The 50,845-nt window shown below is 58.9% G+C and carries 39 protein-coding genes and 4 pseudogenes; 23 read left to right on the top strand and 20 right to left on the bottom strand.

Going from position 1 to position 50,845, the window contains the following annotated elements; genetic code table 11:
* A pseudogene (locus tag SO180_RS29735) lies at positions 1-411 on the top strand (hypothetical protein); the annotation flags it as partial.
* Between the two features lie 1,211 nt (positions 412-1,622).
* Complete coding sequence (locus tag SO180_RS29740) at positions 1,623-1,817, top strand: hypothetical protein (protein ID WP_449382387.1); 195 nt, start codon at positions 1,623-1,625, stop codon at positions 1,815-1,817.
* A 914-nt stretch (positions 1,818-2,731) separates the two neighbouring features.
* On the opposite strand, the gene SO180_RS29745 is transcribed toward SO180_RS29740, so the two are convergent.
* Together SO180_RS29745 and SO180_RS29750 are read right to left on the bottom strand one after the other, a co-directional pair.
* Positions 2,732-3,118 carry a response regulator transcription factor gene (locus SO180_RS29745; protein WP_449382388.1) on the bottom strand — a complete coding sequence of 129 codons (387 nt, stop codon included), beginning with the start codon at positions 3,116-3,118 and terminating at the stop codon, positions 2,732-2,734.
* 88 nt (positions 3,119-3,206) lie between these two features.
* Positions 3,207-3,878, bottom strand: coding sequence for a response regulator transcription factor (locus SO180_RS29750; RefSeq protein WP_449382389.1), 672 nt, complete (start codon positions 3,876-3,878; stop codon positions 3,207-3,209).
* Between the two features lie 455 nt (positions 3,879-4,333).
* On the opposite strand from SO180_RS29750, the gene SO180_RS29755 reads away from it, so the two are divergent.
* The 9 genes and pseudogenes from SO180_RS29755 (at position 4,334) to rfbC (ending at position 14,284) form a co-directional block, all read left to right on the top strand.
* A complete protein-coding gene (locus SO180_RS29755) occupies positions 4,334-4,531 on the top strand; it encodes a hypothetical protein (RefSeq protein WP_449382390.1) in 198 nt (65 codons plus the stop codon).
* A gap of 880 nt (positions 4,532-5,411) precedes the next feature.
* Positions 5,412-5,564, top strand: a complete 153-nt coding sequence (locus SO180_RS29760; RefSeq protein ID WP_449382391.1) for a hypothetical protein — start codon at positions 5,412-5,414, stop codon at positions 5,562-5,564.
* 131 nt (positions 5,565-5,695) lie between these two features.
* Positions 5,696-7,123 carry an MATE family efflux transporter gene (locus tag SO180_RS29765; RefSeq protein ID WP_449382392.1) on the top strand — a complete coding sequence of 476 codons (1,428 nt, stop codon included), beginning with the start codon at positions 5,696-5,698 and terminating at the stop codon, positions 7,121-7,123.
* A gap of 640 nt (positions 7,124-7,763) precedes the next feature.
* Complete coding sequence (locus SO180_RS29770) at positions 7,764-8,720, top strand: ArdC family protein (protein WP_449382393.1); 957 nt, start codon at positions 7,764-7,766, stop codon at positions 8,718-8,720.
* Positions 8,721-9,650: 930 nt separating this feature from the next.
* A pseudogene (locus tag SO180_RS29775) lies at positions 9,651-9,917 on the top strand (strawberry notch-like NTP hydrolase domain-containing protein); the annotation flags it as partial.
* Between the two features lie 92 nt (positions 9,918-10,009).
* Positions 10,010-11,170, top strand: a complete 1,161-nt coding sequence (locus SO180_RS29780; RefSeq protein ID WP_449382394.1) for a DUF7146 domain-containing protein — start codon at positions 10,010-10,012, stop codon at positions 11,168-11,170.
* Between the two features lie 614 nt (positions 11,171-11,784).
* On the top strand, positions 11,785-12,372 hold the full coding sequence (locus tag SO180_RS29785) for a helix-turn-helix transcriptional regulator (RefSeq protein ID WP_449382395.1): 588 nt from the start codon (positions 11,785-11,787) through the stop codon (positions 12,370-12,372).
* A 190-nt stretch (positions 12,373-12,562) separates the two neighbouring features.
* Positions 12,563-13,519 carry a glycosyltransferase family 2 protein gene (locus SO180_RS29790; RefSeq protein ID WP_449382396.1) on the top strand — a complete coding sequence of 319 codons (957 nt, stop codon included), beginning with the start codon at positions 12,563-12,565 and terminating at the stop codon, positions 13,517-13,519.
* A gap of 183 nt (positions 13,520-13,702) precedes the next feature.
* Positions 13,703-14,284 carry a dTDP-4-dehydrorhamnose 3,5-epimerase gene (rfbC, locus tag SO180_RS29795; protein WP_449382397.1) on the top strand — a complete coding sequence of 194 codons (582 nt, stop codon included), beginning with the start codon at positions 13,703-13,705 and terminating at the stop codon, positions 14,282-14,284.
* Between the two features lie 535 nt (positions 14,285-14,819).
* Here the strand turns inward: rfbC and SO180_RS29800 are convergent.
* Positions 14,820-15,410: a hypothetical protein gene (locus SO180_RS29800; RefSeq protein ID WP_449382398.1), complete on the bottom strand. Its 591-nt coding sequence runs from the start codon at positions 15,408-15,410 to the stop codon at positions 14,820-14,822.
* Between the two features lie 214 nt (positions 15,411-15,624).
* Between SO180_RS29800 and SO180_RS29805 the strand changes: the two genes are divergently transcribed.
* Positions 15,625-17,136 (top strand): glucan biosynthesis protein G, encoded by a 1,512-nt coding sequence (locus SO180_RS29805; protein ID WP_449382399.1) that lies wholly within the window; start codon positions 15,625-15,627, stop codon positions 17,134-17,136.
* The gene (gene mdoH / locus SO180_RS29810) at positions 17,124-19,250 is read left to right on the top strand and encodes a glucans biosynthesis glucosyltransferase MdoH (RefSeq protein WP_449382400.1); all 2,127 of its coding nucleotides are present in this window, start codon (positions 17,124-17,126) and stop codon (positions 19,248-19,250) included. The genes SO180_RS29805 and mdoH overlap by 13 nt, the downstream gene beginning before the upstream one ends.
* 99 nt (positions 19,251-19,349) lie before the next feature.
* Here mdoH and SO180_RS29815 read toward each other — a convergent pair whose 3' ends face one another.
* Entirely contained in the window at positions 19,350-20,747 is a 1,398-nt protein-coding gene (locus SO180_RS29815; protein ID WP_449382401.1) for a TAXI family TRAP transporter solute-binding subunit, read from the bottom strand.
* A gap of 656 nt (positions 20,748-21,403) precedes the next feature.
* Positions 21,404-21,631: a hypothetical protein gene (locus SO180_RS29820; RefSeq protein ID WP_449382402.1), complete on the bottom strand. Its 228-nt coding sequence runs from the start codon at positions 21,629-21,631 to the stop codon at positions 21,404-21,406.
* Between the two features lie 211 nt (positions 21,632-21,842).
* Here SO180_RS29820 and SO180_RS29825 point away from each other — a divergent pair, with 211 nt between their 5' ends.
* From SO180_RS29825 to SO180_RS29845, 5 genes and pseudogenes are all read left to right on the top strand, one after another.
* Positions 21,843-22,955, top strand: coding sequence for a DUF1236 domain-containing protein (locus tag SO180_RS29825; protein WP_449382425.1), 1,113 nt, complete (start codon positions 21,843-21,845; stop codon positions 22,953-22,955).
* Positions 22,956-22,976: 21 nt separating this feature from the next.
* Positions 22,977-23,294, top strand: a complete 318-nt coding sequence (locus SO180_RS29830) for a hypothetical protein (RefSeq protein ID WP_449382403.1) — start codon at positions 22,977-22,979, stop codon at positions 23,292-23,294.
* A 535-nt stretch (positions 23,295-23,829) separates the two neighbouring features.
* Positions 23,830-24,084 carry a hypothetical protein gene (locus SO180_RS29835; RefSeq protein WP_449382404.1) on the top strand — a complete coding sequence of 85 codons (255 nt, stop codon included), beginning with the start codon at positions 23,830-23,832 and terminating at the stop codon, positions 24,082-24,084.
* Positions 24,085-24,109: 25 nt separating this feature from the next.
* Positions 24,110-24,359 (top strand): annotated as a pseudogene (locus tag SO180_RS29840) (cell envelope biogenesis protein TolA); the annotation flags it as partial.
* Between the two features lie 1,393 nt (positions 24,360-25,752).
* Positions 25,753-26,964 (top strand): MFS transporter, encoded by a 1,212-nt coding sequence (locus SO180_RS29845; RefSeq protein WP_449382405.1) that lies wholly within the window; start codon positions 25,753-25,755, stop codon positions 26,962-26,964.
* Between the two features lie 67 nt (positions 26,965-27,031).
* Here the strand turns inward: SO180_RS29845 and SO180_RS29850 are convergent, their stop codons facing one another.
* The 7 genes from SO180_RS29850 to rfbB form a co-directional block, all read right to left on the bottom strand.
* Entirely contained in the window at positions 27,032-28,039 is a 1,008-nt protein-coding gene (locus SO180_RS29850; RefSeq protein ID WP_449382406.1) for a glycosyltransferase family 2 protein, read from the bottom strand.
* Between the two features lie 248 nt (positions 28,040-28,287).
* Positions 28,288-29,070: an ABC transporter ATP-binding protein gene (locus SO180_RS29855; RefSeq protein WP_449382407.1), complete on the bottom strand. Its 783-nt coding sequence runs from the start codon at positions 29,068-29,070 to the stop codon at positions 28,288-28,290.
* Between the two features lie 2 nt (positions 29,071-29,072).
* Positions 29,073-29,837 carry an ABC transporter permease gene (locus SO180_RS29860; protein WP_449382408.1) on the bottom strand — a complete coding sequence of 255 codons (765 nt, stop codon included), beginning with the start codon at positions 29,835-29,837 and terminating at the stop codon, positions 29,073-29,075.
* A 165-nt stretch (positions 29,838-30,002) separates the two neighbouring features.
* Positions 30,003-31,961: a glycosyltransferase family 2 protein gene (locus SO180_RS29865; protein ID WP_449382409.1), complete on the bottom strand. Its 1,959-nt coding sequence runs from the start codon at positions 31,959-31,961 to the stop codon at positions 30,003-30,005.
* 40 nt (positions 31,962-32,001) lie between these two features.
* Positions 32,002-32,874 (bottom strand): glucose-1-phosphate thymidylyltransferase RfbA, encoded by an 873-nt coding sequence (gene rfbA / locus SO180_RS29870; RefSeq protein ID WP_449382410.1) that lies wholly within the window; start codon positions 32,872-32,874, stop codon positions 32,002-32,004.
* Positions 32,871-33,764 carry a dTDP-4-dehydrorhamnose reductase gene (gene rfbD, locus SO180_RS29875; protein WP_449382411.1) on the bottom strand — a complete coding sequence of 298 codons (894 nt, stop codon included), beginning with the start codon at positions 33,762-33,764 and terminating at the stop codon, positions 32,871-32,873. The genes rfbA and rfbD overlap by 4 nt, the downstream gene beginning before the upstream one ends.
* A 5-nt stretch (positions 33,765-33,769) precedes the next feature.
* The gene (rfbB, locus tag SO180_RS29880) at positions 33,770-34,813 is read right to left on the bottom strand and encodes a dTDP-glucose 4,6-dehydratase (protein ID WP_449382412.1); all 1,044 of its coding nucleotides are present in this window, start codon (positions 34,811-34,813) and stop codon (positions 33,770-33,772) included.
* A 1,493-nt stretch (positions 34,814-36,306) separates the two neighbouring features.
* Here rfbB and SO180_RS29885 point away from each other — a divergent pair.
* The gene (locus tag SO180_RS29885) at positions 36,307-37,425 is read left to right on the top strand and encodes an O-antigen ligase family protein (RefSeq protein WP_449382413.1); all 1,119 of its coding nucleotides are present in this window, start codon (positions 36,307-36,309) and stop codon (positions 37,423-37,425) included.
* Between the two features lie 218 nt (positions 37,426-37,643).
* A pseudogene (locus tag SO180_RS29890) lies at positions 37,644-37,769 on the top strand (RlpA-like double-psi beta-barrel domain-containing protein); the annotation flags it as partial.
* A gap of 413 nt (positions 37,770-38,182) precedes the next feature.
* On the opposite strand, the gene SO180_RS29895 reads toward SO180_RS29890, so the two are convergent.
* The 6 genes from SO180_RS29895 to SO180_RS29920 all read right to left on the bottom strand — a co-directional run bounded on the left by SO180_RS29895 (position 38,183) and on the right by SO180_RS29920 (position 43,763).
* Entirely contained in the window at positions 38,183-40,141 is a 1,959-nt protein-coding gene (locus SO180_RS29895; RefSeq protein ID WP_449382414.1) for a glycoside hydrolase family 127 protein, read from the bottom strand.
* A gap of 850 nt (positions 40,142-40,991) precedes the next feature.
* Positions 40,992-41,168, bottom strand: a complete 177-nt coding sequence (locus tag SO180_RS29900; protein WP_449382415.1) for a hypothetical protein — start codon at positions 41,166-41,168, stop codon at positions 40,992-40,994.
* 555 nt (positions 41,169-41,723) lie between these two features.
* Positions 41,724-42,404, bottom strand: coding sequence for an MIP/aquaporin family protein (locus SO180_RS29905; RefSeq protein ID WP_449382416.1), 681 nt, complete (start codon positions 42,402-42,404; stop codon positions 41,724-41,726).
* Positions 42,404-42,922 carry an arsenate reductase ArsC gene (locus SO180_RS29910; RefSeq protein WP_449382417.1) on the bottom strand — a complete coding sequence of 173 codons (519 nt, stop codon included), beginning with the start codon at positions 42,920-42,922 and terminating at the stop codon, positions 42,404-42,406. Before SO180_RS29910 ends, SO180_RS29905 begins: the two co-directional genes overlap by 1 nt.
* A gap of 11 nt (positions 42,923-42,933) precedes the next feature.
* The gene (locus tag SO180_RS29915; protein WP_449382418.1) at positions 42,934-43,407 is read right to left on the bottom strand and encodes an ArsI/CadI family heavy metal resistance metalloenzyme; all 474 of its coding nucleotides are present in this window, start codon (positions 43,405-43,407) and stop codon (positions 42,934-42,936) included.
* A gap of 11 nt (positions 43,408-43,418) precedes the next feature.
* Complete coding sequence (locus tag SO180_RS29920; RefSeq protein ID WP_449382419.1) at positions 43,419-43,763, bottom strand: ArsR/SmtB family transcription factor; 345 nt, start codon at positions 43,761-43,763, stop codon at positions 43,419-43,421.
* Positions 43,764-43,818: 55 nt separating this feature from the next.
* Between SO180_RS29920 and SO180_RS29925 the strand changes: the two genes are divergently transcribed.
* Positions 43,819-44,346, top strand: coding sequence for a hypothetical protein (locus SO180_RS29925; RefSeq protein ID WP_449382420.1), 528 nt, complete (start codon positions 43,819-43,821; stop codon positions 44,344-44,346).
* A gap of 704 nt (positions 44,347-45,050) precedes the next feature.
* Positions 45,051-45,989 carry a DUF2493 domain-containing protein gene (locus SO180_RS29930; RefSeq protein WP_449382421.1) on the top strand — a complete coding sequence of 313 codons (939 nt, stop codon included), beginning with the start codon at positions 45,051-45,053 and terminating at the stop codon, positions 45,987-45,989.
* Between the two features lie 1,370 nt (positions 45,990-47,359).
* Here the strand turns inward: SO180_RS29930 and SO180_RS29935 are convergent.
* Positions 47,360-47,800, bottom strand: coding sequence for a VirK family protein (locus tag SO180_RS29935; RefSeq protein WP_449382422.1), 441 nt, complete (start codon positions 47,798-47,800; stop codon positions 47,360-47,362).
* A 2,102-nt stretch (positions 47,801-49,902) separates the two neighbouring features.
* Between SO180_RS29935 and SO180_RS29940 the strand changes: the two genes are divergently transcribed.
* Positions 49,903-50,316 (top strand): hypothetical protein, encoded by a 414-nt coding sequence (locus tag SO180_RS29940; RefSeq protein WP_449382423.1) that lies wholly within the window; start codon positions 49,903-49,905, stop codon positions 50,314-50,316.
* Between the two features lie 273 nt (positions 50,317-50,589).
* Here SO180_RS29940 and SO180_RS29945 read toward each other — a convergent pair.
* A partial coding sequence (locus SO180_RS29945; protein WP_449382424.1) for a hypothetical protein occupies positions 50,590-50,845 on the bottom strand: 256 nt, incomplete at its 5' end.

Genomic DNA, 50,845 nt, shown 5'->3' on the forward strand with positions numbered 1-50,845 from the left:
GCAGGCGTCATCTGGGACAAAACCGTCGTTAAAGCGCGCGTCGATCCGGGCACGGAGAATAGCAACATCCAAGCCTTGCTCACCAAATCGCTGCCGCTATCGAACGATTATACCCTGGCCGTGGACGTCGACTACAACATGATTCAGCAGGGAAAGATGCCGCTCTTCGGGGGCGCCGGACAGGAGATGCGCAACTACGAGACTCATCAATCGGCCAAAGTCACGATCACCGGGATCGGCACAAGCCTTGTCGTCGGCCAGACCATGTCGACCGTCGACGACAAATGGCTGCGCACGTTCGGCGCCGAGCAGAAGCTGTTCAATGGTGTAACCATCTCCAGCGCGATCGGCGAGACCGCACAGGGCACAACGAACATGAGCCTGAAGGCGGAATTCAAGAAGAGCTGGTGAGGTTACCGACAATTTAGAGCGGCGGCGTGGCAGCCAACACAACGCCTTGATTTTGATGTCGTCGATGACGGCGTTTCACTCAAGCGGCGGAGCAAAGCGTTCGGCAGCAAGCGGACGCCGCCGCAGTAGCGGCCTACAGTAAACCCCGTATTTGGAGCCAGCGAAATTGAGCAGAGAACGGTGCTTTTAGCCGAAAGCCGTTCTGTTCCAATTCGGACGAAACGTTGCGCTAGATTTGGGGCACTTGTCCGCTTCGAACTTCGCAGAGCGAAGGGCAATCAAGAGGAATCGCGATGAACCGCGCGCAGGGCTTCTTCATCGCAATGCTCGTCACAGGCTGTATATTCATGTGTGCGGCGCTCGCGCTGTGGCTTCTCGGCTGATGAAACAGCAACGCCGCCCGCTTGAAATGATCGCGGGCGGCGTTACGCGGGGCTCGGGAGGGTGGTGCAAAATCCCGGTAAACAAGGGGTTTGCACGTCCCGTGCCAAGGTTCAGGTCTCGGGCCGAAACACCGAGAAGGGAAGGGGACCTGGAATCAGCACGTGGCGCAAAGCCCTATTTGCCGGCTTCATCCACTCAACTTCATTCTGTTGCGGAAATGCTGATCATCGATAGGCACCGGTCTCGCGTCGCCACAGTCTGATGACCAAATGCCTCCGGGAGCTAACACGAGGAAGCCGCGACCCCTTGGTTTCCCAGCGCTCCCTGCGATCTGTCGTAGAGAGTTGGTTGGGGCGGCACCGACGCCTGGATCAGGAAGCCACGCCGAGTCCGCCCCTACATCACCTGGGAGCAAGTGATGTGCTTTGAACGTAGCAGACGACCTGACGCTGCAACTACTGCAACTATTTCATGCCAGAGGGGCTCCCGATGAGGCTTGTATCGGACGTAGCGTCAAGTTGCAGCATGCTGGCCCCGTTTGTTCTGCCGTAGCAGAGATGAAAGCCGCTCCAAGGTGACGGCGACGAGCGCAAGAAAACGGACAAGAAGCCGCAGACGCGGCGACAAGAATTGCCGGAGCGACCATCGATCAGCAATTCCACGATAGATCCCGCCCTTAAGTGCCACCGGCTCAACTTGACCAACCCAAGGTCTTAGCAAAGTCGATGATGCCTCACCTGTCCTCCTTCTGAGCTCGACCGGTGTTCTCGTCTCGTTGGATGAGAATCGGTCGATGATGGTCGGTCAAGAGCGACTAGGCGGGTCAGATGACCGAAACGCCGTACCTCAAAGAGGCGGCTGCGTTTGATGTCCCAGCGCAGATCTTGGACGGAACGAAATCTTGGACCGGCGCGGAATCTTGGATTGGAGCAAAAGTCAGCCTGGACTTGTTGGACAAGGATCCGGCTGCGCCAGTCCCCTCGTTCTTTGTTCGAAGTCTGACAGCGGCACTCAAAGTGTGAGATCCAAAACAGCGTATGCGATTGCTCTATGCGAGCAATTGCGAAGCGCCATCATGCGTTTAATGCGCGCGTGGTGCGCTGGCACGGGCCTTGCTCGGTCTAGCAGTAGGCCAAAAGAGGCCAATTTGAAGGAGCTGAACATGACCAGCACGACAGGATCTTGGGCTTACGGAGAGAAAGCGCCAACGCCAAGCCAGGAACAGACCAAGTCAAAAGAAGTTCGTGGCTCTTTGACCCCTCGCGGATCTGGGACCATGCCGCAGGGTGTGAAGTTGCGGCTGCGGCCGTCCAGGGCGTCTGAAGAAATCGGGCCCGCGCCTGCGGCCTAAGCAGGGCCGAAGCTGCAGTACCGCTGACCTCGCCTTGCCCCTTGACGGCAAGGCGAGGAAGCGCCCGTTGCATTCGCAGGACGCGGCTGTTGTCTGCGGTTGTTCATTGGCATCGCCTGGGAATGAATGGGTTGGGTTGACCGTCTTTTACGAGCATTGGATCTTCCCGAAATACCGGACCGCGTGGACTTTGCTGCCGTTATGTTGGGAGTAACCCACAGCGACCTTTACAGATACGAAACTGGTGAACGCCAGATTGTCGTTTTCAGTTCTTCTCATTTGTTCGGCGCTTCTCTGAAGTTGCGGATCGTTACGACGTGAGCGAGCACCACGATCGATTGCTAGCTACCCCATGATCGTCGTCAGCAAGAACCTCGTGCCAGCGAGCTCGAAGCAACTGCTCGCCTAGAGTTCGAACGGTCGCATAATCACAGCAAAGCGAGGGACGGCCGGTGCAAGCTCGGGCGCCCGTATCGCCGCCCGGTCATTCGAGAATGTTTGTCAGGACCGAGCCGCAATATGTACCAGCCGCTGATTCAGAGGTGAACGAGGACCACGCATGAGCGGGCGACAGCGGCTCAGGCATCATCCGCCTGGGCCGTCCGATCCTTTCAGCGCAATCTTCAGGCATTCGATCAAGGCTGGCGTGGCAAACGGTTTGGCAAGGAAGCCGATCGCGCCGGCCTTGATTGCGTGAGCGCGCACAGCATCATCTGGAAAGGCCGTGATAAAGATAAAAGGCATGTGATGACCGAGGCTGCGGATGTGTCTGAGCAGGTCAAGTCCGTTCATCGACGGCATCTGGATGTCCGTAATCACGCAGGACATATCGTGCAGTTCCGCCGAGCGGAGGAATTCACCAGCGGAGGTAAAGGTGCGGACGCTATATCCGCACGATGTCAGTAGGTTGGTTGTTGCGGCGCGAACGGATGGATCATCGTCGATGACCGAGATAACAGATGGCATTGACAAGATGATGGCTCGTAATCCGGGAACTGCCTGCCGCGGTCGCGGCCGCGCAATGAAGTGTGGGGGCGCGGCGCAGGATTGAAAATCATACTTAGGTTTGTACGTCCCCTTTGCTTCGGGAAATTCCGAGCGCTTCGGCCATTTTTATGAGCTCGGCCAGCGACTTGGCGCCCATTTTGCGCATGACCTGCCCGCGATAGATTTTGACGGTAATCTCCGCTAGGCCAAGCTCGCCCGCCACTTGCTTGTTCAGCAGGCCGGATGTGACCAGGGGCAGAATGTCGCGCTCGCGTGGGGTCAGTTGTTTGAGGCGGGATCGCAGCTCGGAGACCGTTTTCTCGAGATCGCGCCGCTTGCGGTCCCGTTCGATGGCGGCCTGGACCGCGTCGAGCAGGTCCTGGTCGCGTACCGGCTTGGTCAGGAAGTCGACCGCACCGCTCTTCATCGCCTGGACGGTCATGGGAATATCGCCGTGACCTGTGATGAAGATGATGGGTGTGTGGATGTTAGCCTTGGCGAGATCCAACTGTAGCTCGAGACCGCTCGATCCCGGTAGACGGATGTCGAGCACGAGGCAACTCGGCACCTCGGGCGGGTTGGCCTGCAAAATCTCCGCCGCCGAGCCGAAAGCCTCGACCCGAAGGCCCACCGATTCAAAAAGATTTGTGAGAGCCTCGCGCATCGAAATGTCGTCGTCGACGACGAGGACGATGGCTTCATCGGTACCCTTGCGAGGCTGCATCGATTGCGAGAGCTCGCTCATGATGCATCCTCTGGATGCATGGGCAGGATGATCTGAAGTGTCACGCCGCATCTCCGGTTAGAAAGCGCAAGGAAGCGCCTACGATGCCGCCTGCAACTGGCTGTGCGGCCGAATTCCCCAATTTCGTAATCTGGCCAGGCTCGAACGCAGAACCTCCCATTTTTCGAATATATGGGCGATTCGTTTACGGCAAAAGGACGATGCAGGCCCCGACTGGGCGTCGGTCGTCAGCAGCCCAAACCTCGCTGCTCTGGCTTAAATTGCGCGAAGATGCGTCCCTTAGCGGGCCTGAAGACACGAATTCCCTGTTCCCCGTCGGCAACCCGGGTGCCCGGGCTGTGCGCTTCCGTCCTTATTTTGGCGACAGATGCCGGTCATCCAACGCGACTGGCGAGGGCCGGGCGACTCAGGTTAAGCAGCCCTCGTCGATGAGACCAACATGCCAAAGGAATGAAATGGTCGCAGCCTCTGCAAAACTTCCCGCCTCCGGTTATGCTCTCGAAGTGGATGGCCAATTGAAAACCGAATTTGCCACCAAAGACGGGGCCTGGTCCGCAGCGAAGGAGCTAAAGCAGCGCTTTCCCATGCTTCAGGTCAGAATTTATGATGCCGAGGTAAAGGCCAGAGAGGAAGTCCAGCTTTCGCGTGCCTAACTTTTCCGTTCTGGGCTTTTGCTGCGCGTGCGGCTGGCCGCACCGGGCTCTCGTGAAACGAGCCGCGTCGCGTCTCGTCCGTGCGGCTTCGATCCCTCGCGCGTAACAAGTGCATAACAAAGATGTGCCCCTCGTCGAAGACGTTCGGGAATAAGGTCCCGCCGCACCGCGTCGGCGTTGACACGGGCTCCTCCCTGGGTGCGCCTTTATTAAGCAAACTCAAGGACTGTCGTCGCTAGCGTCCCGCCCAAGGCGGGACGCTATGCTTGCGCGTCTGCAACAGCCTCCCTTGTGGTTTGCCGCGCCTTACCTTGCTGCACACCGATACATCTCCTCGTGGCTGCGTTGCAGCCACGCTTCAAGGAGGGCTAAAAGCAGATCCGGACCCGAAGGGCCGCGTTAGCGCAAAGCGTGAAGCGGTTTTCCCTCGCGACATCAGCGGAACGCGTTTGCGCGCAGATCGTGCTCAAACCACAACCTAAAGCGCGATGATGATTCATCCTAATCCATTTAGCGGTCGATGCAGAAGACAGGAAGCGTCGGGCCTCGCCCGAACGGCTTGTCGCAAACGACTGCAAGATCGCGATCGAGCATTCCCGATGCCGGCTGTCGGAGTTGCGACATGCTGTCAGGGCCACGACGCGTCCGCTTGAGGCAGATCGCCTTCTAATCCAAGGTTTTTCGCGTTGGCATGAGTTTTGAAAATAGGGACTCATTCAGGACGCAAGGATTCACAGTGACCGACGATATCACCGACCAGTACGCGTGGAATGTGGCATCGGGACTTTCAACAGGTCCCGTCGGCTGTGCGCTGGTGCGCGATTTTCCCGGCTAGTTCGAGCACACGCCAGGATCCAATTCGCGCCGATACCCACGTGCGATGAATCGACCATTTCGGCATGCAGGCCACCGGCCGCATCTCCTTGACGCAAAAGGTAGTGCGAAGGTCGAGCTGACCGAGCTGCGTTCAGTGGTCGGCGAGAAGTGGGCGGGGCTCGAGCTCATCTATCGCGCTGGCGCGGTTCATCTGTAACAGACCTGAACAATGGCTGATGTCAGCTCGCCTCAGTAGCCATCGTGAGTTTTAGGGCGGGGACGCGGATCCTCCTCTCTGTGAAACAGAGGTGATGGGAGCGACGACGCTAACCGGACAGTGTCATTTCTATGCACAAGCTAGTCGAAAAACCGACCTTGCAGCCTAAACCGACGATACGAGGGAAATACCGTCAGCTCGCTATCGAGTTCGCCGAGGTTGCGAAGCTCGCATGGCCGATGGTGTTGACGCAGCTGGGGCAGGTTGCGATGATGACGACGGATCTTGCCTTCATCGGGCGCATCGGCCCTGAGGCGCTTGCTGCGGCAGCGCTGGGGGCCACGATCTTCCTCATTGGCTTCACTCTCGGCATTGGTTTGCTGGCCCCGATCGCGCCGCTAGCAGCTCAGGCATTCGGTGCAAAGGACCTTGCCGCGGTCAGATGCACGCTGCGCATGGGGCTCTGGGCTGCGCTGCTACTGTCGCTCCCGATCATGGCGTTTGCGCTACACGGAGAGCAAATACTGGTCGCTTGCGGCCAGGCGAGCGATGTGGCGCGGCTCGCGCAGCAATACCTGTTCGGACTAGCCTGGGGCGCGGTGCCGGCACTGTGGTTTCAGGGTTTCCGCAACTTCATGGCCGCGGTTCACCGGCCGCAGCCGGTGTTGTGGATTACGTTTGGGGCGATCCCCGTCAACGCCCTTATGGCTTATCTCTTGATCTACGGGAAGTTTGGCCTGCCGCCGCTTGGGCTGTTCGGAGCCGGTCTTGCGAGCACCTTCGTGAACTTTATGATGTTCCTTGCCGTTTTGTGGTTCGCCACAATACGCCGCCCTTTCCGTGATTATCAGGTACTTGCACATGTCTGGCATTTCGATTGGCCGTTCATGCGACGGCTGATCGTGACCGGGATTCCGATCGCATTCATTGTTCTGCTGGAGTACGGATTGTTTTCGGCCGCGGGACTGCTGGCGGGCCTCGTCGGCATCAGCGCACTCACTGCCCATCAGATCGCATTCCAGGTTGACTTGATGCTGTACGTGGTTCCGTTAGGCATCAGCACGGCGGCAGCCGTGCGCGTCGGTCATGCGGTCGGCCGCGGCGACGCTGCCGGCGTCAAAAGGGCGGGGCTGATCGCTATACTGCTTGGCATTCTGGCTGCTGCGATGCTGACGACCGCAGTCGTCGCGATGCGTTTTGAAATTACCGGTCTTTTTCTGGACAAGACGACTGACGGCGCTGGCGCGACAGCGGAATTGGCGGCAAATCTTCTTTTGATCGGCGCGAGCTTCTTCATCAGTGATGCCGCGCAACACATTGCGGCGGGCGGCTTGCGCGGATTGAAGGACACCCGCGTCCCGCTTCTGTTCGCCGGCATAGCCAATTGGGCGATCGGCTTCAGTCTTAGCTACGTACTTGGTTTGAAGATCGGGCTGGGTGCCATTGGTATCTGGATTGGCTTGTCAGTTGGCACGACCGTCTACGCGGGCTTTCTCATTCTGCGTTTCCTGCTGCTGTCGAGCAGATTTGCCCTCCAGAGATCCCCGTCAATCTCGTAAGTCAGTTTTTTTGGCGTGCTGCAATTCGCGGGACCGGCATCGCGGTTGGCTTAGCTTAGGCTTACCCAAGCCAGCCGGGTTCGAACGATGTTGCAGCTGTCGGGACAACATCCGTTTTAAACTGGCATGGTTCACACACCTCAGGCCTATTCGATCTCAAATTCGACGCGCCGATCAGGTGACTGCACGGGGAATCTGCGCCTAGCTCCGCGCCGATCATTTTCCTGCAGTCAGCAGCTTGTTGTCTGAGTGGGCCCGGATGTCGGCGAGCGCGCTTTGATCCTTGCGATGAATAGTCGCCCGAAATGCTCTCTTCCAGATCCCGTCGCGTCCACGCGGCACTCAGCTGACCGTCCCCGCGGGACTCATTTCATCCGTCTTGGGACTGCTATCGGTCCCGCATCCAAGCCAAAGGGCGGCGCCAGACTCACTGCTCCGCTTGCTTCCGCACCTCTGAGTTTCGTGGCTCCGTTGGAGCTGCGCCATTCATCTGCCGCCAGGCGCTAGCCTGCCGTCGCAGCGCGGTCAGATCCGCGTCTTGCTTCGGCAGCCTCATAGAGGAAGAGGGGAGGTCCTGATCGCCGTGACGGGTTCATAGCCGCGAGAGAGGCTCGACGGTGCCCGTTCTCGGAGAAAAGCGATGTCCAGACGACAGTCTCGGATCGGGACCGGCCAGGACCGAACAGGCCTTTATGACGAAATCACCGACAAGATCATCGCCGAGCTCGAGGCCGGTCGTGTGCCATGGGTGCAGCCCTGGGGGACCGCGGCGGCGAAGGCGCCGCTCGTCATGCCGAGGAACGCCGCGACGGGCCGGCAGTACCACGCGATCAACGTCCTGATCCTCTGGGGCGCGGTCATCGAGCGTGGATTCGCTGGCCAAAGCTGGCTCACCTTCCGCCAGGCGCTATCGCTCGGCGGCCATGTGCGCAAGGGCGAGCGCGGCACAACTGTGGTCTATGCGGATCGCTTCATCCCGAAGGATGAGAAGCTGCGAGCCGCCAGTACCGGAGAGGAAGCGCAGGCAATCCCGTTCCTGAAACAGTTCACAGTCTTCAATACCGATCAGTGTGACGGCTTGCCTGCAGAAATCGTGGCCACCGCGCCCCCTCCGCCGCAAGGGCTGCTCGAGCCAACTGTCGAAGCCCTGATCAAGGCGACCGGCATTGAATTCCGCATTGGCGGCGATCGCGCCTTCTATGTACCCGCGGAGGACTACGTGCAGGTGCCGCCCCCGCAAGCCTACTTCGAGCCGATCAATTGGCATCGCACCGCGCTCCACGAACTTGGCCATGCAAGCGGTCATTCCTCACGGCTCAACCGCGATCTTAGCGGCTCTTTTGGTAGCAGGAAGTACGCCTTTGAGGAATTGATAGCGGAGCTGTCCGCTGCGTTTTCCTGTGCCTCGCTCGGCATCGTCCCGACGGTACGGCATGCCGATTACATCGCCTCGTGGCTCGAGGTTCTTCGAGAGGACAATCGGGCGATTGTGCGTGCCGCAAGCCAGGCCAGCAAGGCGGCCGATTACATTCTCGGTTTTCTGCCGAATGCAGTCGCGGGCGAGACGATGGAGGCGGCGCAGAGTGAGGCGGCGTGAACCGTTTCTTACCCCGTTGCGGGAGAGTGAGACGGGTGGGCGGATGACCAAGGCCACGTTCTGGAGGCGGTTCGGGAAACGAACGAGGAAACCTTAAGTACAGCTCATTGATTAGCTCAAGAAGACAGGTATGGCGAATAAGGCCAGGCGTTTTCTCGATGATACGGGCTGTTTGCCGAGCCGCTGCGCCTTGCCGAGACCGCGCTCCTTCCGAACTGAGTAAAGCGCTCAAGCCGAACCGCTGCCAGAATCTCTCATCGATGTCGAGGATGAGGAGGACACCACGCGCAGCGAGGAAGATTCGTCGCAAGTCGCAGAGACGCCACGGCGAGGGATGGGGCTCCCGTCCCTCGCACTTCTTCACAAGCTCTTCCTGGCTGGGCCAGCGCGCGCCTGGCTTTGTCCAGCCTCCGCCGATGCAGCCAGCGGTGATGAGAGGAAGAGCAGGCCAAGGAGGGTTTGAGCCGGTCGGATCAAGAGAGAGCGCCGACGGCTCATGGCGCAATCGCTCTCCGTAGGTCTTCTCACATGTTCAAGCCATCAGATCGTATGGCGGCCGTTGCCGCCAATGCAACGCTCACATCAGCCTCTTTCCATCGTGCCGCGCGGTTTCTCCTCCCCAATCTCGAGCACGGCCTTCTCATCGGTACGAAAATTTTGCGCAGCGTCATGGAATCTGCGTTCGGCGTCACTGGCGCCGCCGGCTCCTGGGATCGCAAAACCGCCTATCACCTCTGCGAGGCGGCAACGGTCCTATTCCTTTGCAAATATGGGGCGGCCATCACTGACAAGGCGGGATCGCCGATTGCCACGTTGCCGATTCTCTCGAAAATCGCGGGCCTTCTTCCTATCCCTACGGATCGCCCGGAGGAGAGCCAGGCGCTTGTGCAGTTTTCGGCGCCAATCGCACGCGAGCTCGCCGTTTGCGCCTCCACGCTTGGCATGGAGCGGAAGCTTGTCACGCTGCTCTCGCGTTTCCGAAAGGGTGCGCCAATCCGACCCGCCGAAAGCATCCTTTTTACGACCTATGCCACGCTGCGCACCGATGAGCGTCGCGAGAAGCTTTCGCGCGTCAGGCGGATCGCTCAATGGTTGGGCGCCACCTTTGACGGAGTGATTGCTTTCGACAGGTCCCATGCCATGCAGAACACGGTCGGCGGGCCCGCCAGCAAATGGACTGATTATGTTGCGCGGCAAATTATGTTGCGTATTCGAGATTGCGGGCTGTCTCACAGACGATCGACAGCCCCTCAGGATCATAATCCCTTCGCGCGGCGGAGGGTTGCGTGATGTCCCGCGACGCTTCCGAGCTGGCACGCCGCCTCGCCCGTGAGGCTGAGGCGGTATGCCGCCACTACCTCTCCAACGGGCGGCGCCAAGGCCGCTACTGGACGGTGGGCGACGTCCGCAATACGCCCGGCCGATCGATGTTCGTCCGGCTCAGCGGACCGGAATCCGGTCCCGGCGCCGCCGGGCATTGGACCGATGCTGCCTCGGCCGAATATGGCGATCTCCTCGATGTGATCCGTGAGAGCTGCGGGTTCATCGACTTTCGCGATGTCGCCACGGAGGCACGGCGTTTTCTGAGTCTGCCACGCGCAGAACCGCGCCGCAGCCCAAAGCCTGCTCAAACACCTGTCCCTGACGGATCGCGGGACGCAGCACAGCGGCTGATCACCATGTCGCGGCCGATCCGCCGGACGCTCGTTGAGACCTACCTGCGCAATCGCGGCATCAAAACTGTGCACGATGCGGGTGCGTTGCGCTTTCATCCGCGCTGCTACTATCGTCCGGATGAGAGTTCGACGACTGAGACGTGGCCGGCGATGATCGCCGCCGTCACAGATCTTTCCGGCATCGTCACCGGCGCGCATCGCACCTGGCTCGCGCCGGACGGTTTTGGCAAGGCGCCGATCGACACGCCGCGGCGGGCCCTCGGCGGTCTCCTCGGCCATGGCGTCCGCTTTGGCACGACCGACGACATCCTCGCTGTCGGCGAAGGCATCGAGACGATGCTGTCGCTGCGCAGCGCACTGCCTGCCATGCCGATGACTGCCGCACTCTCAGCCAACCACCTTGCCGCCCTTCTGCTCCCACTGACGCTGCGCCGGCTCTACATCGCCCACGACGCCGATGCCGCGGGCGACATGGCGCTCGCGGCATTGACCGAACGCGCCGCAGCTGCGGGGATTGAGGCGCTTGCCCTGTCTCCGCGGATGGGCGACTTCAACGAGGACCTGCGTGCATTCGGTCTCGGCGCCCTGCGAGCGGCACTGCGCCGCCAGCTCGCGCCGCAGGATGTCGTTCGCTTCATGCGCCAGGAAACGGCCAAGATAACGGCCAAGTTAACGGCCAAAACAACGGCCAAGATAATGGCAAAGACCACGGCCAAAACAACGGCCGAAAACACGGTCAAGACAAAGCGACAGACGTCGGTTTTGCTGTCTTAGCCGATCTGGAAAGGCCCGTGCCAACAAAGCCGCGCCGGCCTTCAAGCGGCTGATCGCCGCGCCGCAGCCAAATCCGTTCGCATCGCGGATTAGGGTCCGAGGCTGATAAAAGCGGCACGCGCGGCAGTAAGTCGGGTTTGCGCACAACTACGATCCGGCATTCGTTCTTGAGGCCATCTGGTCTCAACTAGAGAATGATCCGGCCGCGAAGGGCCGCGTTAGCGCAAAGTATCGAGTGGGTTTCCCTCGCGACAAACGCGGAACGCGTTTGCGCGGAGATCATGCTCACACAACAACCTAAAGCGCGATGATGATTCATCCAATCTCATCGCGCTTTAGTCCAAAATTCGCTCGGACTTGGCGAGGCGGAAAACGGAATGAGTGGTCAAACGTGGCACTCGCGTCGTTGTTCCGGATTGCGGCCTTGCGAATGGGAAAACTTTATTCTCGTTAGGCCGCAGATTCGGACAAGGCTCCGCTCCTTGTCGGAAATCGCTTGAATCGCACGTAGCGTCAGGTTGTAGGCAAGCTTGGAGGTTTGCTCATGGCCAACGACGCGTAGAGTTGAAATGCTTGATTTGTGCGCAGGAAGAGCCGCGGTCTGTCAGTCCTCCGTGGATTCAGAGGAGCATTCGAGCATCATCAGCGTGCTCGACGCTATCAACTGTCCAGCCATTTGGATGGATCGAAACGGCTCTGTGCTGGCTGTGAGCGCCAAGGCTTCCAAGCTCTTTGACGGCGAGCTCTTCGTGCGGGCGCGGCGCCTTTATGTCAGAGGTCTGCAATCGCGCATCAAATTGGAGGAGTTGCTGAATCGGGTCCGCTTGGCGTCCTCTTCGCAAAAGATTTTCTCTTCGCATGTCGTGATCCATCTCTCTGACCGTCGACCGATCGTTATCGAAGCCATCTGGCAGGATTGGAACTGCCAAAGTTCATCTTGCGACACCGGCGCTCTTCTTCTCTTGACGGACCTCAATGAGGTGCCCGTCATTTCTCAAGTGTCCCTCATGGAGATCTTCGGCTTGACGCGCGCTCAAGCACATCTCGCACGACTCCTCGTCATGGGAAAATCGCTAAAGGAAGTCGCTCGCGAAATGAACATTGCCCCGGGCACAGCTCGCAATCACCTCAAGGCCGTGTTTGTACGGACGGCGACCAAGCGACAGGGCGAGTTGATCTCGCTGCTGTCCCGCCTTCGATAGTGCTGCCAGCGCTTGGTGTGAGAGGGGCGCCTTGCGCGCGTCGGCGATTGCGTCGAGACGGCCGCTCGGTGAGGACAAGTGGCTCCATTCTGAGGCATTTATGTCCGGCGTTGGCGGCAACACCACTGAGGGACGAATCTAGAAGGATGGTCGCTAGCGCAAGCGGGCCACGTTTATGAGAGGTGGCCGAATGGCTTTCGCTGTTACAAGCGATCTAAACACGTATCGCCCGCACGTCGCGATCCTGCTTGCCGTCAGGAATGGCGCGCGGTTCCTGTCCGAACAGCTCCAATCATACGCCGAGCAGACGCACCCCAACTGGTCCGTCCATGTCTCGGATGACGGATCCAGCGATCAAACCCGCGATATAATTCAAGACTTCGCGGGCGGCGTGTCGCAGGAAGTGACCCTGCGCTGTGGCCCTCGCTCAGGAGCTGCGGCCAACTTCTTAAGCCTGTTGTGCGATGGCAAAATTGAAGCGGATTATTTCGCCTTCAGCGATCAGGATGACATTTGGTATGCCGAAAAGCTCGACCGAGCGATCAGCATGCTGCGCACTGTGCCGCGCGACCAGCCCGCGCTCTACTGTTCGCGAACTGAACTGATTGATGAAGCAGGGCGCCATCTTGGTTATTCGACCGCATTCAAACGTCCTCCGAGCTTTCGAAACGCGCTTGTCCAAAATGTCGGCGGGGGAAACACTATGGTTTTCAATCGGTTTGCCGGCGATCTACTCCGGCATGTGCCAGACGAGATCGTTGTCGCCCATGACTGGATGACTTATCTTACAGTCTCTGCTGCAGGCGGGACTGTCTTCTATGATCAGACACCTTCCGTGAGGTATCGTCAGCATCGGGACAATCTGGTTGGGTCGAATTTGGGGCTTCAGGCCGCCGTTCATCGCGCGAAGAAGATTTTTGCGGGGCAGTGGCGGGTTTGGAATTCCCTCAATGTCAGGGTGCTGCAGCACCACCTATCACACCGCATCACAGAGGAGAACGTGAGTGTTCTCGAGAGATTCGTTGAGATGCGCCTATCGGAAAACCTCCCGCGACGCTTGTGGAACTTCTGGCGATCCGGAGTTTACCGGCAGACGCCGCTCGCAAATCTCGCAATGCTGGCGGCAGTGATCGCGAACAAGATTTGATTGAGCAGCTACCGACATGAGCTTGGGCGCCTGCAGCCTAACTTTGTTCGGCTATCGCCTCAAAGCCGCTTCCCCCGTTCCTGATCGGTCTGCCAGCTCGCCATCAGTTGGTAATAGCCAGCGCTTACACGGTTCATGGTGAAGACCGCGATCGTATTCAATTATCCTTGAGAAGGAATTCCCATGACAGTCGAAATCCAGTCCCTTGCCATCCCGGATGTGAAGCTCATCCGGTCACCGAAACTCAGCGATCATCGAGGCTTCTTTTCCGAGACCTGGAATAAGCGCGCCTTGCAGGAACATGGCCTTGATCTTGACTTCGTGCAGGACAACCACTCGTTCTCGGCTGCGACAGGCACCGTGCGCGGGCTACATTTTCAGATCCCGCCGCGCGCGCAAGCAAAGCTTGTGCGTGTGGTGCGAGGCGTCATCTTTGATGTTGCCGTCGATATCCGCGCCAACTCACCGGCCTATGGCCGGCATGTGAGTGCTGTGATTTCGGCCGAGACATGGAGCCAGCTTCTGGTGCCTGCAGGCTTTGCACATGGCTTCATGACACTCGAAGAGAATACGGAGGTCCTTTACAAAGTCACCGATTATTACGCACCAGACTGCGACAGAGGCATTCTCTGGAGCGATCCCGACCTCGGGATCGAGTGGCCGCTACCTCTTGCGAGTGCGGTTCTTTCGGACAAGGACAGTCGGTTTCCGCGGCTCAGGGATTTGACAAATATATGCTCGGAACCCCGAGGATCTTGTCTTTGAGGCGAGACTCCGGCCCTTGCCTTGGTGCAACCAACCAGGGAATTTCCAGCGACAGCACCGAGCCTGGTCTGGTGTTGGCAGTCGATAAGCCCTGGCATGGCGTTCGTATGTTCGTGGCGTGAGTGTCATCTCAAATTCCAGCGAAGAGATCCTCTTTCGGCCCGATCCCTTGGGCTCGCAGCTGACTGAGGCTCGAATCAAACTTCCGTTCGTCCGATGAGGCGGATCTTATGAACGTGCCAACAGATACTTTGACGAGCGAGTATGTCGAGTTTTGCGTCAAAGAGATCAACCTCTTCATCGCGGGTGCTGCTGCGCGATTGCCCAAGCCGCTTTGGACTGCGGACAAGAAGACAACGGGGCGCCTCTTGACGACCACGACGATCAACGGGCGGATCGTCTGCCTTCATCGACGAAATGAATGTTCCGATCGACCTCGATCCTGTCGCAGACGACACGACGATTGCGACAGTACGGCAGGTGTGCGCCCGACTGAGCGCCGCAGGCTACGGACGGTCGATCGATGCCTCGGGATTCACCGATTGTCGTCGAAAGCATGGAGCCTGCGTGCGGGCCGCTGCCGAGCATCTCGGCGCGGCGAGGACACCCTTGCTCCCCTGATCTTCCCTTCGGCAGAGCGGAGTTGGGATCGCAGTCGCGACTTCAGAGTTCGGATCCGCTCCAAAGCCGCGCAGAGGGCTCGGCGAGAGGTCCGCCATGCCGAGGTAGACTCCAGAAAATCCATCATACGTCGCCAGTACCCGTGGCCCCACGCAAAGAGAGGGATTGATAGGAGCTTTTCCTTGTTCAGCTGAAAAAGTCTTTCGACAACGGTCAGCTTCAGGACCTCCGCGCCGATGAAGACGATTGCTCCGGGCAGAAAATGGCCGGTACCGAGCAGATAGGCGCTCAGGGGCTTTGCGGGCTCCAAAATGATGACGGGTACCGCAAACAGCGCGAAGGATTGATAGGGCCCCAAGGACATGACCCAGCGACGAGCACGTTCCAGCAACCTCTTCTTGCTCAGCCACGCCGTGATCGGTCCCGTGACGGCCGAGAACAGCGCATCGATGGCAAAATAAACGGTAGCGATAGCGAAGATCGGTGTATTCCAGACTCGCGCCATTTCATCCTCCGACCAGACAAGGCTCGCCGAAGCCAAGACGTTCCGCCATGTTCTCACGGATCTTAGGTCAGGGCCGGATCTCTGAATTTCGGCTGCTTTTCCTTGTGATTGGGCCGGTGCTCGCTTCTTGTCTGGCCAGTGATGGCCGGCGGTGGAACTCGCAGGCGCTGCGGTCGTTGCTTGGTCGCGGTAGCAGTAGCGAGTAGGAGGATCCGTGAACCGACGCCAGCTTGTTCGAGGGTCGGCGGTCCTGCCGGCGTTGCTGCTCGCCTCGCGGAGCGGATTCGCCGCCATTGGTCCGTCGGAGGGCGCATTCGAGCCATCCAACGTGAGGGACCTTGCCCGCATGCTGGCGAGCAAATCGTACGAGGCGCCCGACGAGAAGCTGCCGAGCGGCTTGCGGGACCTCGATTACGATCAGTACCGTTCGATCCGCTTCCTGTCCGAGCGCGCGCTCTGGCGCGGCAAGAATCTCCCGTTCGAAGCGCAGTTCTTCCATCGCGGATTCTTCTATAAAACCCGGGTGAACATCTTCGAGGTCGCGGACGGAAAGGCCACCGAGATCAAGTATCGCAAGGCGGACTTCTCCTTCGGCGACAAAGTTCCAGGGTTCGAGGACGCCGATCTGGGGTTCGCCGGTTTCCGAATCCACGCGCCGATGAACCGGGCCGACTATTACGACGAGGTCTGCGTCTTTCTGGGCGCGAGCTACTTCCGCGCCGTCGCCAAGGGACAGACGTATGGGCTTTCCGCTCGGGGTCTTTCGATCGATACGGGCGAAGCCAAGGGCGAGGAATTTCCGCTCTTCAAGACCTTCTGGCTGGAGCGGCCTGCGCCTGGTGCGACTGCGCTGGTTATCCATGCTTTGCTCGACAGCAAAAGCTGCGCGGCGAGCTACCGATTCACCGTTCGGCCGGGGGACACGACGGTCTTCGACGTCGAGATGTCGGTCTATCCGCGTGTCGAAGTGCAGCGGGTCGGGCTCGCGCCGATGACCAGCATGTTCTTCTACGGTCCGAACGACCGCAACGACATCGACGATTTCCGCCCGTCCGTTCACGATTCCGACGGCCTTGCGATCTTCAACGGGAAGGGCGAAAGCCTCTGGCGGCCGCTCAGCAATCCCCGAGACCTCCAGATCAGCACCTTTCAAGATATCAATCCCCGCGGGTTTGGGTTGATGCAGCGGGAGAGAAACTTCTTTGCTTATCAGGACATCGAATCCAGCTTCGAAAAACGTCCCAGTCTCTGGATGGAGCCGATCGGGGACTGGGGCGAGGGCGGGGTCATGCTGTTCGAGATCCCGACCAAGGAGGAGGTCCATGACAACATTGCAGCATTCTGGCGGCCTAAGAACCCGCTGCAAGCCAAGGGTGAACACAACTACACCTATCGGCTGCATTGGGGACCGGACAATCCCAAACCGCATTCGCTCGCCCGCTTCACGCGCACCGGCATCGGCGCGAGGGGCGAAGACGCCCGCCTCTTCGTTCTCGATCTGGTCGGCGACAACTTGAAAGGCATCGACCCTGCGGGCGTAAAAGGTGTGGTGACGGCTGACAAGTCGGAAGTGAAGAACATCGTCACGCAGCCCAACCCCCACACCGGCGGCTGGCGGCTGAGCTTCCAGTGTCAGGTCAAGGGCGAGCCGATCGAGCTGCGCGCGTTCCTTGCCGAAGGCGACAAGCCCTTGTCGGAAGTCTGGGTCTACCGATGGGCACCCTGAGCACGGCCCCGCGGCCGGTTGCCGGCGCTATCGCGACCCAACGCCTGCTGCCGCGCGAGTCTCCCCTTCCCATGGCGCCTGGCGATCTCGGAAAAGACCGGGTGCCGGACCGCGTCCCTGCGCCGGTCGCCACCACGATGGCTTGGCGACGCGGTCTCATCCTCTTTTGCACGGCGGCGCTCACCGGGGCGGGGGGATATGAGATGTATCGCGTGCTGGAGGTCGGCGGCGTCACCGTCCTCGAAGCCATGGTGCTGGCGCTCTTCCTTGTCCTGCTCGCTTGGGTCGCCTTTTCGTTCGCGTCCGCCGTCGCGGGATTCTTCGTGCTGCTGGCCCAACGTTCGGACGGGGACGCCCTCGCGCCTGGTGCGGAATTGCCTGTCATCTCAAGCCGCACAGCCATGCTGCTTCCCACCTACAACGAGGACCCGCACCGATTGACGACCCGGCTGCGTGCGATCATCGAGTCCTTGGAGGGGACCTCGCGAGGAAATCTGTTCGACTGGTTCGTTCTGAGCGACAGCACAGATCCCGACATCTGGATCGCCGAGGAGAAGGCGTTGCTTGCATTGCGACAGGCCGTCGGAACGCCGCGGCTGTACTATCGTCACCGCGCCGACAACACAGCGCGGAAGGCCGGCAACATCTCCGAGTGGATCAACCGTTTCGGCGCGGGCTACGACTTCATAATCGTGCTCGACGCCGACAGTCTCATGAGCGGGCAGACCGTCGTCCGATTGGTCCATGCCATCGAGACGAATCCGACCGCCGGGCTGGTCCAGACGCTTCCCACGATCGTCAACGCGCGAAGTCTGTTCAGCCGCGTCCAGCAATTCGCGGGCCGCCTTTACGGTCCGCTGATCGCCGCCGGGGTCGCCTGGTGGCACGGCTCGGAAGGCAACTATTGGGGCCACAACGCGATCATCAGAGTGAAGGCGTTCGCAGAAGCGGCCGCGCTGCCGCAGCTCCGAGGACGGAAGCCGTTCGGCGGGCACATCCTCAGCCATGATTTCGTCGAGGCCGCGCTGATGCGGCGGGCCGGGTGGGGCATCTACATGCTGCCGACGCTCGGTGGAAGCTACGAAGAGGTGCCGCCTTCGCTGCTCGATTTCGCCGCGCGCGACCGGCGTTGGTGTCAGGGCAATCTTCAGCATCTGGCCGTGGTCCCAGCGCGAGGTCTCCATTGGGTGTCGCGCCTGCATTTCATGGTAGGCATCGGGGCCTATCTGACGGCGCCGCTGTGGCTGCTATTCCTGCTGCTGGGAATGTTGATCTCTCTGCAGGCCCGGTTCGTACGGCCGGAATATTTCCCGAAGGGCTTCTCATTGTTTCCGACGTGGCCGGCCCAGGATCCCGTGCTCGCCATCTGGGTGTTCGTCGCCACCATGGGTCTGTTGCTGTTGCCGAAGCTACTTAGCTTGGTCCTCGTCTGGATGCGGCGATCGTTGCGAAGGCAATTCGGCGGCGCTTTGCGTGCCTTGGCCGGAGTTTTCGCGGAGATCGTCGTATCCGCGTTAATGGCGCCCGTGATGATGATCTTTCAGTCGATCGCGGTCGTCGAGATTCTGGCCGGCCGCGATGCGGGCTGGCAGACGCAGAGGCGCGACTACGGCACGGTGGAGCGCCGCGAGCTCTATCGGAAATACGGCGTTCCGACCGCGTGCGGCGTCGTGATGGCTGCAAGCGCCTACGCCGTTTCGCTGCCGCTTCTGCTCTGGATGTCGCCGGTCATCGTGGGGCTCCTGTTCGCCGTTCCCATAGGGGCGCTGACTGCCGCCCCCGTCTCCGGCAAATTGTTTGCCACGCCGGAGGAAAAAGAACCGCCTCTCGTCTTGCGTCGAGCGAACGAATTGAGCGGGTCGATCGATGTAGGCATAAGACCGGCCTTGGTGGAGCTGCGCGAAGACGCCGGGCTCCTGGCCTTCCACCTCGCGCAGCAGTCACCTCCTCGCGCCGCCCGGCCTGACACGGTCGACGTCAACCTGGCGGTCGGACGCGCCAAGGTCGACGCGAGCGATAGCTTCGAGCAGGCGGCTGCCTATCTGTCGTCGCGGGAGGTTTTTTCGATCCTGAACGATGGTCCAGCGTTGTCGGCGGTGCTGCAGAAGGGATGAACAGGAACGGCGGTGGGAGACCCGGCCTGGGTTTGAACCAGGATAGAAAGTAGTCCCCTACTTTTGCGTTGTATCGCTGGGATTGTAGTGCGGGGGGCGCTATCGTCTGGAGGCAAGAGTTGGACCCGACGTGCGAGATTCGTCGGCCGGACCGCTCTGCAGCGCCGCCCGCCTTTGGGCGACGGCATGATCGAACAGTTCAAGCACCAGACCGAATGCGGCCAAGTCCTCTTGTTCGAGCGCTCCATCGTCGTAGCACTTGATTGCTTCGGCGATGATCGCGTCGACTTCGCGCTGCGACCTCATCAGGTCCTGTTCGGACTCGGCACCGCGAACCTCAGAGACCACGGCAAGAATGCGGTTGCGCTGGCTGGTGTTGTCGTCCCGTTCGTCCCTATTCAGATAGCGACGCAGCCAGGCGGCGGCCGAACCGATGCCGGAAAGAAGAAGCAACGCGAACCAGAAATAGTCGCTGTACTTGTCCAGAAACGTCCGCTCGGTCCCGTTGATGACCGCCGCCGCGCCACGGTGCACGGAGGGCTCCGCCTCCTTCTCGGTTTCTGGTTTTGCGATGTGCGCGGCGCCGGCGACACGTTGGCTTATGGTGTCGCGTACCGCGAAAAGCTGCCGGTAGAAGGCCGCAGCTTTGGCTTCGGACAATTCCTTTCTGGCAAGGATGAGATGGTTGACGCTGATGGTGTCGACCTTGTCCTCAGGCCAGGCCGGGTTCGCGTTGAAGACGCTGCCGGGGATCTCTTCGGCTTCGTACCGAGGGTGCCTCAGGGCGATGGCCTCGGACGCGTCGATCGGGAGAAACTTCGGCGCTCCGCGCGATCGGGACGTCGTGGCGATGGCGTCGGTCGTGATCTTGCTGTCGAGCGGACCGACGGCGAGGTACGCGTCGAGGGTGGCGTCTTTAGCGAGCTTCTCGATCTCATCGGTCCCGAATTGAGCCGTGGCAACCTTGTCGGGCTGCACGCCTGAGCCCTCTAGAATTGTCCGCAGGAGTGCGACGTTGGCGCCCGTCCTTCCGATGATGCCGACCTTATGACCGGCCAGATCGGCGATCTCTCCGATCTTACTCGCTGCCTTTTTCCTGGAATCCTTGCGCCCGGAGGGCGACCATAGGACCACGTAGTTCTTCCGCAGGACGGCCAGTGTCTGCGCGTCGGCCGGCATTCCCAGGTCGCCGCGGCCGACCGCCAGGTCGGCTTTGCCGGCGCCTAGCAAAGCCAGGGATTCGGCCGCTCCGCCGGTCGTGACGGGCGAGAGCCTGACGGTCCTGCTTTCCTCCTCGAAAGCCTCGGCCATCGTCTGGACCACCTGGTGGTCTTCGCTACCCGAGGGGCCGACGGCGATCCGGAGGGTCTCGGGCTGCAGGAGGTAGAACAGGGCAGCCGCTGCGGCGCCGAAGACGACGAACCCCAGAGCCAACACGATCAACAGTCTTCGTTGGCGGCGATCGTGAGAACTTCTAGCTGGATCGGACGGTGGCATCAGCGAACCCTAGGTGAACGAAAGGCTGCTTGGGGACTTCAAGTGCGTCGCCGGGAACTTGTGGCGAACCTGCGTCGGGCGGGAAGGTTCCGCCGAACGCAAGAACGAGCTCGCGAACGGCTTGGATTTGAACTGCGAGCGAGCTTCTGGATCATCCGCCTTTGCGCGGCACCATCAAGCAGATCTTGGAGGATGATCTGTTTCGAGCCCGGAACGTAGGGATCATTCCCTGATTTATCGACGCAGTATCCGCAGTGCCAAGGCGAGCGTCTCTTCCAGCGCTCCCCGTTCGTGCCGGTCTTTCATGCCGTCGAGATCACATCGGGGTTTTCCCTTTGCGTACTCCGACAGGACGCCAATCAGGCGCGAGACCCCAGCTCCTCCCCCGCTTGCCCGGAGGTGGGGTCTTTGCTTGGGAGCTTGCATTTCGCGGCGGTCGGCTTGTGGGGTCTCACGGGGGGCGCTTTCAGGGCACACGCAAATGAAGAGCCCGCACCGCATCCCCGGCGGGCTCTTTTGGAAGCCAGTTTGTTCGCTTAGTGCATGTGAGCCAGCCAATAGCCGGCGCCCCCGACGACGATGACGGCGGGCACGGCCCACAAAAGCAATCCGGGCATGATGTCCTCCTTCATGGCCGTCAAGCGACCGCGCGCTGATTACTGCTCGGTGCAGACCTTCGTGGTCTTGACGGCGGCGTCCGCTTCGGTGCGGGTCTTGTAGATGCCGTTGCCGACGACGGTCGTGGTGGTGGTCGTCGGCTTGCTGTCCACGACTGTGCACTTCTTGGTGGTCGCATCGCGCACGATGTAGAACTCGGCGGCGCTCGCGGCTTGGGTGCCCAACGCGAAAGCGGCGAGCGCGCCGCACAGGATCAGTTTCTTCATGGTCGTCTCCCTTGCTGAACTAGCGTTGGGAAACCTCCATCCTTCTTCGAAGTTCCACTTCTTCCCGACATCGGAATTGGCAGGCTTACGCTTTCCGGGAGAGCAAAAACGGGAGGTCGGAAAAGACGAAGTGAGGTTGCCGCTTTTTCCCGGTTTGGAACCGAAGCCATCGCTGAAAGTTGTTCGGCATCTGATAATCGGGAGTTTTCACATGAACAAGCGTTTGCTGTTGGCCACCACCGCCGCGCTGGCGATCGCGACCTCGGCCTTTGCGCAATCTTCGCCTAACAATACTACGAGCCCCTCGACGACCCAGCGGCAGCAGGATTCGAGCTCGACCTCGCCGTCTTCGTCGAGCACGACCTCGGCGCCCTCGCCTTCGTCCTCCTCTTCTCAGACGGCCAATCCTTCGACGAATTCGGCCCAGACGCAGTCTCCGGCGTCGAGCGGTCAGACCGCTGCTGGCCAGTCGTCCAATTCCGGGTCCGGCACCAACACGACGCAGGCACCGTCCTCAAACAACTCGACCAACCAGGCCCAGACCAATCAGCCGTCCAACCAGACAACGACGCCTTCCAACCAGGCGCAGACCAATCCGCCTTCGAACACAAACAATCAAAGCGCCAACCCATCCGCCTCCGGCAACAACCAGGCGCAATCGCCTACGGGCAGCGGTTCGACCAACACGGCCCAGCAGCCCAACAATCAGCAGAACACGGCTGATCGTTCGTCCAACACCAACGTGAACGCATCGGTGAACATCAACGACCAGCAGCGGACCCGCATCAGCGCGTCGATTTCGCACCTGAACGTGCAGCCGCTCACCAACGTGAACTTCTCGCTCTCGGTGGGCACCGTCGTGCCGCGCGACGTCCGCCTGCAGCCGCTGCCGGCCGAGGTCGTCGAAATCTTGCCGCAGTACCGCGGCTACGACTTCGTACTGGTAAAGGACGAGATCGTGATCGTCGAGCCTTCGACCTACAAGATCGTGACGGTCGTGCCGTACTCCGGCCGCTCGACCGCAGCCGCGCCGGCGCGCACGGAGCAGCGCAAGGCGACGTTCACTGAGCGCGATCGAGAAGTCGTCCGCAAGCACGCCAAGGCACACCCGGTCGAGCGGGAGAAGCGGGTGACCACCGGCAGCTCGGTCCGGACCGAGATCCGGACCGGCGAGCGCGTGCCGGAGGGAGTGGAGATCGAGGCCTTCCCGGAAGAAGTCTATCGCGAAGCTCCGACCCTCCGCGAGTATCGGTACATCAACCGCGACAGCCGTACCTACATCGTCGAACCCGGCGACCGTCGCATCATCGAAGAAATCGAATGATCTGCATCAGGAGAAACGACTATGAAAACAATTGCACTTGGCGCAGTCGCCGCGGCGCTGCTAGGATCCGCGGCGGTTGCCGCTCCGCTCAATTCCGCGGCCATCGGTTCGACCGAAGCCTCCGCCATCGATCAGGTTCGCCTGGTCTGCAACGAATACGGTCGCTGCTACCGTACCCGCGGCCCTCGCTACGTTCAGCGCTATTATGACGACGATGATGGTTACGTGGTCCGCCGCAGCTACGGCTACTATGGAGGGCCCGGTTACTACGATCGCGGTTACGGCTACTACGGCGGTGGCCCGAGCATCGGTTTCAGCTTCGGCACCCGAAGCTGGTGAACTAGGAAAGGGCCGCTCGAAGAGCGGCCCTTTCGATATTGATTTCCTCTGGCGGTGATGAGATGTCTGCTGTTGCGAAACTCCTGGCCCAGAAAGAGCAGTTGCTGGCGCGGCTCCAAGTCCATCCCGGCTCGAACGAGAGCGCCGAGATCCAGGCGCGTCTCGCCAAGATCGAGACCGCGCTGAAGCTTCTTGGCGGCCGCGATTCGGCTGCTGCGGCAGAGCAGGTAGCACGAGGTCGTCCAGCTCCGCAGCGCCTGTGCAGAACGCTAGCAGGCGCTGCGGCAGAGCGTCGGTCGGGAGCGCGCGCCGGCGAAGGCGGGCAAGCCCGCCAAGAAGCCGCGCAAGGCGGCGGCCGGCCAGAAGGAAATGCTGATGCCGATCGAGGGCAAGAAGCCGAAAGAGGCGGCGGCGAAGAAGTCGGCGGCCAGGTTGCAGCGGAAGTCGGCTTAGCTCAGGCCCTCCGGAGCGACAGCGTAGGAACCAGTCAGTCCGGCGCCTGGTTGCTCCGCAAAACACGAATAGGAGGACTCGCATGGACATGAGGGAAGCCTCGGCAATGACGGAAGCCTCCGGGCTAACGAACGAGGATGGCGGCATCGAGCAGGCTTCCGGAGCAAGGCCGGACGCCAAGACCGAAGTGGAAGGAAGCCGTCGACGCACCCACTCGCCTCCGCCGGACACCGCGCTGCGCTGGGCCGACCAGTTGCGCAAGCTGACCGTGGAGGCTCCGTTGCAGTCGCTCTTTGTCGCGTTCCTGCTCGGAGTCTGGGTCGCCCGTCGGCGGTAGGGAGCTGCGAACCTGCACGTGCTTCGTGGCTAGGAAGCTCAGGACATTTCAGACCTCGCTGGGCTTCTACGATCTTGCGATCGCAGCGCCTTCCATGAAGGCGGCGCTCGAGGCTTGGGGCGCCGGAAGCAATCTCTTTCATCAAGGTGTCGCCAAGTAGATGGACGACCCCGACGTCGTCACCGCGACGATGTCCAGGCCAGGCGTGGTGCTCAGGCGTCCAGCTGGATCGAACGGACGCTTTGCCGGGCGCTCCGGACTCCCGTCCGCCCTGGGATCCGGCGCGAACGAAGTTCGCCGCGAAAGGCGCCGGGCCGAACCCGGGCAAGAGAGCCGCGCCCAAGATCAGCGATTGGGCGCCGCGAGAGCGGCGTGCCGGGCGCCTTCAAGAGTACGAGAGCAGCGAGACCGTGCGCAGAGTTTCATCGACGAGACCCTACATCTCCTTCAAGGGACGGTTCTGCAAAGTCCAAAACAAGCTCGTGATCGTCTGCTTTGGTTTGACCGCTGTAACCGTTTCGATAGGCGGAAAGCGCTGGGCCTTTGGGTTTGGGCTGTAGTCGCCCTCAGCGTTGCGCCGTAGCTGCCAGCCAGCATCGAGTTAAGCCGTCCCCACCAGTTTCAGGAAGCGCCCGCGATCGTCCGGAGCAAGGTGAATGCGGTGGCGAATGAGAACCCAATCCGCAAGGAGTCCGCACGTGTCAATCCTAGCGTTCGACCTTTGAATTGCGCATAGTTTGGTACGGCTTATACAGTCGAAACATCACCGCGTGATTGTCGGGCTTGAGACGAATGTCCAAAATCCGACGCGCACACCCATTACGAGGCGCTGGAGAACCCGACAGTGTTAGGCGGCACGCTGCTTGCTTCATTCGTACCGCCGTCACCGACGCCAGTTTCACAGCGCTCGGCTGAAAGGCGGGAGAGTGCAGCGGAGTGTTTGATGCGATCTGGAGTTCGGTCTTGCGAAGCCACAACCATTGCGTCCCTCGCAAGTTGCGCAGCCAATTCGGCGCGCCCACGGCCAGCAGTGAAGCCGCCGCCCACTGTTTGGAGCCGGTCGGAAGATATACTGGCGCGCAATTCGGCGATGGTTACCGCTGGAAGTGATTCTGTAATCCATGTTTGCCGGCATGGCGGCATTGTCGACAGTCCCACTTTCCTGAAAGCAAGCTTTGCTCGAAGAGATCATGGTCAGGCGCAGTGTGCATCCTTTGCGCACAACCTGATCGGAGGTAGTAACGGCCATCCGTACTTCGCCCCGATCGAGCGCGGCGTAGCCCGCGACGAATACCGATCTTTTGGCCAATTGTGGTCTGCACGGATGTCCGTTCAATGATCGCAATCCTCAACGCGAGGTCCTGAACGCAGCTGAGGCGACAGCGTTTGCCTGCGTCTCATTTTGATTGCGCAATATTGAAATCGCGCGAGCCACTCGGGACCGGGCGCGATTGCGTTCGGCAATAAGGCACATCGGCGGGCAAGTTGAAGGCGTTGCAAGTTGGCCAACGAGCGATCGAGACGGACGAGCTGTCTACGGCCTCGGCGCTTTCTCGAGATCTCGAAAGCTGCATATCCCGCTTTCAGGGGCGGCTGCGCTGTTCCGCTGTCTATTCAAACGACGCTTTAAGTGCACATGCGAAATCGCTCTTTCGGAGGAAGAGGTTGATGGAAAGTCGCTTCATGCCACACATCGGAATGGTTGCGTTGGCCAGTCAGCAGTATCTGGCGATCGCGTTCATCTATTCGGCCATTCCTGTGATCCTCCGGGGCAACGGTGCCAGCCTGGAACTGGTCGGCTTATATAGCACGGCATTCGTTGCCTTCACCGTTAACTTCCTTTGGGCCCCGGTCGTGGATCGATGGAGCCTCAATCGTCTCGGGCTGAGACGTTCATGGATCCTGGTGACTCAAGTCGCCAGCACCACGGTGCTGGCAACGATGGCATTTCTGAACCCGAAGACCGACTTCGTGCCAGTTTTTCTTGTCTCTCTCGCGCTTGCGACCATTGCCGCTACACAGCGGATCGCAACGTTGGGGTACATAGCGGACGCCCTCGATTCCGGCGAGCGGCCGCTCGGGGCTGCGCTGCTGGGTTGGGGCCGGGCCATCGGCCACGTAATCGGTGGCGCGGTCTGCCTGCAATTGATCGAGATTTTCGGCTGGCGCCCGGCTTTGCTGGGCTTGACGCTACTGGTAGCCGTCTTCGCTGGGTGGGTGTTTGCGATTCCTGAACCGCTTCTTTGCAAGGGTCGGTCGCGCTCGCCACAGCACCTATCCATCTTTGCGATGCTACGCAACAACGGCCTGTGGTCGACGGCTGCCTTGATCGGGCCCGGCGTTATCGGAATCGCAGTGGCGTTCGCAACGGTGCAGTTGCGGCTCGTTGATATCGGCTTTGCCGCGGCAGATATCGGCTGGATCGGAGCTCTCTCGAACGTGGTGACGTATACTATCATTGCGCCGCTGACGAGCGCGATCCTGACGCGAATGGCACCGCACCGTGGCCTGATATGGGGCTGCGCCGTCCTGGCCATCGGTTTTGGAGGGCTTTCGGTGATCGATCACTATTTGGACGTAAGCGTGAGCGCCGTCGCGAGCGTTGGGATGGTGTTCGCCGCGCTCGCAGTCCAGCATGTTACATTCACGAGCTGGTTTCTCGGGATTGCCAGGCCGGGCAAGACGGGAACTGATGTCACGTTCCTGACTTCGGTAATGTCGGCGTTTGCACTGGTGGGCTTCGCAGCGAGCGGGTTTCTCGCGGCAAGATTAGGTTACGGGGTTACGCTGATATTGCCGGGCGTCGGCTATGCTCTATCAGCCTTGCTTGCTGCGGCATTGCTCCGCCAATCTGACATCGCAGCGCCTGGCGAGGACTGACAATCGTGTATCGTTGGAAGCTGCTCAGAAACTGTCTTTGCGACTTCGTGGATCATGCCGGCTTCCTTCACGATAAACGGGCCCGCATCAGTCCTGTCAGACAATGCCTGATACCGACACCGACGTAGCCGATGGTTGGATCGCGCAGCAAACTGCCCATCGAACGAAACATCAAGGCATGTCGCTTCCTCAAGTGCGGCAGGATTGATCCGATGTCGCTCAGGACGCGGTCCATTGCCTCGCGGTCACCGCGGCGAAGGGCCGTTACGTATTCGCCGTGCAGGTTTGCGTAGAACCGCGGCGCGATCAGATCACGCACGAAATACCGATTCTGGCGAGGATTGTCGGGGAAGGTCGTCGCAAGCTTGTATGCATAGATCATACGGGACCTCGCCATGCGCGGGCTATACGATGTCGAGCCTGGATAAATGCGCCATTTCGAAAGAGGTTCGTCAAGATAGACGTGATCGTATCCAGCGCGAAAGAGCCGCAGAAAAAGGTCGTCGTCCTCGTAACCGGATAGCCTATCATCGAATCCACCGACTGCCTCGAACGCTCGGCGCGAGATGAGTGAGGCTGATGGCAAGATGAACATGTCCCTGGCCAGACACTCGATAATGCTTTGTTTCGGGTGTTCGGCGGGCACTTTGTCCAAATAGCGCTTTGTGACCATCCCGCCGCTTTCATCGATTTCATCAAGGTTGCTGTAGACCCAGCCGAGCGGAATTCCGCGCTTCTTTTGGAACGGTTTGGACAGCATCTCGAGATGATGAGGATGCCAGACATCATCCTGGTCAAGGAGGGCAATCAGACGGCTTCTGGAGTAGGAGACGCCAAAATTTCGAGCAGACGATTGGCCGCCGTTCGCCTTGCGAAGCAGCCTGATCCTCGGATGGACCATCGCCAGGCTCGCGACGATGGCCGCTCCGTCATCGGTTGAACCGTCGTCCACCACGATAACTTCGCTCGGCGGAAGCGTTTGAGCCAGCACGCTCGCGAGGGATTCTTTGATGAACGTGGCACCATTGTACATGGGAATAATAGCCACGATCGAGAGATCATCGGACGCGCCCATGGTAACTCCTAGTTGTAGGCCTGCTCTGAAGGGGATCTAACCTAAAGTTGAATGCGCCGCCATCCGGTTGTTGAACAGGTTGGCGACAGCGCTATGCGGTAGTAAAATTGTCGATATAGACCAGGTGGCATCGGCGCGGCTCTCAATGAAAGCCATCCCGACGCAAGGCGTCTGTCCTCGCAGTCGCATCATCTTGAGACTGCGGCAGCGCGGCCCCAAGCTCAGCCCCAAGCGTAGGCTAGCAAGCATCAGGGACCACCAGCACAGATCTCAGAGTAGGCTTGTAGGACAGCTTCAATTTCACCAAACATCTGGATTTCACCGCGCTCCATCCAGATGGCTTTCGTGCACCACTGCCGACAAATTTCGAAGCTGTGAGAAGCGAGCACCAGGATGCTCGCTCGCTCGACGAAGGAAGCTACACGACGCTGCGCTTTGGCAAGAAAAGCTGCATCGCCAGCCATGATCCATTCATCCATCAATAGGATTTCTGGCGAGAAACAGGTTGCCACGGCGAACGTCAATCGCGTCATCATACCCGACGAATAGGTGCGTACCGGGATGCTCAGATAGTCACCGAGGCCGGTAAAATCGCCGATGTCCGCCATGTGCGATTCTATCTCGCTTGAGCTTAGCCCAAGCAGCATGCCACGCAGCCGGATATTGTCATATCCGCTCAAGTCAGCATCGATTCCCAGTGCGATATCAAACAGAGGTGAAATTCGGCCACAGGACGTTACGTTCCCGATTGTCGGTTGGTAGACTCCGGCCATGACGCGAAGCAGGGTCGTCTTGCCGGCCCCATTACTGCCGATGAGGGCTATGCGATCACCGGCAGTCAACTGGAAAGAGACGTTTCTGAGCGCCTCAACGACAATCCTATGACTGGCATCTGTTGCAAGCTGGCCGCCAGTGCCACGAAACAACAGATGCTTTTTGAGAGAGCGCGAACCTGTTTGGTAGATAGGAAAGGAAACGCTTACATCATCAAGCGCAAGCAGAGGCGTCTGGTCAAAGGCTGATGTTACCATCCTTAAATCCAATACGCGATTCGGCCGCGGAAGCGCGAAAGCAAATAGACTGAGATGCCGATGTTGAGAGCTGTGATCAATCCTACTGCGCAGTAGTTCTCTGTTGATGGCATCTCTCCCAGGAGCGGCGCGCGCGCCACCTGCAGAAGATGAAAAAACGGATTGTACCGGGTGATAAAGGAGTGCCCCTTCAGCGAGTCTGGCCGCCAAAAGATCGGTGTAAGAAAGAACAGAATTTGCACGGCTGAATTGATGACTTGCGGAATGTCGCGAAATCTCGCCGAGACCATTCCAATTGTCAGGCTTGCAAAGATCCCATTCACGACGATGGCTAAGAGGCCAACGATGGCCAAAAGGGCAACTGATCCGGGCCAAATTCTGAAATAGATGATGACGCCGAAATAGACAATGAGATTGTGTGCAAAAATGATCAACTTGGTCCAGTTGAAACGAAAAACATAGACCGAGAAAGGCAAGCTAATCTGCTTAATGTAGCACTCAGAGCCGGTGAACAGCGTTCCGCTCTCCGTCAAATAGCTCGACAGCAACGTCCAGACCAACATGCCGGAACAGAAAAACGGAATAAATCGGTCGACTTCCTGCTGAAAGAGCTCCGCATATACCACGCCCAAAGCGATGACCATGACCGCCATGCTGGCGGTCAACCAAAACGGGCCCAGCACGGAGCGCCGATACCGCTGAACGATCTCGTTCCAGCCCAACGACCCCCAAAGCCTCCAATGGGTTAGGCCATCCAGGAGGTCCAAGCGGGCGCTCTTGAAGCCTCGCGCGGTCGTCGTTGCCGGGAGGCGGACGTCGAAATGACTTCGATTAACAGACAATGGGTGCATCGGCTTGCTCAGTTACTTTTGCGGCGTACGGACGTTGTCTCAAGATTGCAAAGACGTTTGGTCTGAGATTGTTCGCATCAATCATGCCGTCGGCTCGCGGTGGTGAATCTGGACGTTATGCGCGCTCGAACTGGAGGCGTCTTCGCCAAAGGGGCGCTCCGCAATCACCGAACAATCAACGCGTGCCACATATTGTTCTTTCCATGGCTTTCGGCGTCGCGGAGGAAACGCGAGCTCAAAGGAGGTTGTCGCGTCATTGGCGAGATTGTCGTTGTGGAAGGGATCACGCGACAGCTCCCGCCTCCATGTTTTGAGCATGTAGGCGGTCTCGCTTCGCAAATCTTTCGAATGTTCTTCGTGCGCGTCGGAGTTATCCCGCCTGGATTGATGATGATAGAGCTCCGCATGCGGGGTCCAGATGTTCCGGTACCCGCGGCGTCTGAGTTTCAAACAAAGGTCAACATCAGAAAAGGCATTGGGCAGGTTGATTTCATCCAGCTCGCCAACCTGTTCGTACACCGATCTTCGTACAAGGCAGGCTCCAGTTACGGCGGAGACTTCGGAGACCAGCGCGTTCCGACCGAAATACCCGGCCGCGTCTCGGCGCAATCGATAATTGAACGGCTTGGCAATACCAGGAATGCCCAGTGCCAGCCCGCCATGTCGAACGCGACCATCCGAATAGATCAGCTTAGCTCCAACCGCACCCACGTCGTCTCGAACGGCCCATGAGACCATTTCGTAAAGCCAGCCCGGATTGACGACCTCAATATCATCGCTCAACAAACCGAGTACTGCTCCGTTTGCCAAACGGGCTGCCATATTGATCATCGCGGAATAATTGACCGGCCCGCTGTACGTGAGGATACGCATGCGGGGATCTTCACTGAGCCTTTGAAGCAGCGACTGGGCTTCCGTAGATCGGCTTTCGTGATCGACCACGAAAAGCTCAAGATCGGGGTAGTCGGTTTGCTCGAGCAAGCTTCTTGCGTAAGCGGCACGCAGGCCTGATCCGTCGAGCGTCGGCACAATGAGTGTGACGGTCGGCGCCTGTGTTGGAGGCTGGCGGCGAACCCGCACCCAATCAGGCAAAACCGGATGTTGTTCCGCGACGGCATTCTCATGACCTCTCTGCAGGTGCTCGTCGATGGCCCGTCGAGCGGCTTGCGCACACCGCGCAGGTATTGCTTCGGAGAACGAGCGCGCGCCAAAATCGCGACGCCAGTGATAAAGGACCGTTGGAATATGGTGAATGCGATCGGGTGAGGTCGATTCAATACAGCGCAGCGCGAGATCGTAGTCTTGACTACCCTCAAAGCCTAATCGAAATCCGCCGACTTTCTCCACGAGAGAGCGCCGATAGACTCCCAGATGACTAATGAGGTTATGGCCTAAGAACAGTTCTTTGTTCCAGTCCGTCTTGAAATATGGAGTCTGACGCCGACCTCGCCGATCGATCTGATCTTCATCGCTGTAGATGATATCAAGATCGGAGCGGTCATTGAGCGCCACGACAACTTCATAAAGGGCGTGCGAAGCCAGCAGGTCGTCTTGATCCATCAAGGCGACGAACTCACCTTGAACGAGCGATAACGCAGAATTGGAGGCAGCCGAAATGTTGCCGTTAACAGTTCGCCGGACCAGTTTGATTCGGGGATCTCGCGTCGACGCTTCCAGCAAGGCTTGTACCTGGCGGTCTGGCGATGCATCGTCGGCAATGCACAGCTCCCAATTGGAGTACAGTTGCTCGCGAACGCTTTCAATTGCTGCACGGAGAGCCCATGTCGGCGGGTTATAAACCGGCATAACGACGGACAGTAGGGGCTTGTATCGCAACACGTCTAGATGACGACGGATCGCGTCAATATCGGACGGCGTCAGCGTGTCGTATTGTTGCACCCAGCTCTGGTATCGCCGATTTTGGAGTTGGTTCGTAACCTTGAATAGACGTTTGAGCGGCGAGCGCATCCAGTTGGGCAGCCGACGCGCGCGCGACCTCAAATAGTCAAGCTGGTCATCTGAAGCGAGTTTGTCGAACACTGTCTTGCTGGCTCTCTATGCTGGATCCAATGTTCCAGTGTCAGCTGTGGCCGTCGGCGACGCCGACGATGTAGCGCGCGTAGTCACCTTTTCCCAACGTTCCGGCTAGCCGCATCAACTGGTCGCGATCAATGAACCCCTGTCCGAAGGCAATCTCCTCCGGGCACGCAATTCTGAATCCCTGACGTCGCTCAAGCACGGAAACAAATTCTGCAGCCGTGAGCAGGCTGTCGGGCGTTCCGGCGTCAAGCCACGTGAAGCCGCGACTCATGCGCTCGACGGCAAGCTGTTCCCGATCGAGGTACGCCCGATTCAGATCGGTGATCTCTAGCTCGCCCCTTGCCGAAGGCCGTATATCTGCTGCCAGATGGACAACCTGCGGGTCGTAGAAATAAAGTCCCGTCACGGCAAAGTTGGACTTTGGTTGTCTTGGCTTCTCCTCAAGGGAATTGGCCTTACCGCTCTCATTAAAAGTGATGACCCCGTAACGCTCAGGATCCGAAACCTGATAGGCGAACACCGTGGCGCCGTTTGTGCGTGAGCGTGCGTTGGCAAGCAGCGCGGGAAGGCCGTGCCCGAAGAAAATGTTATCGCCGAGGATAAGCGCTGAATTGTGCCCTTCCACGAACGTCGCACCAATAATAAAGGCTTGCGCCAGCCCCTCAGGCTTTGGCTGCGTCATATACGACAGTGACAGCCCCCATTGATTTCCATCTCCAAGAAGGGACTGAAACAACGGAAGGTCGTGGGGTGTTGCGATGATCAAAATGTCTCGAATACCTGCGAGCATCAGGGTTGTAAGGGGGTAGTAGATCATCGGCTTGTCGTAGACCGGCAGAAGCTGCTTGGATGTCACTGCCGTCATTGGATAAAGGCGTGTACCGTTGCCCCCGGCAAGGATGATTCCCTTCATAGTTCTTTCCCCTCATGCGAAATGCGGTCCAAGCAGGCCGAGATGGATGATGGTGTCGGTGGCAAGCTGATCTCGAAAAGTGAGCGCAATCTTTCAGTCGACAGCTGTGAATTGGCAGGCCGTACGGCTGCAGTCGGATATTGCGCGGACGAAATGGTTTCGACTGCGGCCGATGGACCCGCTCGTTTCGCGCTTTCGCGAAAAATCAGACCGGCAAATTCATGCCACGTCATAGCGTCTAACCCGGCGAGGTGGGTAATCCCGCTATATTGCTGCTGCCATTGTCCCAACCGTCTGGCCATTGAGACGATCGAGGCGGCGATGTCGGGTGCATAGGTCGGGCAGCCCCGTTGATCGCCCACCACGCGAACGCACTCTCGTTCCGCGCCGGCCTTCAGCATAGTGCGAACGAAATTGTGCCCAAACGGCGCATAAACCCAAGACGTCCTCAAGATCACGTGGCGAGGATTGGCCGCGGCGACAGCAAGTTCGCCCTCCAGTTTGGAGCGTCCGTAAACGCCTTGCGGATTAGGTTGGTCCGTCTCTCCGTAAGCGCCCGGCTTTTTCCCGTCGAAGACGTAATCAGTGGAGAGATGAACGATGGTCGCACCAACCGCGTTTGCCGCCTTCGCGACCTCGCCGGCCGCGTCGCGGTTTATGGCATAGGCTAGATCGGATTCCGTTTCCGCCCGATCAACAGCTGTGTAGGCAGCCGGATTGATCACGATATCCGGCCTGAACGACATAATTGCACTGGCCAAGGACTTGGGCCGCGTGAGATCGAACTCGGGCCGCGCCGCAAAACCAAAGACCGCGTCACTCGCGGACGCAGCCAACTCTCTGAGGGACCTTGATACTTGTCCCTCCGTCCCGATCACGTAGAGGCGCACGATGCTCACCCTCTTACGAGACCGAGACGTTCGCCGGCATATATCTTCTCTCGTAAGGGCTGCCACCAATGTTCGTTTAGCAGGTACCAACGGACTGTTTTCGCGAGTCCGGCTTCAAATGTTTCTTGCGCCTGCCAACCCAACTCATGTTCGAGCTTTGAGGCGTCGATAGCATAGCGGCGGTCATGACCCGGCCGGTCCGGCACAAATTGGATGAGCTCGTGATGCGACTGGTCAGTTGGCCGCAGTATGTCCATCCACGAGCAAACTTGGCGCACCACATCGATGTTCTGGCGCTCATTTCTGCCGCCGATATTGTAGGTCTCGCCTGGTCGTCCGCCCTTCAAAATGAGGCCCAGCGCGCGCGCATGGTCTTCCACATGGAGCCAATCGCGAACATTCGAGCCGGTCCCGTATACCGGAAGCGGCTGGCGATTCAGGGCATTAAGGATCATCAATGGGATGAGCTTTTCCGGGAAATGATAAGGGCCGTAATTGTTCGAACAATTGGAAACGATCACCGGCAAGCCATACGTGCGATGCCAGGCCTTCGCGAGATGATCTGATGCGGCCTTGGTTGCGGAGTAAGGAGAGCTTGGATCGTACGGCGTAGCTTCCGTGAATAGTCCGCGCGCTCCGAGCGAGCCATAGACTTCATCAGTCGATACGTGGACAAAACGAAAGTCTGGCACGTTTTGAGATGAGACGTACCGCCGGGCAGCTTCGAGCAAGGCGAAGGTTCCGACCACATTGGTTTGCACAAAGACATCAGATCCTGAAATCGATCGATCAACGTGGCTTTCAGCGGCCAAGTGAATCACGCCATCGGGGTGATATTTCGAGAACAGGGCGTCGACGGCCTCGGCATCGCAGATGTCCCGCTGCTCAAAATGATAGCGCGGATTGTTGGCAATGGGTGCCAACGACGCCAAGTTCCCCGCATAGGTTAGCCTGTCCACCACGACCACTTCGTAGCCGAGCTCTAAAACGAAATGACGGCAAACCGCCGACCCGATAAAACCGGCGCCGCCCGATACCAGAATGCGCATTCAATTGCTCAAGCTTCGGTAGCTGAAAGGCGGGGTTGGGCCAGCCCGTCTTGGCTGCCGTTGTCCTTTGACAAAGGAGATCACTGCGCGGAATCCTGCAATCAACCTCGAATGCGAGATCTCGAGCGATGGCGCGATCGCACCAAAGTGAATAGTTCGTCGGTTACCTTGCATATGCCGGCCGTGGGTGTCGATTTCCGTACACATGCGGGAAGCTTTAAAGGAGTGCCAGTCCCATTTGAGATAGGCGAGCCCCTCATTTATCGCGCTCACCTTTCGCCGAAGGTCGGCCGCTCGGCCTATCGGAAAAAGTTCTCTGGCCGAGATGAAGTGTGCGAGTTGGCGTTGTCCAAGGTCTACGCTCTTAGGTGCGGCTCAAACGCGTCACGATCTTGAACGGCGTCATCCGAGCAGGTGCCTGCTCATTGAAGTGCCCGATTGTTGCGCGAGCGACGCCGAATATCGGCTTTATGGCAGCCCATTCAAAATCGGTGAGTCCATAACGTATGATTCGAGCGCCCAGTTTGGGGGGTGAATCACCAGCGCGCGGCCAAAAGCAACACTCCGGCCCGGCCCCGTGCTGCTTGCGGGCGCGCGCACCGACGTGATCCCCGTGTCTGGACGGTCAATCAGGGAGTGGCGGTGCAAGCGGCCGGGGGAGCAACGCGCTCCGAGCTAAAAGGCGTGTGGGAAATGGCAATGCGCCGCTGGCCTAGCGAAGGATCTTCCTGATGCATCCCAAATGGGACGCGCGGGCAGTTTATTCCACTGCTATGTGCCTCGCCGGGATTCCTAATCTGGCGTGTGGCCTCGCTGCGCCGATCGACGATAATCCCGTTGAGCGATTGGCAGGAGCGCGCAGCTGGATGCGTCGACGTCCGCGACCCGAGAATGACAACACCTGCTCTGAAATGGGCTTTATCGTTTGGCCGTCGATCGTTTGACTGACATCACGCTCGGGCTCGACAACAGGGCTGGCAAGAACAACGAAGTCCGTCAGCTCCTCGTGGATTTTCCATCGCGAAACCACACTGGATCATCATCCTCGCCTCGTCGACCCAGGAAGAGTTGCCACTCTGAGTTTCCAGGTTGGGAGATTGTAGAGCGGTTAGCTGGAATTTGGCGGTGATGGAAATTGTAATCGCCTCTTAGCGCTTCCTTCCAAAGAAACACAGTCGGTCCGATCACGACATGGCGATCGATCCGCTTCATAGGCCCCAGCGCGAGCGCAGCCGCCCGCTTGGGACACGGTACTCAATATGCAGATAATGTCAGCTGTTCTACTTTATTCTCGGCGATTTGTGACGGAAGCGTCGCTCGCCTGCACAACGTGGAGCGGCCCAGAAGTAGGCCGCGCACACAGTTTGAGGCTCCGGAATGTTGACATCGTCGTGCTTGCGCTTGTGGCCGGACTACCTTGGTCGACCAGCCTAACCAGTATACTTGGACTAGTCCTCTTCTTTGGCATTTTGACAACGATCCGCTCCGAGCGGATGCTCGCTACGATCAGTCGTCCTGCTGGCGCCCTGCCGCTGGCTCTCGTATTGCTAGCGGCGATAGGGGTCATCTGGGCCAACGAAGTACCCTGGCCAGAACGGCTCAGTGCTTTGGGGAAAATGACCAAGCTACTGCTGCTCCCGCTCCTGTTGTTCCACTTCCAATCCAGTGCGCGCGCTAAATGGGTGTTCGCGACCTTCGTAGTCTCGAACGTGATTCTGCTGATCTACTCGTTCGTTGCATCGACGATGCCGGAATTGGCGATGGTTCAAAGAACCGGTGGCTTCGGCGTTCCCGTGAGAAATTACATTGACCAAAGCCAGGGGTTTTCGCTTGTTGCCGTGGCTTTGGCAGGCCTTGCATTTGAGGCGGCGTCTCAGCAGAAGCGCTATTGGGGTGCGGCGCTGGGTGTGGTCAGCGTCATGTTCTTTGCTAACCTTGCCTTTATCAACGTCGCTCGAACAGCGTTTTTCTATTTGCCGATCATGCTGGTTCTCCTGGCCATACGTTACTCAAGCCAACGAACTGCGTTGGTCGCCGTCATCGGTGTCTGCATCTTATGCGGAGCGTTGTGGCAGGCATCTCCCAATCTGCAACGAAAAGTCTCTGCGATTTTCACAGAATTGGCTGCGTTCCAGCCAAATGCCCAAATTGGAGAGAAAGAACCTTCGGCAGCTGAAAGGCTCGAATTTTGGCGCAAGTCAATTCAGTTCATCGAAAGAGCTCCGGTCCTGGGCCATGGGACTGGTTCGATCCGACATCTTTTCGGGCAAGAATCGATCGGGCGAACTGGAATATCGGCCCTCGTTGTAAGCAATCCTCACAATCAGACGCTTGCTGCCGCGGTTCAATGGGGCAGCATCGGTATCGTCGTTGTCTGGGCGATGTGGATATCGCAGGTGCAGCTGTTCTGCAGCAGGGCCCTTGTTGCCTGGATCGGAATGCTTGCGGCAGTGCAGAATATTGCGAGCTCGGTTTTCAATTCGCACCTGATGGACGCGTACGAAGGCTGGCTTTACGTATTGGCGGTTGGGATTGCTGGCGGAGAACTGTTGCGGATTGAGGGGCGTAAGCGGGCCCGGCTGGAGTCCGCCATCGCGCCTGCTTCGCGCTAAGTAGGGCAAAAGCTATCCGCATCCGCGCCACGCCCAAAGATCTCTACGATTTTGGGACGTTCCGGCGCGGACCCGTTCATTTCAAAAATGATTTGGTGGAAGGCTCTTCAACATGGCTTCGGCGCGATGGCCTGCGCAACGGCGGCCTGGCGCGCGGCGAAACCGCGCATCCTCGCCCTAGCGATAATTGAGGGCGCACAGCGCGCGGATCGGTTGTCGTCACCATCAACGACCGTGGCCCCTCCGTGTGCGGCCGCGTATTGCGCCTGGCGCGCGCGCCGGCCGCACAACTCGGCTTCGTCGGATCTGGTGTGGCGCGGGTTGAGGCCGCAGTCATCGAATGAATTTCTGCGCTCGGTTGGCATTCGTGAACGCCGACTATGCAACACGTCCTGTGCAAAAGCGATTTTGCGAACCGCGCTGCCAAATGCGCTCAGCCCTGCAGATCAAGTTTACATCTGCAGGATGTCGCGCGCTTCGTACGCCAGGTCGCAATCAAGCCCGCTGAATGCGACCCCGTCGATTGGCCATGCTGGCGCCCCGTCGCCTCTCAAAGGCCGGCCGCTTCCAACGCCGTCTTGAACATCGAGTCGATGGGATTGGAATCGCTAAACGACCGAAAGCCGGGTTGAAACATCGACCTATCCGTCGGTCTCGATAAGGCAGGCTGCCCTGTCTGCAAGGGCCCAGCCCATGCCGGGTCGCAACCCATCCTTCCCTCTCGGCCGCTTCAAACAGGCGCCGCCCATGGTTCGCGTTACCATTCATTGATCCAGATTCGCATTTCGCCTTCGCCACGGTTGGCCCAGCTGAACCACGGAATGAATGTCAACCGCTGCGATTGCCGCTGTCCAGGCACTTTATCATAGTGATAAAGCGGTGCTTCCTCAGAGTGTCTATGCTGCAAACGAAAGCCCTCAGCCTGCAGCAAAAACTTGCCGGCGAGAAGACCAGTGCCTTCGCTAAGCGAAAACCGGCTATCTTCATCAAGCCAAACATTGTGGAGCTCCGGCCCGTTGTCGACTTCTTCCAGACAATAAACCAGAGGACCCCGCTGAATAGCCACTTTGCCGGCCAAGTGGCGAAGTTGCGGATGACCATACACGCGGCGTACCGGCATCGGCAGCAGCAATTTGAGGCGATCGCCCTGTTGCCACGTGCGGTGAATGTGCAAATAGCCTTTGCGGGACTCGCAATTGACGACCTCGCCGTTCAGCCTGGCCTCCGGCGCCGTGCACCATTCCGGCAGTCGCAGGGCGATCATGTGCGTGATTGGCTGGTCCGATTCTACGACGATCTCTACACAGTCCTCCCAGGGATAGTTGCCGCTCACGCGCAGGCGCAGCGTATGTTCTCCGACCGGCAGCGCCAGGCTGTTACCAATGTAGAGATTGACATAGAGCGCGTCGGGACGTGCCGTATAGATGTAATGGCCAATTGATGTGAAAAGGCGCGCAATGTTCGGCGGACAGCAGGCGCAGCCAAACCAGGGCTGTCGCACCGGTGTGACATGACTGTAGATGCGGTTGGACCGCAGCGTTTTGGGATGAACTTCGAGTGGATTGACATAGAAAAAGTGGCGTCCATCCAAGGCGATACTGCCCAGAACAGTGTTATAGAGCGCGCGCTCCATCACATCGGCATAGTGACTGTCCGCTTCCATCTCGAGCATCCGGCGGGCGAACATTATCAGGCCAATCGACGCGCAGCTTTCCGCGTACACAGTATCATTCGGCAGATCGTAGTCGCTACTGAACGCTTCGCCGGCACTTTGCGAACCGATACCGCCGGTCACATAGATCTGCCGCTGCACCATGTTTTGCCATAGCCGCAGGCAAGCTTGGCGTTGCTGCTCGTTCTGAAGTAAACGCGCCAGATGGGCAACCCCCGTCATGAGGTATACAAAGCGAACCGCGTGACCTGTTGCGGTTCGCTGCTCCGAGACTGGCAAGTGCGCCTGGCTATAGGCTTTATCTTTCACCACCAGGGGCGTGGCGTGTGATTTGCGGTGACGGGATCGCTTCTCATACTCTATGTCATAGAAGTGCGGCTCGGTGCCGCGTTGCTCCACGAAATAATTGGCGAGTGTGAGATATCGGCGCTCCTGGGTCACTTCGTAGAGGCGTGCCAATGCAAGTTCGATTTCCGGATGAGCATCATAGCCGTGTAACTGATGGCGCTCTGGCCCAAAATCCGCGGCGATACGGTCGGCCAGCCTGCAGACGACCTCCAGCAACCGCCGTTTTCCAGTAGCCAGAAAGAAAGCGACGCCAGCTTCAATCAAATGGCCGGCGCAGTAAAGCTCGTGGCATTCGCTTAAGTTGCTCCAGCGCTCCCCAGGTGCCTTTACCGTGAAGTAAGTGTTCAGATAACCGTCGCCGCACTGCGCGGCCGCAATCAGTTCAATCAGGTCATCGGCGGCTTTCTCCAGTTCTGGATTGGAGGTTTGGCACAGCGACCAGGCGACCGCTTCCAGCCATTTCGCGACATCACTGTCCTGAAAAACTGTACCGCAGAACTCGCCCTTTGCTCGGTTGGCGGCGATCCGGAAGTTCTCTATCGCATGGCTCGGTGTGACTTCGGGAATACGATCGTTCAGCGCCTCCCACTGATAAGGAATCGTCACGTCCCTCACCATTTGCTGGCACTTTCCAATAAGCGGATCCGTGATCGTTAAGTCATGGAGATTGACTTCCGTAAGCGTCGGCCGATTCATCTGCCTCTCTTTCGTGTTGGATGCACAGGCTCATAGGTCACGAAAGCCTGTGCGAGATCGTTGTTGAGATATCCGAGGCGCGAATTGGTGGCCCCAGCACGTCCTGCCCGCTTTGGTCAGCTCATTTCGCGTTCGTCGGAACCGCGGCGTGACGAGCGATTGAAGTATCTCTTTGGTCATGCAATCTGAACCAGCGGCGGAGAGTGAACTCACCTTCGTCGAACAGAATGGGACGTTCTATGACGCTCGACGCGAACGACATTGTCGATCTCCGTACATCGTGCTGACCAGCACGCTCAAACAGTCAAGACAGCAATTTCCGTGCCGGAACGGGCGCAGATTGTCCGCAACAATCACGTCGTCGGTGTCCAGCAGTCCATACCGGGTTCAATGTGGATTCTGTGCGCCACCTTTGGCGCGGATGGATTTTCGCTCCGCCTTGCTGATGCTCGAGTTCCGGCGGGACGCCACGCGCTTCGTGGTTCTGGCCGCCGTCAGAGAGCCCACGATCGCGTGGCTGCCTACAGCATGGCCTTCGAATGCAAGCAGGGCACGCGTGAACCGCTACACCGCCTTCATGAAGGCGCTTGAGCAGCTTCGCGTCCATCGCCCATCAGACCATGGGGCGCTGGCGTTGCAGACCAGGACATCGCCGCTCCGAAACCCCGAATGGTCTTCGGTGACGTAGGCGATCGCTCGTTCGCGTACAGCCGCGCTCTGCGCGAGCTTCTCGGGAATCTCGACGCGCGTCAGATTGGAGCTTCAGCCTGTAGCTCTCCATTCAGATGCGGCCCCGTAGAGCTCCGCTGTGTCGAACTTGGAGGAAGCGATTTACCCCTCGCGCCAGCCGCTACTTCGCCGGTTCGGGTCGGCGCCGCGACAAGCCCGTGATCAGGCCGGACTCGGAATCGATGATCCCGACGACCTTGATCTGGGTGAATTCGAGCACGGCGCTGCCGTCGTTGAGGACGCTGGGCTTGCGTCCCTCGACGATGCGCAGGTTGGGGCGTGGGCGGTGATCGATCATTGGGTCATTATAGAACATAACAAGAACAAAAGCAAGCGGGTCGGATGCGATATCGCCCCGCTCACCGAGTCTTTTCGACCGCACTGTTCTTTCCCGCCTCTGTGTTCATGCCCTTGGGAGCCGCTCATGAACTGCGCGGAAATTCTGCTCAAGAATTTGGTCGACCCGCTTTCTATTCTTTGCCTTCAACGAGCCACCGCGCGTCGATCGGAAGAGTGCGATTACACCGATCGCTCAGGGCTTCGCTACATCTATCGGGGCCGGGGACCTGCGGACCTTTTAATCGGTACGACGTGCCAATCCACTCAACGGCATGTTCGCCGGAAAGCGTTATGCGGGCCAGATTTGTGCCTTCCTCGGGGCGCGCCCGCAGATGGCGGGCCGGGCTTTACTCGCTGCGCTCACCGAGTCTTGGGTCGGTCCCATCGGGTGACAATCCCTTCTGTAATCCGAACTTGAAGATCAAGCCCTTTTCCAGGGCTTCACGTCTCGTTTTGGGATAAAAGCGACCCAGTCGGGATCGAAACGTTGAATTCTCGCTTTGATCTGTAGCAGTCACGCCGCCTTTTGCGGCTTCTGCTTCTGCTCGCACATCCATCCATCTAATACCACCGCCGCAGCCGCGCCTAGCAATTGCGCGACGACGAACGCGACGACCCCGCCGGGAGCGATCCCAGCGAATGTATCCGACAGCGACCGAGCAATCGTCACGGCTGGATTGGCAAAGGAGGTTGAGGCCGTGAACCAGTAGGCGGAAGTAATGTAGAGACCGACGGCGTACGGGATGGCCGTGGGCGTGCGCGCCGCACACCCGAATATCGTAAGCAGCAGCCCGAAGGTCGCAACGGCTTCGGCAAGCCATTGCGCGGCCCCGGTCCGCTGCGTCAGCGAAACTTGCAGGACCGGAAGTTCATACATCAGATGTGCCGTCCAGACACCTGCGATGCCGCCGACGATCTGAGCTGCGATATAAATCGGCGCAGCGGTCCATGGTAGCTTGTTACGCCAAGCCAGAGCGAGCGTCACGGCCGGATTGAAATGCGCGCCGGAGATAGGACCGAAGACGAGGATGAGAACGACAAGGATTGCGCCAGTCGGAATGGTGTTGCAGAGAAGTGCAAGCGCGATGTTTCCGCCCGCCAGCTTCTGCGCCATGATCCCTGAGCCAACGACCGCTGCGAGCAGGAATGCGGTGCCGAGCCATTCGGCAACGATGGAACGGGCGAGCGACGGCATCAATGGCGTTCCGTTGCCCGCGTCGCCCCTTCAATCTCGCCGATTGCGCGGAGCTTGCTCGAGAGGCTGAGTTCGTCAAACGAGCGCAGCGGCAATGATGTGAAGATACTGATGCGCTGATTGAGGAGACGATATGCTTCCTTGAAGGCCAGCGCGACTTCGGCCGGAGTGCCGGTGGCTTCCGCAGGATCAGGGATACCCCAGTGTGCCGTCATCGGCTGGCCGGGCCAGACTGGGCAGACTTCCTCTGCGGCGTTGTCGCAGACGGTGATGACAAAATCGAGTTTCGGTGCCTTGAGGAACTCAACCCAGGACTTTGAACGAAAACCCCTGGTGTTATAGCCCAGGCTGCGCAACAGTCGTAACGTCTCAGGATGGACTCGGCCCTTCGGCTGACTACCAGCGCTGTAGGCGCGGAATTTTCCCGCTCCAATCCTGTTGAGGACCGCTTCCGCAATGACCGAGCGCGCCGAGTTGCCGGTGCAGAGAAACAAGACACTGTATGGGTGATCGGCCATCTCGAATGTCCCTAGTTGCAGCAGGCCGTGGCTTCCTTCGCAACCGGCTGCGGCGCGCGGCACGCGCTCTGCTTCTCATGAGCGATCCGCACTGCGTTCTCGCCCGTACCGTCGCCATAGACCGTGCTTTCGCCTGTCGTATGGAAGGTCTCCCAGGCGATGCCAGCGGGATCATCGATCCAGGACTTCTCAGATTTGGCATAGCAGCAGGTCGTCTGGCCCTGCTCGACGACCTCACCGCCCGCCTGCCGCAGGCGCTCATAAACCTCGTGTAGTTCCTCCGTCTTCTCCACCTGGATGCCGAGGTGATCGAGGCCGGGTTCGCGCCCGCGCGTCGAGATCGCGAAATTGACGCGCGGATCGTCCAGCATCCATTTCGCGTAGTCAGACTTCGCCACCGATGGCTGCGCTGCAAACAGTGCGGAATAAAATTGAATGGAATGGGGAATGTCCGCGACCGACACATGAACATGGAGACGCTTCATGGGCTATCCTTTCAGGATGGGACTCTCGTGCGTGTGCGGGCGGACTTGCATACCGCGGCCGGCGCGCAGGACACCCCGCCGCAGCAATTTTCAGTGAGAAAAGCGATCAGCGCGTTCATGACCTCAAAACGCGCGGCATAGATGATCGAGCGGCCGTCGCGCCGAGAGCTGACGAGACCGGCGGTCCGTAGCCGGTCAAAGTGAAACGTCAGTGTGTTTGGCGCGACACCGAGCGCGTCAGCAACGGCACCAGCCGGCATGCCGTCCGGCCCTGCCCCTACGAGCAAGCGGAATACATCGAGGCGATTATCCTGCGCGAGCGCGGCCAGCGCACTCACAGCATCTGTCTTTTCCATAATTCAACGACTATTGAATTGACGATCAAATGTCAAGCAACGATAGATAAGTGGCATGTATGGAGACACGACCTCCATCGGGGGGATTGCCATTCCCTCGACCGATCCAGCGTTTCTTGAAGTGACTGTGGGCCTGCATATCCCGCTCGGGATCGCTTGCGTTCTCGCAAGGGTGGTCGCGCTGCTCTTACAGAAGCGCCGGGGGCGTCATTCTACGTTCGGTACGATCTACTTCTGGTGCCTGCTCGCGTTGTTCGCCTCCGTGACATTTCTCTCGATCATGCGCTGGAGCGAAAATTTTCACCTGTTCGTTCTGGGAGCTTGTTCCTTCGGCTGCGCATGGTTTGGTCGCTCGGCACTTCGGCTGCGTTGGAGACATTGGATCAGATTACACATGACTGGAATGAGCTTGTCTTATGTCCTGCTGGTGATCGCTTTCTATGTTGACAATGGAAAGCAACTGCCAAACTGGAAAGATCTTCCGCACGTCACGTATTGGCCGCTCCCTCTCCTCGTCGCGGCACCGCTGCTCCTACGGGCGCTCCTCTACCATCCCTTAGTGCTTGCGGCCCGCAAATCTTGATCAAATCCGACGCTGGTCGTGATAGCAAATGAGATTATCGCTTTGGCGGCGCTCCGTTCCGTCGGTCACGCTCTACTCGCAGGCATACGCCCGCGACCGGAGCCGCGAAGCGTCTCCGCCCCTTGGGTAACGATCGTTGCCGCCTACGGCTTCTGCCTGGTCCGCGCTTCTGTTCGGAGTCGACCATTGGGTCGCTCCATGATGGCGTCCGGCGAGGCTAGGTCGTCCAAGCTCACAAACGTGCTTGAATCCGCACAGGGATCGAAGCAGACTGACCTACCCCACGTCCTCGGCAGAGCAGACGGCTACGCCGGAATGACACTCAAGTCGCTCGCGGGGCGGGCGGCTGGCCGAAGTGAAAGTCTGTGCGCCAGCCAACTTTCTCGCGACTGCTACGCATGCTTTCTTCATGCCTATGCGCTTGGCGAGTTGTGAGGTTGCCCTCGCCGACAGAGCCGCCCCTGGCCTTCTCAAGGGCGATCGGACGGCAAGCGGTACGCCCCGGCAATGGCAGAAGTCACGGCTATTTTCCGCCGGCGCGTTCCGCGCCTTTGCATCGCGAAACAAAATAGCCGTGCCTCTACCATCCTTCGCTCTGCTTCGGCCCTCCGCTTCGCTTCAGGTTCTGGTCCGTTCCGCCCGCCGTCAGGTGATCGCCACGAAGGCCGCGATGGGCGCGGCCGATACGGCAAAGGACCTCACCCATGACGACCGACCACCACAACCCTCATTCCGAGCCACCCCATGCTTCGTCCCCGACCGATCACGTTCTCGCTGAACTTCAGCTCTTCGGTTTCCATCCCTTACAGGATGAGCCCGATCCACGGCCGCTTCCCGAAAGCAAGGCCATCACTGGCGCCATCGCCGACATCTTCGATGCGTTAGTCTCGACCCTGAATGACACGCGCCTCGAACCGGACCTTGAAGACTTGCTGTGGTCGACCGTCAATCTCTTTCATCGTGCAGCGGACCGCATTGAACGCCAGCTCGATGCCAACGAGCAAGCGCAGCAGAGGAGCCAGCGCGAGCAAAACGGCTCAGAAGTGCGATCCGTCGAGCTCGAACGGCTCACTGCCCAGGGCATCACGCTCATCGAACGCCGCAATACCATGGAACTCCTCCGCGATCAGGCTGCCGAATATTTCGAAGTCCACACGGGTTCGCCTTGGCGGCCGCGCTCCGGCTCAGTCGTCAGCCATCGTAACCTCACGGCCGCGATGATCGACAGTCGCGATTTTATCGCTGCCAGGCGTCGGGCCGAAACCGAGGTCATGCTTCCACCCGGACCAAAGATCGCGTTCACCGGTGGGCTCGATTTCAATGACGTCTCGCTCGTCTGGGATCGGCTCGACAAGGTCCGCGCGAAACATCCCGATATGGTTCTGCTCCACGGCGGCTCGCCGAAAGGCGCCGAGTTGATCGCTGCAAAATGGGCCAACAATCGGAAAGTGCCGCAGATCGCCTTCAAACCGGACTGGACGAAACATGCGAAGGCCGCACCATTCAAGCGCAATGATGTGATGCTGGAGGTCATGCCGATCGGAGTCATGCATTTCCCCGGCACAGGGATTCAGGACAACCTCGCCGACAAGGCAAAAAAGCTTGGCATTCCGGTCTGGAGATTCGGCAGGGACGGCGCGTGAGCGCCGTCTTAGCGGGCGATAAAAGGGACGGGGCAGCAAATTGAACGGACCGATGTGGCGGGACTCAACGTGTGCATCAGACGGGTATTCGTTGGCAGCTCTCTACGATCCTTTGGAGTTCCACTATTGCGCTTGCCGTGATGTACAGAGAGTGCTTGCTCCGATTGCTGCCGTTCCGGGAGAGCAGAGGCATGACGATGGCTAGGTGCTAAGCCATCCCGCGGTATTCATCGGTTACCTTCCGTCAGCCGGCCTCTGATTCGGATCACCTACCTAAGATTCCGTATACGAAACAGTGAGGTTTTCGCAGATCGACGCGAACGCTTTTTTCGCTTCCGCGTCCTCGAAACAAAACCGTGCCCCTTTCTCGCAGCGCTCAATCGACCAGTCCGCCTTGTGTCCTCGTGAAACGCGGGATGCCTCTTCGCGCAACTGATCCAATAGTCTTCCGTGGGCACGCACAATCACACAGTTTTCCATCTGAACGCTCATTGGAGAAGGCAACATAGGCGAGGCGATACATAGCCGGAAAGGCCCTGCTATAACAAATGCGAAGCTGCGGCTAGCCGCTGTCCAGTGTTCCTCGGACACGATGTCCAAGCTCGAGCGCGTGTTTTTCTCGCTGGCCAGCCCTTTTGCGTTGAATTCCTGCAGCTACCGAGGATGTGCAGCGTAAAATTCCAGCCAGAGCCTGTGCTATTTTTTGGTCGGATAGCAGGTTTTGGCGCGCGCCTGGGCTGGGCGACTTCTAAAAAATGCGATTGATCGTGCTGGTCGCGTTGTTCCCCGTGATGGCTCAAATGTTTATTGGGGGTGGACGAATGCTTATCTGGCCTGCCTATTTGCGCTCGCGATTGGCGCAGTTGCGGGTCGTCAGATCAAGCGAGCAATGATCTGCCGCGCCCACGCCGAGATGCACAGGGTCTACGGCGTCGGTTGGGGAGAAGGATAACTGACGCGCCAATTTGTTTTCCGAAGCACTGGACGGCTGATCCGTGCATGATTGGCCTTATCCAGGAATGGCTGAAGGCGAACGTTTTAAGACCGGTTCGTGACCATCAGCCGCTTCACGGCGAACCGTCGCACTGCGCCTCGGTATGGCAGACGGTAAGCCTTCAAATTCCTCGGCTTCACCTTCAGCGGAGGTCCGCGCAATGGGCGCTTCGCTGAAGCGAAGGACTCGTGGCTCGCCGCAAGCGCGCGTTTCTGTGAAACACTCAAAATGGGAGTCGAGCGCTCAAAATGGCTCTACTCGAATCCGTGCAGGGGCCATTAGCAATGATGGTCCCCATCTTTTGGCGCTCGCTTGCTCACCGAATCCCGGCCGCTAGGAAGGCGAACCGGACCGAGGTCGTGCGCAGTTCTTCCCATTACCAGACGAACTTCGCGCCGTCCGGTAGTTCGCAGACGAATTCGCCCTGGTTGACGACTTCGGTCGCCCCAACAGTCAGCTTGGAGGCCCGCACCGTGAGCTTGCCTTCGCGGCTGAGGCTGTGGCGAATGTATTCCGTCACCGGGTGTCCCGAGCTGTCGACCGTTTGATGCGCATTGGCAAAGCTGATGCCGTGCTGCGTGCTCACTCTGAAGGCGCTGATAACTAGTCCGCCCTGCACAGCCGGCCCGGGCTTACCGCCATCGATGGTGGTACAGCGGCTGAGATCCAGTACGAGCCTGACATCCTTGCCGGCCTGCAGGGCGCTGAGCACCTCGGCGTATTTCGGCGAGGGATCATCAGCCTTGGCGATCGGGCTCACGCTTGCAGCCAAAAGCAAGGACAACAGGATCGACAGGCCTCTCGCACTAAACTGCATATGCTCTTCTCCTCCACAAGGACCACTGGCCGCGCAAGCAGCAACCTGCCCGATGTCATATTCGCAAACAGTTTGGCGCATTCCCGACATCAGGCACGTTGTCCTTACGACAACATGTGCTGCTACCACACACAAGCGGTAGCGAGGCCAACCTAACGTCACAACCTCGTACGTAAGGTTTTCGAAGTAACGTCACGGTTTTGCGATATCCGATGCGCTGTCTAATCCCGGTAGTCGCAGTTGCGAGGGAGTGGAAACCTTTCGGGGCGGCGAAATACCGCCGTCTGCTGCAGTCTCCGTCTGAAAAGCGCAGGTCTTCAAAAAGACGAGCACGAGGCAGGATCTCGAACGTTCATACCTAAGCTCTTTGATCTCATCATAGAGCATTGCAAGGTGGCAAATGATGCCGCGCGTCCGACGAACATCGCTCTGCAAAGCGGCTTAGGCACCGTTCAAAGAATCTTAGCTTACGGGGGCGCTGCGAAATCATCGCGACATTTCTGATGGGACCCTACGTAATGATACGGAGGGCGGCTGTCGCACTTTCTTGATCTACGAATTGCATCTTCTTTTACATGACACCATACAGACCAATCTACGATCCGCATCTCTGGCGAGGTCGTGCGCAAGCAACGCGGACCAAAGCCGATTTGCTTGGGCCCGGCAAACCCAGAGACAGGCTTCTGAAAATCGCCGAAGAATACGACAAGCTGGCCAGGCACGCCGAGGAGTGTGGCCCCCACAGAGACGGTGAAGATCTGGATTCGCGTCGCGATTTCTGATCGTTCTCCGCTTTTCTCGACTAAACCCTCGAGTGGCTCGCTCCTAAGGCCAAGACAAGCGTCTTGGCCCGATCTCGGCCAAGTCTTTCGTACGCCGGTGCCTCGTCGGCCCGCGGACGCCCGGACGCTTAAGCGAAACTCACCGCATCATGCGCGTTGCCAATCCGCAACGTGCGTGCTCCCCGGTGCAGATTGCTCGCAGTGCACACACTTTTGCCGATAACTGATTTCAGAACAGAGACGACGACCAAGAGGGGCAATTCAGTATTGATTCAAGCCGAAAAATCCGTAGTCGACTACATGCTCGCATCATTGACAATCAGCGCTCTGCAGAATCGGGTCGCTCCCACCCACGAACAGGTGATGCATCATTTGGAACTTGCCTGCCATCGAGCAGGTCTTGTACGGACGCCAGCATCTATAATCCGGATATTGGAGCATATCTCACGCGAGATCAGTAAGGCAGATTCGGTGTTGGAGTTCATCGGCTGCGGAGAGGGGCACCCGCACTGAGTTGACGAATGAAGATCCTGATGCTCCTAGTCGTCATGCGATCTAAGTGGAAGGGATTGGCGGGCGGACTTGAGTTTTCGGTCTCGCAGCCCGTCCCGTCGTGATCTTTAGAGCGATGCAAAGTCATCTTGGCTTTGAGGCTGCCGCCGGTTTTGGGATGCCTTAAGGAAGCTGTCGCGAGCGCGGCGAGCCGCCACGGTCGCGAACGGGCTGTCGACCGGATGCTCTCCATGCTCGGCTCGCAATTCATGGGTAGGCGAGAAGCAGCGCCCAGCTATTCTCGATCAAGCATTCGACCACCTTGTCACCCTTGGCTCGTCACCCAAATTGGTGAGGTGGGTAGTTGCGAGGTGATGTCCGCGACATTCCAATCATCGATTGTGGAGATCCATCCGGCAGGACACGGTTTTTTGCAACGTTCGAATATGCCGAAAATTTCATTCAGTGACAGATCATTTTGCGAGTAACGGAACTTGCGAAACGGCGAAATGAGCTCCCAACTCAACAAGAGAGATTGTGCGTTAGAGAGATCGGTTTGGAATTGGCGAGGTCAGCTGGTGAGCGCCCGTCTTATTCAACTAAAAGCTCACTCCGCGGCTAAATCTTTCTCGGGACCGCAATTACCGCAGAAACAAATTTCATCTCCCATCCAACGCGGATTGTGTCTCGATTTCATCACGTTTTCGTTCTATACGTTGGGTTGCGCCGTGGTGGTGGTGGAAGGCGCAATCCGTACATCTATGAACGGGGACCACCACCGTGTTTGCCCTTGGACTTGCCCTCAATCTCGCTGGGCTCGGCCTTCTGTTGTGGCTGACCTTTGCTCTCGCAGTATATGCGCTCCCATTCTTTGTTGCAGTCAGTGCCGCTGTAATGGCGTTGGATCGCGGCGGCGGAATTGCTGGTGCGCTCATTGTCGGCATCATCAGTGCCGCCTTGACGCTCGTCATTAGTCAGCTTGCCCATTCCATGGCGCGGCTGATCTTCTTGCGAGGCATGATCGGCGCGGTTTTTGCCGTTCCGGCGGGAATTGCTGGTTACCATGTGACGCTCGCGTTATCGCAGATCGCCGTACCATGGCCGTTCTGGCGTGAGACCTTCGCTTGCGTCGGCGCAATCTTCATCGCCTGGAGGGCCTGGATGCAGATCGGTGTCTTCGAGCGAGGAGTGAAGCCGGGCGGGGTAACCAAATCAACCGGTCCTGACGTCCGTGACGCCTGAGGAAACCTCCTTCCGCTACATCTGGGGTTGCTTTGCTCTAGCGGGGTGTCCAGACCATCTCGTTGATGAAGCTCTCAGGACATGGCGGCCTTCGTTGCGCTCGATCCCGCTGTGCCGACCTCATTCGGCCCTTTATGCGCCGTCGACGATGGCTGTCGGCTGTGGTTGTTGCCCAACGGCAATGTCGCCTTTTCCCGCAGGCTCTTTCTTTCTCTACTTCGAAACCGGTCGCCTTCTTGTGCGGCAAAGCGAGCTCTGCCACGTCTTTCCCGTTTAAGTCTGTGTTCGGCGCTCGGACGCACCTCGCCTCGTTGGCTTGATCTGGCCGAAGACCGGCTGCGCCTCGATCGTCTGAGCCGCAACGCCGTCGGTTGAGACTTTCTTCCCCTGGGCTACGCCCATTCCTCGCGAGACAAGAAAGTCTCCCCGCCGGCGTCCTCCGCTTAACGCTTCGGCCCGCGGGAAGAGGCGGGTGCGTCGCCGATCGTCTTCGGCCGTCAGATCGCCATCGAGGCCGCGGTGGTCGCGG

This window comes from Bradyrhizobium sp. UFLA05-112 (assembly GCF_053572325.1).

Coding starts and splice junctions, on each gene's coding strand:
- SO180_RS29740 (WP_449382387.1), top strand. CDS start 1,623: ATGACCGAAACGCCGTACCTCAAAGAGGCGGCTGCGTTTGATGTCCCA.
- SO180_RS29750 (WP_449382389.1), bottom strand. CDS start 3,878: ATGAGCGAGCTCTCGCAATCGATGCAGCCTCGCAAGGGTACCGATGAA.
- SO180_RS29755 (WP_449382390.1), top strand. CDS start 4,334: ATGGTCGCAGCCTCTGCAAAACTTCCCGCCTCCGGTTATGCTCTCGAA.
- SO180_RS29760 (WP_449382391.1), top strand. CDS start 5,412: ATGAATCGACCATTTCGGCATGCAGGCCACCGGCCGCATCTCCTTGAC.
- SO180_RS29765 (WP_449382392.1), top strand. CDS start 5,696: ATGCACAAGCTAGTCGAAAAACCGACCTTGCAGCCTAAACCGACGATA.
- SO180_RS29770 (WP_449382393.1), top strand. CDS start 7,764: ATGTCCAGACGACAGTCTCGGATCGGGACCGGCCAGGACCGAACAGGC.
- SO180_RS29780 (WP_449382394.1), top strand. CDS start 10,010: ATGTCCCGCGACGCTTCCGAGCTGGCACGCCGCCTCGCCCGTGAGGCT.
- SO180_RS29790 (WP_449382396.1), top strand. CDS start 12,563: ATGGCTTTCGCTGTTACAAGCGATCTAAACACGTATCGCCCGCACGTC.
- rfbC (WP_449382397.1), top strand. CDS start 13,703: ATGACAGTCGAAATCCAGTCCCTTGCCATCCCGGATGTGAAGCTCATC.
- SO180_RS29800 (WP_449382398.1), bottom strand. CDS start 15,410: ATGGCGCGAGTCTGGAATACACCGATCTTCGCTATCGCTACCGTTTAT.
- mdoH (WP_449382400.1), top strand. CDS start 17,124: ATGGGCACCCTGAGCACGGCCCCGCGGCCGGTTGCCGGCGCTATCGCG.
- SO180_RS29815 (WP_449382401.1), bottom strand. CDS start 20,747: ATGCCACCGTCCGATCCAGCTAGAAGTTCTCACGATCGCCGCCAACGA.
- SO180_RS29820 (WP_449382402.1), bottom strand. CDS start 21,631: ATGAAGAAACTGATCCTGTGCGGCGCGCTCGCCGCTTTCGCGTTGGGC.
- SO180_RS29825 (WP_449382425.1), top strand. CDS start 21,843: ATGAACAAGCGTTTGCTGTTGGCCACCACCGCCGCGCTGGCGATCGCG.
- SO180_RS29830 (WP_449382403.1), top strand. CDS start 22,977: ATGAAAACAATTGCACTTGGCGCAGTCGCCGCGGCGCTGCTAGGATCC.
- SO180_RS29835 (WP_449382404.1), top strand. CDS start 23,830: ATGGACATGAGGGAAGCCTCGGCAATGACGGAAGCCTCCGGGCTAACG.
- SO180_RS29845 (WP_449382405.1), top strand. CDS start 25,753: ATGGAAAGTCGCTTCATGCCACACATCGGAATGGTTGCGTTGGCCAGT.
- SO180_RS29850 (WP_449382406.1), bottom strand. CDS start 28,039: ATGGGCGCGTCCGATGATCTCTCGATCGTGGCTATTATTCCCATGTAC.
- SO180_RS29855 (WP_449382407.1), bottom strand. CDS start 29,070: ATGGTAACATCAGCCTTTGACCAGACGCCTCTGCTTGCGCTTGATGAT.
- rfbA (WP_449382410.1), bottom strand. CDS start 32,874: ATGAAGGGAATCATCCTTGCCGGGGGCAACGGTACACGCCTTTATCCA.
- rfbB (WP_449382412.1), bottom strand. CDS start 34,813: ATGCGCATTCTGGTATCGGGCGGCGCCGGTTTTATCGGGTCGGCGGTT.
- SO180_RS29885 (WP_449382413.1), top strand. CDS start 36,307: ATGCTCGCTACGATCAGTCGTCCTGCTGGCGCCCTGCCGCTGGCTCTC.
- SO180_RS29895 (WP_449382414.1), bottom strand. CDS start 40,141: ATGAATCGGCCGACGCTTACGGAAGTCAATCTCCATGACTTAACGATC.
- SO180_RS29900 (WP_449382415.1), bottom strand. CDS start 41,168: ATGATCGATCACCGCCCACGCCCCAACCTGCGCATCGTCGAGGGACGC.
- SO180_RS29905 (WP_449382416.1), bottom strand. CDS start 42,404: ATGCCGTCGCTCGCCCGTTCCATCGTTGCCGAATGGCTCGGCACCGCA.
- SO180_RS29910 (WP_449382417.1), bottom strand. CDS start 42,922: ATGGCCGATCACCCATACAGTGTCTTGTTTCTCTGCACCGGCAACTCG.
- SO180_RS29915 (WP_449382418.1), bottom strand. CDS start 43,407: ATGAAGCGTCTCCATGTTCATGTGTCGGTCGCGGACATTCCCCATTCC.
- SO180_RS29920 (WP_449382419.1), bottom strand. CDS start 43,763: ATGGAAAAGACAGATGCTGTGAGTGCGCTGGCCGCGCTCGCGCAGGAT.
- SO180_RS29925 (WP_449382420.1), top strand. CDS start 43,819: ATGTATGGAGACACGACCTCCATCGGGGGGATTGCCATTCCCTCGACC.
- SO180_RS29930 (WP_449382421.1), top strand. CDS start 45,051: ATGACGACCGACCACCACAACCCTCATTCCGAGCCACCCCATGCTTCG.
- SO180_RS29935 (WP_449382422.1), bottom strand. CDS start 47,800: ATGCAGTTTAGTGCGAGAGGCCTGTCGATCCTGTTGTCCTTGCTTTTG.